This is a genomic window from Streptomyces collinus, from assembly GCF_031348265.1.
GTDB classification, from domain to species: Bacteria; Actinomycetota; Actinomycetes; order Streptomycetales; family Streptomycetaceae; genus Streptomyces; species Streptomyces collinus.
In genome coordinates this window covers 1,208,385-1,263,788 of the sequence record NZ_CP133771.1, presented here as the reverse complement: position 1 = coordinate 1,263,788, position 55,404 = coordinate 1,208,385, and the positions used below count along the sequence as shown (strand labels likewise).

The following is a 55,404-nucleotide window of genomic DNA, read 5'->3' as shown; positions in this document are numbered from 1 at the left end:
GAGGACGTCGTCCAGCGGGGTGTGCTCCCGCACCCGGGCGATGGGGCGCATGTCCCGCAGGCGGAACGGCGTGTTGCGCCCGACGGCCTCCAGGGCGTCCTTCACATGCAGGTAGCCGACGATCCGTCGTCCCTCGTCCACCACCGGGAAGCGGGAGAACCCGGACTCGGCCGACAGCCGCTCCAGTTCCTCCGGGGTGACGCCCACGCTCGCGTACTCCACGCGTTCCAGCGGCAGCACCACGTCCCGCACCGGACGGCGGCCCAGCTCCAGCGCGTCGTGCAGCCGCTCCTGGGCGCGGTCGTCGATCAGGCCCGCCTCGCTGGAGTCCTTCACGATCTGCGCTATCTCCGCGTCCGAATAGGAGGCGGCCACCTCCTCCCGGGCCTCCACGCGCAGCAGCTTCAGCAGCGCGTTGGCGAACGCGTTCACGGTGAAGATCACCGGGCGCAGCGCCCGGGACAGCGCCACCAGGGGCGGTCCGAGGGCCAGCGCGCTGCGCACCGGCTCGGCGAGCGCGATGTTCTTCGGCACCATCTCGCCGAGCAGCATGTGCAGATAGGTCGCGAGGGACAGCGCGATCACGAAGGACACGGCGTGCCCCGCGCCCTCGGGAACGCCCACCGCGTGGAACGCCGGCTCCAGCAGGTGCGCGATCGCCGGTTCGGCCACCACGCCCAGCACCAGCGTGCACAGCGTGATGCCGAGCTGCGCGGCCGCCATCAGCGCGGACACGTGCTCCAGGCCCCACAGCACGCTCTTCGCGCGCCGGTCGCCCCGGTCGGCGTAGGGCTCGATCTGGCTGCGGCGCACCGAGATCAGCGCGAACTCGGCGCCGACGAAGAAGGCGTTGACGACGAGGGTCGCCAGTCCGATCAGCAGCTGGACGGCGGTCACAGCTCCACCCCCTTCTCGTCGGGCTTGCGGTCGTCGAGCGGTGCGCGCAGCCGGACGCGGGCGGCCCGGCGCCCCGTGGCGTCCAGGACCTCCAGATGCCAGCCGGCGACCTCCAGGGTGTCTCCGGCGGCCGGTATCCGCCCGAGCACCGTGGCCACCAGCCCGGCGAGCGTCTCGTAGGGGCCCTCCGGCGCACGCAGCCCGATCCGTTCGAGGTGGTCCACGCGCGCGGAGCCGTCGGCCGAGTACAGGGGGTGCCCGCTCTCGTCGGTGCCGGCCGCGGCGAGGTCCGGGGTCTCGTGCGGGTCGTGCTCGTCGCGCACCTCGCCGACGACCTCCTCGACGATGTCCTCCAGCGTGGCCACCCCCGCCGTGCCGCCGTACTCGTCGATCACGACGGCCATCGTGCGCTTGCCGGAGAGCCGGTCCAGGAGCCGGTCGACGGTGAGCGTCTCGGGGACCAGCAGTGGTTCGCGCATCAGCTCGGACACGTAGATCCGGGTCCGGCGCTCGGCCGGGACCGCCAGCACGTCCTTGACGTGGGCGGTTCCGACGACCGAGTCGAGGGTGCCGCGGTAGACCGGGAACCGGGACAGTCCCGTAGCCCGGGTCGCGTTCGCGACGTCCTCCAGGGTGGCCTGCACCTCCAGCGCGACGACCTGCACCCGGGGCGTCATCACGTTCTCCGCGGTCAGGTCGGCGAGGTTCAGCGTGCGCACGAACAGCTCGGCGGTGTCGGCCTCCAGGGCACCTTTCTTCGCGGAGTGCCGGGCGAGGGCCGCCAGCTCCTGCGGCCCGCGCGCCGAGGCGAGCTCCTCGGCGGGCTCCACACCGATCCGCCGCACGACCCGGTTCGCGGTGTTGTTGAGGTGCGTGATGAACGGCCGGAACGCGGCACTGAACCAGCGCTGCGCGTTGCCCACCGTCTTCGCGACGGTCAGCGGCGAGGAGATCGCCCAGTTCTTGGGCACCAGCTCACCGACGACCATCAGGAACACCGTCGACGCGGCCGTACCGAGCACCAGCGCGATGCTGTGCGACGCCGAGCGCGACATGCCGAGATCCTCCAGCGGCCCGGCGATCAGCGCGGCGATCGACGGCTCGGCGAGCATGCCGACCACCAGGTTGGTGACGGTGATGCCGAGCTGCGCGCCGGAGAGCTGGAACGTCAGACTCCGTACGGCCTTCAGTGCCCCCTGCGCGCCCCGCTCACCGCGCTCGACGGCCCGCTCCAGCTCGGCGCGCTCGACGGTGGTGAGGGAGAACTCGGCCGCCACGAAGGCGCCGCAGGCGAGCGAGAGCAGGATCGCCGCCAGGAGGAGGAGCACTTCGGTCATCGGTTCACCCCCGTTCCATGGTTCTCCAGGACGGGGCGGAACGCGCGGTGTCGCGCACGGGGAGGCTCGCCCATGGGCGGACGCTCACAACCTTTCATGCAGGACCGAGTGGCCATTCAAGAGTAAAGGATGGGCAAAGTCCTTTCCGGGTCGATCATGTGCTCATCCGTCTACCCGGCGAGGGGCTTCACCCAGCGCCGCCACTGCTCCTCGGAGGCGTATCCGGCGGCGTCCCACGCACGGTGTGCGTTCTCGTTGCGCGTGAGCACCATCGCGTCCGCGCGGCGCCCGCCGAGCCGCACGAACCGTTCCTCGGCGGCGGCGAGCAGCGCGGTCGCGATGCCCTGGCGGCGGTGGTCAGGGTGCACGGCCAGCCGGTACAGATGGCAGCGCCAGCCGTCGAACCCGGCGATCACCGTGCCGGCCGGTTCGCCGTGCCGCTCGGCCAGGATCAGAGCCTCGGGGTCACGCGCGACCAGCCGCTCCACACCGGCGCGGTCGTCGCTGATGCTCGTGCCCTCGGCGGCCACCTTCCAGAAGGCCAGCACGGCGTCGAGGTCCTCGGGCGTCGCGGCCCGGATGCGCAAGTCGGTCATCGCATGATCACATCACTCGCACCGGCCCGCGTCAGACCGTTTCACCATTCGGCGTCAGGCCGTTCACCATCCGGACGTCACTCGTGCGCGATGGCCGCCAGGACGTTCATGCGGGACGCGCGCAATGCCGGCAGCAGCGCCGCCACGACCCCGACCACCGCCGAGCCGACCACCACCAGCACGATCGTCAGCCACGGGATCGCCAGGGCGGTCATGCCCTGGAGCGCCAGGACCTGCTGCGTGCACACCCCCCACACCAGTCCCAGCACCAGCCCGAGGACCGCGCCGAACACCGCGATGACCACCGACTCCAGCCGGATCATCCGCCGCAGCTGCCGGCGGGCCAGCCCGATCGCCCGCAACAGGCCGATCTCCCGGGTGCGTTCGACGACCGACAGCGCGAGGGTGTTGACCACACCGAGCACGGCGATGATGATCGCCAGCCCGAGCAGCGCGTACACGAGGTACAGCAGGACGGCGATCTGGTCCTGGACCAGCTGCTTGTAGTCCGCCAAGTCCCGCACCTGCACCTGTGGGTACGGATCCAGGGTCTCCTCCAGGTTCGCGCGCAGTTCGCCGTCGCCGGTGCCGGAGGCGGCGTTGACGTACAGCGCGGAGTCCTGCCCGCCCGGCGCGTACCGCTCCAGGGTGCCCATGCCGAAGAACAGCCCGCCCTGGGTGCCGAACCCCTCGGCGGAGTCCTGGTCGGTGAGCGCTCCGACCGTCAGCTCGGCCGAGCGTCCGGCCGGGAACCGAACCGGCAGGGTGCTGCCGACCCGCACCCCGTGGTCGCGGGCGAAGTCCCGGTCCATGGCCAGGTGCCCGCTCGCGAGCGCGGCCGCGGAGTCCCCTTGCGCGTAGGTGATGTTGGCGACCTCGTCGAGCCGCGGGTCGTAGCCCGCGGCCGTGGTCTCCACCCGGTCGCCGTCCGGAAGCCGGACCGCGACGGGCGTGAACCGCCCGCGCACCACCAGGCCCACGCCGTCGGTGCCGCGCACCTTCTCGGTCACCTCCGGCGGGAACGGCTGGAAGTTGGAGTTCTGGACCACGAAGTCGGCGCCCAGCGTCTTGTCGATCTGCCGGTCGAACGACGCGGTCATCGACTCGCTCGCCACCGACATCCCGCCCACCAGGGCGATCCCCACCATCAGGGCGGCGGCGGTGGCCCCGGTACGGCGCGGATTGCGCAGGGCGTTGCGCTGGCTCATCCGGCCGATCGACCCGAACAGGGCGGGGAAGGCCCCGCCCAGCACCCGGATCACCGGGCGCACCAGCAGCGGCCCGGCGATCACGGTCGCGATCAGGGTGAGCACCACACCGAGCCCCAGCAGGGACGCCGCCGACGACGTCTGCCGCGACACCGCGCAGCCCGCGAGCGCCGCCGCACCGGCCGCCCCGACGACGGCGCCCGCCACCGCGCGCACCCGCAGCGGCCGGCCCACCCCGGCGACCTCGGCGTCCGACAGCGCGGCCATCGGCGACACGCCCGCGGCCCGCCGTGCCGGGAGGTACGCGGCGATGAAGGTGACGCCGAGCCCGACGACGTAGGCCGCCACCGGTGTCGCCCAGCCGATCTCCATCTCGTCGGCGTCGATGTTCATGCCGAGCAGGCCCATCAGCCCGATCAGCCCGGCCGCGAGCCCGATGCCCGCGGCGAGCCCGAGCGTGGAGCCGACCAGCCCGAGCAGCAGGGCCTCCGTGAGCACCGAGTTCCGGACCTGGCGCCGGTCGGCGCCCAGCGCGCGCAGCAGGCCCAGCTCGCGGGTGCGCTGGGCGATGAGCATGGAGAAGGTGTTGACGATCAGGAACACGCCGACCAGCACGGCGATCCCGGCGAAGCCGAGCATCACGTACTTGATGACGTCGAGGAACCCGCCCAGTTGCTCGACGTCCGACTCGGCCTGCTCGCCGGCCGTCCTGAAGTCGTAGGTATGCGCGCCGAGGGCGTCGGCCACGCGCTGTTTGAGCCGGTCGTCGCCGACGCCCTCCGCCGCGTCGACCGCGATGGCCGTGGCCGTCCCCGGCCGGCCCAGCAGCTTCGTCTGCGCGGTGGGCGTGTCGAAGTAGATCAGCGCCGAGCCGGGGTTCGTGGTCGTGAAGGTGACGATGCCGGCCACCCGGACCTGGAACGACCCGGGAGCAGCGATGACGGTGAGGGTGTCGCCGATGCGCACGTTCTTGCGGCCCGCGGTCTCGGAGTCGAGCAGCGCCTCGGCGGGACCGCGCGGTGCGTGGCCCGAGGTCAGCTTCACGGGGCTGCGCTCGTTCGGGTTCCAGGCGTTGCCGAGCGTCGGCGCCCCGGTGGTCGGGCCGACCGGCTCGTTCGCCTCGTCGACCACGGTGAGGCCGCTCACCTCCACGTCGGCGCGGGCCGCCGCGACCCCGTCGATCCGCCGTACGCGTTCGGCGAGCGCGGCCGGCAGGGTGGCCGTCCGGCCGGAGGGCACCGCCTCGTCGAGGTCCTCCTTCGGGCTGACCGTGACATCGGCGGCGGTGGAGGCGAACAGCCGGTCGAACGTGCGGCTGACGGTGTCCGAGAAGATCAGGCTCCCCGTGACGAACGCGACGGACAGCAGGACGGCGAGCGCGGAGAGCAGCAGCCGCCCCTTGTGCGCCAGGAAGCTCCGCAGGGTCGCCTTGAGCACGGGCTCAGTTCTCCTCGGACGACGCCGGGGCGCCGGCGTCCTCGTAGCGGGTGCGGATCACGTCGAACCTCTTCATCCGCTCCAGGACCGCCTCCGCCGTGGGGCGCCGCATCTCGTCGACGATCCGGCCGTCCCCGAGGAAGAGCACCAGGTCCGAGTGGGCGGCCGCCCCCGGGTCGTGGGTGACCATGACGACGGTCTGCCCGAGCTGGTCCACCGCCTCGCGCAGGAAGCCGAGCACCTCCAGGCCGGCGCGCGAGTCGAGGTTGCCGGTCGGCTCGTCCGCGAAGATCAACTCGGGCCGGGATGCCAGCGCCCGGGCGCAGGCCACACGCTGCTGCTGCCCGCCGGAGAGCTGTGACGGCCGGTGCCCGAGCCGGTCCCGCAGGCCCAGGGTGTCGATCACCCGGTCCAGCCACGCCTCGTCGGGCTTCCGGCCCGCGATGTCCATGGGCAGGGTGATGTTCTCCCGGGCGTTCAGGGTCGGGATGAGGTTGAACGACTGGAACATGAACCCGATCCGGTCGCGGCGCAGTTGCGTCAGCTCACGCTCCCTCAGCCCGGTGATCTCCGTGTCGCCGAGCCACACCTGACCGGCCGAGACGGTGTCGAGCCCGGCCAGACAGTGCATCAGCGTGGACTTCCCGGAGCCCGAGGGGCCCATCACGGCGGTGAACCGGCCCCGGACGACATCCACGTCCACCGAGTCGAGCGCGAGCACGGCCGTCTCGCCCGAGCCGTACGCCTTGGTCAGACCACGGGCCCGGGCCGCGATCCCGTCGGCCGGGGCGAGGCCGGGAGCGTGCTCCGCAGCAGGTGTGGACAAGGCCGCCTCCTCTGGGTGGACGTCAGGACCTCCTGGCCCTGCCCGAGGGTAATGTGACCCGGCCCACACTCGGTATCCTCCGCGGGTCGGACTCACCCTTGCCGGTGCTAGCACTCACGCGCTAGCTTCGAGGTATGGCGAAGACCCAGCTGAACGTGCGCGTCGACGAGGGCACCGCCCGCGCCGCCCGTGAACGCGCCCTGGCCCGCGGGATGAGCGTCAACCGCTACATCGAGGAGCTGGTCAAGCAGGACACCGGCGAGGTGGGCCACACCTTCGTGGAGGCCGCCGCCGACTTCATGAAGCAGTACGAGTCCGTCTTCGCCGAGGAGTTCGGCGCGGATCGTGAAGGTACACGCGAAGGTCGTCACTGAACCGTTGGACGACCTCGAGATCGACCTCGCCTGGCTGCTGATGCTCGCCGAGCAGAAGACCCCCGGAGACCCCCAGGTCACCGACTGGGGAGCCCTCGTCGCCGCCGTCGCCCGCCACCGGGCCGCCGTGTTCGACGTGCCCGTCTACGACAGCCCGCACGCCCGCGCCGCCGCCCTGCTCCAGCTCCTCCTGCACGTCCCCGCGCTGGAGCGCTCCAACGCCCTGTTCGCCTCCGCCGTCGCCTACGCGTACCTCGTCGCCAGCGGTGTCAAGGTCGTCACCTCGCCCGAGCAGGTCCGCGACCTCGCCCGGCTGGTGAAGAGCGGCGAGGTGTCCGTCCGGGACATCGAGCAGGAGCTGCGCCGGTGGAGCCTGTGACTCACCGTTCTTATTCAGTGAGCGGGAGTGAGTGTTGTGCCCGTTCCTGGTCACTGCGGACATCCCGAACGGTTGCGGATGTCCTGGTCGCCCGCGTACGACCCGCATCCGGCGGCACGGATCGTGTCCGTGGTCCGGGAGTGCGGGGGCGGGGTCCCTCACGCCCGAGAGTCTGCGGTCGGGCCTGGACGGTCCGATGCCCGTGCACATCGCTCTGGTGTGCACGGGGCGGTGCCGTCCGTCGCCTGAGCGGATGCCCTTGAGCGATCCTGCCGATCGCGATGCTCGCGGCATCGTGTCGGCTGGTCTTACGGCTGGGGGTGGACAGTGGCTGCTGCCAGCGCTGGGCGCCCCACTTGCTGGTGTAGGCCGGGTCGACCGCGATGATCGCGACGTCCTCGGGCGTCAGGTGTTTCAGACGGTCACGGACCGCCACTCCAGACGGGCCAGGAGCGACGAACGGCGCAGCCACGTCCCGCAGTCCACCCACCGCCATCCCCCCAAGGCCCGCAGACATCCGCCACCACACCCAACGACCACCATCAGGAAAGGTCACCCATTCGAACCAGGAACTTCCGTTCCCGCCGCCGGGCTCATCACCCGACAAACAGCCGAACCCTCCCTCATGCACACCAGAACTCACTCAAGTGCTGTCACCCGGCAACGGCTCACAACCCCTCGGCAGGGCGCCACGCCGTGCCGAGCACGCAGTACGAGGTGGGCAGCGTCGGCCCCTGTTCGGGCATGAGAACCCGCCGGTAGGGGCCGAGCTCGAACCCGGCGTCCCGCAGCGCCCGGACCGGCTCCCGGGCCACATGGCAGCCCCCGCTCAGCAGCGGCCACACCGTCCGGTCCAGCGCGTGCTGCGTGAAGCCCATCGCACGGCCGCCGCCCCGGCCGTGCTCGAAGAACCGCACCTCGCCGCCCGGCCGCAGCACCCGCAGCAGTTCCCCGAGTGCCCGGGGCACGTCCCGCACACTGCACAGCACCAGCGACACCACGGCCGCGTCGAAGCCCTCGCTCTTGACCGGCAGCGACTCGGCCGCACCCGGCACGACGTCCACCGGCACCTCGGCGCGCAGCGCGGCCTCCACGGCCAGGTGCCGCAGCCGCCGCTCCGGTTCGATGGCGACGACCTCCGCGACGGTGCCCGGGTAGTGCGCGAAGTTCAGCCCGTTGCCCGCCCCGATCTCGATCACCCGCCCGGACAGCCCGCCGAGGAGTCTCTCCCGGATCCGGCCCATGCCCATCCGGGTCTCGGCGGCCACACTGGCCCGGGCGTAGCAGCGGGCGAACAGGGGATGGTGCACGGCGTCCCGGGGTACCTTGCCGGAGCGGAGCGGCATAGAAAACCTCCCTGCGAGGCTGGCCTCACCCCGATTCTCCCCGCGACGGGCCCCGCGCACCCCTGCCGTCTACCGCAGGAGTACGCGGCCCAGCACCGGCAGGTGGTCGCTGCCGGTCGCCTCCAGCGCCGACACCTCCGTCACCTCGGCCCCCCGACCCAGCACCTGGTCGATCCTCGCCACCGGCAGGCCGGCCGGCCAGCTGAACGCGAACCCCGTGGGCGGAGCGTGCAGCCGGGAGGTGAGCGGGGCGAGGCCGCGGTCCTGGACCGTGCCGTTGAGGTCGCCCACCACCAGCAGCCGGCCGGCCGGGTCGGCGGCGATCCGGGCCCCGAGCAGGGCCGCGCTCTCGTCACGGGCCGCCGAGGCGAGCCCCCTCGGGCCCAGGCGCACGGACGGCAGATGGACCACGTACACCGCGACCCGGCCGCCGGGCGCGGACACCGTGGCCCGCAGAGCCCGCCGCCAGCTCCCCGGGAAGCCCTGGGGCCGGATGTCCACGGGCCGCACGTCCGACAGCGGATACGCCGACCAGAGCCCGACCGTGCCGTGGACGGCCCGATGCGGGTGGGAGGCGCCCAGGACACCCTGGTAAGCGGGCTGCGCAGCGGGCGTCAGCTCCTCCACGGCGATCAGGCCGGCACGCGCGGCGAGCAGGGCCCGGGCGGTGCCGGCGGGATCGGCGTCGTCGTCGGCGACGTTGTGCTGGACGACGGTCAGGTCGTACGGGCCCGGGGGCGAGGAGAACCACACCCCGCCGAACATCCAGAGCCACACGGCCCCGGGTGCCAGGCAGGCGAGCAGCCCGGCCCACGACCGCACGATCAGGGCGAGGCAGCCGAGCACGGGCACGGCCACCCCGAGCCATGGCAGGAACGTCTCCAGCAGGCTTCCCAGCCGCCCGATGCCGTTGGGCACGGCGGAGTGCAGGGCGAGCAGACCGGCGGCACCGCAAGCACCGCTCACCAGCCAGACGTTCCACGACGACCTGCCGCCGACGGCCACGTTAGGCGAGTTCCGCCGCCAGCAGGGCCGCGGCGCCGGCCACCAGCGGGTTGTCGGCCGGGGCGTCCTCCTCCGGCTGCGTGGTCAGCACCGACATCACGATCGGCGGGCCGTCCGGCGGCCAGGTGATGCCCACGTCGTTGTTGCTGCCGTACTGCCCGCCACCCGTCTTGTCGGCGAGCAGCCAGTCGGCCGGCAGACCCTTGCGGAACCTCTCCAGGCTCGTGGTGTTGCGCAGCAGCCAGTCCGTGAGCCGGGCCCTGTCCCGGGTCTCGAGCACGTCGCCGAGCACCAGCCGGGCGTAGGTCAGGCCGATGGCGCGCGGGGAGGTCGTGTCGGTCACGCGCCACGGCTCCGCGGAGTTGAGCTCGGGCTCCCAGCGGTCCAGCCGGGTGACGCGGTCACCGGTCGAGCGGGCGAAGCGCGTGATCGCGGTCGGCCCGCCCAGCTCCTTGAGCAGCAGGTTGCCCGCGGTGTTGTCGCTGAAGCGGATGGTGGCGTCGCACAGTTCGCCCACGGTCATGCCGGTCGCGACGTGGTCCTTGGTGACGGGGGAGAAGCCCGACCTGGTGACGTACGCCTGGGTGTAGTGGATGCGCCGGGCCAGGAACTCGCCGTCGCGGTCGAGGTCGCGCAGCACGGCCGCGGCGGCGAGCGTCTTGAACACCGAGGCCATCGGGAAGAGCTCGTCGGCCCGGTACGCCACCGTCCGGCCCGTGCGCATGTTGCGGGCGTACACGCCCAGCCGTGCGGTGTGCTCCCGCTCCAGGTCCCGCAGTCGCGCGGTGACACCGGTGGTGCCGGGTAACGCGTGGGCGGTGCCGCCGCCCAGCGCGAGGGCGGCGGCCGTGCCCAGTGCGAGGGCCGTACGGCGGGACGGGTGTGGTGTGTTCGTGTGCAAAGCGGTCCTTTCGGCGGCGATCACGTTCGTAGTTCAACACGCGATCACGTCCGCGCCGGTTTCACCGCGCGCCCGACGAACGCTCGGAACGCCCGGGAGCCTCCCTGGACCCGGAGGCCTCCCGGGTGCCCGAGCCGGCCGGACGGCGCTCAGCAGCGGGGCCCCGGGCATGTCCGGCTGGTCCGCCGGATTGCGGCGGGCGGTGAGATCCGGGGCCGTGGGCCGGCTGCCGAGCACGTTCGCGCCGGTTTCACCGCGCGCGTCCGGTTTCTCAGAACATCCCGGGAGCCTCCCGCACCCGGAACGCCTCCGCGTCCCACGAGCCGTCCAGCCGCGGCGCCAGCCAGTGCGGCGCGGCCGCCCGGGAGCCTCCCTGGACCCGGAGGCCTCCCGGGTGCCCGACCCGGCCGGACGGCGCTCAGCAGCGGGGCCCCGGGCATGTCCGGCTGATCCGCCGGATTGCAGCGGGCGGTGAGATCCGGGGCCGTGGGCCGGCTGCCGAGCACGTCCGCGCCGGTTTCACCGCGCGCGTCCGGTTTTTCAGAACATCCCGGGAGCCTCCCGCACCCGGAACGCCTCCGCGTCCCACGAGCCGTCCAGCCGCGGCGCCAGCCAGTGCGGCGCGGCCGCCCGGAAGCCGGCCGGGGCCAGGGCGCCCGACCCGGCCGGGACCGAGCCCAGCAGCGGGGCCCCGGCCACGTCCGGCAGGTCCGCCAGATTGCAGCGGGCGGCGAGATCCGGGGCCTCGGGCCAGCTTCCGATGACGATCCCGGCCGGCTCCAGCCCCCGGGAGCGCAGTTCACGCGCCGTCAGCTCCGTCGTGTTGAGGGTGCCGAGCCCCGCGGGGGCCACGACCAGCACCGGCGCAGACAGCAGCCGTGCGGCGTCCGCGAGGGTGCCGCCGGCCGCGTCGAACCGGACGAGCAGCCCGCCGGCCCCTTCGACCAGCACCAGGTCGTGCTCGGTGGCCAGCTTGGCGGCGGCCTCCGCGACCTCGTGCGGATGGACCGGGGCCCGCCCCGCCCGGCGCGCTGCCGTGGCCGGCGCCAACGGCTCGGGATACCGGGCGAGTTCCGCCGTCGTCACCGGGCCCGCGAGGCGCGCCACCTCGGCGGCGTCCCCGGGCTCGTCGGGCGCTACGCCCGTCTGCGCGGCTTTCAGCACGGCCACCGACCGGCCGGCGGCCAGCGCCGTCGCGGCGACGGCGGCGGTCACGACCGTCTTGCCGACCTCCGTGCCCGTGCCCGTGATCACCAGTACCGGCATGTCATCCCTCCCGCGCCGCCGCGCACACGGCCCGCGCGATCCGCGCCAGGTCCGCGTCGCCCGTGACGTACGGCGGCATGGTGTAGATCAGATCGCGGAACGGCCGCAGCCACACGCCCTCGCGCACGGCCGCCGCCGTCGCCGCCGCCATGTCCACGGGGTGGTCCAGCTGCACCACCCCGATGGCGCCGAGCACCCGTACGTCCTTCACTCCCGGCAGCTCCGAGGCCGCCGCGAGCCCGTCCCGCAGGCCCGTCTCGATCCGCTTGACCTCCGCGAGCCAGTCCTGCCCGAGCAGCAGCCCGATCGAGGCGCAGGCCACCGCCGCCGCCAGCGGATTGCCCATGAACGTCGGGCCGTGCGCGAGCACCGGCACCTCGCCCCGCGAGATGCCGTCGGCCACCCGGGCGGTGCACAGCGTCGCCGCCATGGTCATATAGCCGCCGGTCAGCGCCTTGCCCACGCACATCACGTCCGGCGTCACGGCCGCGTGCTCCGCCGCGAACATCGCGCCCGTACGGCCGAATCCGGTCGCGATCTCGTCGAACACCAGCAGCACGTCATGCGCGTCGCACGCCTCGCGCAGCACCCGCAGATAGGCGGGGGAGTGGAACCGCATCCCGCCCGCGCCCTGCACCACCGGCTCGACGATCACCGCCGCCAGTTCGCCGGCGTGCCGCTCGATCAGCGAACGCAGCTGTTCGGCGTACGTATCGTCGTACTCCGCCGGGGGCGGACCGGCGAACACCTGACGCTGGAGCACCCCGGTCCACAGCTCGTGCATCCCGCCCTCGGGGTCGCACACCGACATGGGCTGCCAGGTGTCGCCGTGGTAGCCGCCGCGCCAGGTCAGCAGTCGCTGCTTGCCGGGGCGGCCCAGCGAACGCCAGTACTGCAGGCACATCTTGACCGCGACCTCGACCGACACCGACCCCGAGTCGGCGAGGAAGACGTGCTCCAGACCCTCGGGCGACATGTCGACAAGGAGCTTCGCCAGGCGCACGGCGGGCTCGTGGGTGAGCCCGCCGAACATCACGTGGCTCATCCGCCCGAGCTGCTCGCGGGCGGCCTCGTTGAGCACCGGGTGGTTGTAGCCGTGGATCGCCGACCACCAGGACGACATCCCGTCGACCAGCTCTCCCGTGTCGTCGGCGAGCCGCAGCCGCACCCCGCTCGCCGACTCCACGACGAGCGGTTCCTGCCGCCCGGGCATCGGGCCGTACGGATGCCACACGTGCCGCCGGTCGAGCTCCAGCAGCTCGGCCACGGCCGGCTCAGGCATTGGGGGCGAGGTCCGTCCCGGCGCCCCGGCGGCGCACGGCGACCAGGTCGGTCCGTGCTTCGTCGGCCCGGGGAGGAGCCGCCGTCCCGGCGGATCCACAGACCTCGCCGCTCTCCTGCGAGCCGCACCCGCCGCCCTCGCCGCAGCCCCCGGACGCCCGGTGCTCCGGCAGCGTCACCTGGTCGGTGCCCTCCACCTCGAACCCGGCGTCCGCGATCATCTCCAGGTCGGCCTTGCCGGCCTGGCCCTCGCTGGTGAGGTAGTCGCCGAGGAAGATCGAGTTGGCCAGGTGCAGGGCGAGCGGCTGCATCGTGCGCAGATGGACCTCGCGCCCGCCGGCGATCCGCACCTCCACGTCGGGGCAGACGAACCGCGTCATCGCCAGGATCCTGAGGCACCGCTGCGGGGTCAGGTTCCACTCCTTGCCGAGCGGGGTGCCCTCGAACGGGATCAGGAAGTTGACCGGAACCGAGTCCGGGTCCAGCTCGCGCAGGGAGAAGACGACGTCGACCAGGTCCTCGTCCGTCTCGCCCATGCCGGCGATCAGCCCGGAGCAGGCGGACAGACCGGCCGCGTGCGCCTTCTGCACGGTGTCGACGCGGTCCTCGTAGGTGTGCGTGGTGGTGATCTCCCCGTACGTCGCCTCGGACGTGTTGAGGTTGTGGTTGTAGGCGTCGGCTCCGGCCTCGCGCAGCCGCTCCGCCTGGCCGTCGGAGAGCAGTCCGAGGCAGGCGCACACCTCGACGCCTTCGTTGTTGTCCTTGATCGCCTTGATCGTCTCGGAGACCCGGTCCACGTCCCGGTCGGTCGGGCCACGCCCGCTGGCCACCAGGCACACCCGCTTGGCCCCGCCGGCCACACCGGCCGCCGCCGCGTCGGACGCCTGGCCGGGCTTCAGCCAGGTGTACTTCAGGATCCCGGCCGTCGAGCCGAGCCGCTGCGAACAGTACGAGCAGTCCTCGGGGCACAGGCCGGACTTGAGGTTGACGAGATAGTTCAGTTTCACCCGCCGGCCGAACCAGTGCCGGCGCACCTTTCCGGCCGCGGCCACCACATCGAGCAGGTCGTCGTCGGACGTCGCGAGGACGGCCAGAGCCTCGTCGCGGGTCGGCAGCTCGCGCCGAAGCCCCTTGTCCACCAGCGTGTTCAGCAGGTCCATGGAAGCCGATCCTGTCCTAAGGAGGTGCTCGGGGCAAAGGAGAGTTCGCACAACAGAGTCGCTTCGAGGTGTGGGTATTGCCACACAGTGACCTGCTGGTGGTCCCGCTAGTGTCTGTGCACTGCCTACAAATTCCCCGGAGGACCACCCATGGCGTTCGGCTGGATCGACGAGCAGGCGGAGCTGCGTGCCCGCGCCGGACTCGTACGGACTCTGCGCCCCCGTCCGGCCGATTCGCCGCTCCTGGACCTGGCGAGCAACGACTACCTCGGGCTGGCCCGCCACCCCGAGGTCACCGAGGGTGCGGCCCGGGCCGCGCGGACCTGGGGCGGCGGCGCCACCGGCTCCCGGCTCGTCACCGGCACGACCGAACTGCACGCCGAACTCGAACGGGAACTGGCCGATTTCTGCGGCTTCGAGGCGGCCCTCGTCTTCTCCTCCGGCTACGCCGCCAACCTCGCGGCGGTCACCGCGCTGGCCCCGCACGGCTCCCTGATCGTCTCCGACGCGGGCAACCACGCCTCACTCATCGACGGCTGCCGGCTGGCCCGCGGTACCACGCAGGTCGTGGCGCACGCCGAGCCGGACGCCTCGCGCAAGGCGCTGGCCGGCCACGAGGGCACGGCCATCGCCGTGTCCGACACGGTCTTCTCGGTCGACGGCGACGCGGCTCCCCTCGCCGCCCTGGCCGAGGCCTGCCGGGAGCACGGCGCCGGACTGGTCGTCGACGACGCCCACGGTCTGGGCGTCCTCGGCGACGGCGGTCGCGGCGCCCCGCAGGCGGCGGGGCTCGCGGGCGCGGACGACGTCGTCGCGACGGTCACGCTGTCCAAGTCGCTGGGCAGCCAGGGCGGAGCCGTCCTCGGCCCGGCCCGGGTCGTCGAGCACCTGGTCAACGCCGCCCGCACGTTCATCTTCGACACCGGACTCGCCCCCGCCGCGGCGGGGGCGGCCCTGTCGGCCCTGCGGTTGCTGCGCCGCGAACCGGAACGGGCGGCGCGGGCCCGCGCGGTGGCGGGCGAACTGCACGCACGCCTGACCGCCGCGGGTCTGGAAGCGGTGCGTCCGGACGCCGCGGTGGTCTCGGTGCGCGCGCCCTCTCCCGAGGACGCCGTGAACTGGGCGGCACGGTGCCGCGCGGCGGGCCTGGCCGTGGGGTGCTTCCGTCCTCCCTCCGTGCCCGACGGCATCTCCCGGCTCAGGCTGACCGCCCGCGCCGACCTGACCGGTCAGCAGATCGAACGCGCTGTGGGGCTGATCGGCGAGACGCGGCCATGAGTCGGCGTGACACGGCCGTGCGTCGCGCGATGACGGTCTGACCGGACGGGGTTACATGCGGTCCACCCCGGCCGCGAACGCGGCCCAGCTCCCCGGGGAGAAGAGCAGTGCGGGTCCGGACGGGGTCTTGGAGTCGCGCACGGCGAGCAGTCCGGCCCAGGGCGGGGCGTCCGGACACGCGGTCTCGACGCAGTTGTTCGCGCCGGTGCTGTAGCTGCTGCGCAACCACCGCACACCGTGCAGTTCGGTGCTTGAGGGGACGTGACGAGGCAGTGCACGCATGGTGCCTCCTTACGCGCCGGCGGCTGTCCCGGCGATGAAATCCAACGAGTCCTCGGGCGAAAGGGCGTGGATCTGAAGGGCGTTGAAGGCCTCCGTGTAGGCCTGGAGGTCTTCTTTCCGTTCGAGGTAGAGGCTACTCGTCAAGTGGTCGAGAACAACCACATCCAGATCAGAAGTGCTCGAAAATGAGAAGATAACGAAAGGTCCGGTGACGCCGATGTGCGCCCCGGCCGCGAACGGCAGGACCTGGAGGCGCACTTGGGGCAGCCGCGCCGCCTCGACCAGCCGCTCGAGCTGGCGGGTCATGACCCCGGGCCCGCCGACCTCCCGCCGCAGCACCGCCTCGTCCAGGACGGCGCTGAGTCTCAGTGGGGGATCGGCGCGCAGCACGTCCTGCCGGGCCAGCCGCACTTCCACCAGAGTGTCGAGCCGGTCCTCCGGGAGCCCCTCCACCGCCGCCCGCGTCACCGCACGCGCGTATTCGGGCGTCTGGAGCAGGCCCGGCACGACCGTGGTCTCCAGCGTGCGCATCGCGCCGGCCTGGGACTCCAGACTGATGAAGTCCCAGTAGGTCGGCGGCAGCACCCCGCGGTAGGCGTGCCACCAGTGGTGCCGGCCGCCGCTGTCGTCGGACCCCGCCAACGCCATGAGCAGTTCGCGGAGTTGAGAGTCCGCCACGACGTAGGCGTCGAGAAGTAGCCGCACGTCGGCCGGTTTCACCCCGCTCGTGCCCGTCTCGATCCGGCTGACCTTGGACTGGTGCCAGCCCACCAGCCGGGCCGCCTCACCGCTCGTGAGCCCCGCAGAGGTGCGCAGCGCACGCAGTTCGGCGCCCAGTTTCCGGCGGCGCACCGCGGGACCGTGCTGCATGGCTCCTCCTTACTCCTTCCGAGCCACCCAAATACGGCCTCGCGTCGCAGAGTTCACCGCTTTGAGCGACAGATATATGCACATCTTGGTGGATCGCAGCCCTTCGCGGGCGTTCTGGTGGCACTCTGGCGACGAAACACCAGTCCGGGACCGTACTCGAACCATCCGCTCCGCGTCGGGCTGTGGTCCCGTGGGAAAGGGACGACGACGCCATGGCAGACCATTTGGAAGCATCCGTCACTCTGCCGAGCGATCCAGCCTCGGTCTCCGCAGCGCGTGCGTACGTGGTGGGCACGCTGGCGGAGTGGGGCCTGCCGGCGGACACGGAGGTGTCCGACACCGTCCGGCTGATCATCTCCGAGCTCGCCACCAACGCCGTGCAGCACACCTTCGGCCAGTCACCCACCTTCACCGTGGGTGTCGAGCTCGACCGCGATGAGCACCTGCGCATCGGTGTCACGGACAGTCATCCGCGCTTCCCCAGACGCCTGCCCGCCGCCGTACAGCAGGACAACGGCCGCGGCCTGGTCATCATCCGCTGGCTGACCGCGGAATGCGGCGGCAGGCTCCGCATCCGCCCCACCCGTGAGGGCGGCAAGACCATCTCGATCGAACTCCCGTGGGCCGTCCCGGCGCAGCCGCTGACGACGGCGGTGCAGCAGGAGCCCTAGTCACTCCCAGCAGGACCCGAAAAGACCTCCCCGACGGGTGCCCTCCACGCACCCCCGGCCCGCGCCACCGACATCCGGGCCACCCACGGCTACGACGCCCGCTCCGAGCCCTTCGGCCCGCCGGAGTGCGAGGCCGTCACCGGTGCCGTGCCGACGCCTCCCGGTGCGCTGCCGCTCCTCGAAGCCCGGACGGCTGCCTCACGGTTCGCCGCAGCAGTGCGGGGACCTTGACGTCGCCCTGGTCCGGTCCTTCCTCGGCGGTCTCCCCGGTGGCGTCCGCCTCCTTGCGCAGCCCCGCCCGCCGCACCAGCCGCGGGAGCAGCCCCCACAGGCCGACACAGACCAGGAACGTCGCGGCGCCCGCGGCGATACCGCCGGCCCGGCCCGTGGTCACGTCGACCACCAGCAGCACGGAACCGCTGAACGCGAACACCAGCACGCTCAGGCCGATGGTGGCCAGGCGCGAGGAGACCTGCACGATGCGGGGCTTGGCGCCCTGCTGGAAGAGGGAGCGGTGCAGCGCGGCCGGCGCGGTGAAGAGCGCGGCTGCCAGGACCGCCAGCAGCAGGGTGATGACGTAGGTGACGCACTGGACCGTGTCGAGATCCTCGAAGCGCGAGGTGAAGGCCAGCGACAGCAGGAAGGCGAAGAGGATCTGCACGCCCGTCTGGGTGACGCGGAGTTCCTGGAGCAGCTCCACGAAGTTGCGGTCGGCGCGTTGCAGCGGAGTCTCGTTGCGTGCGGTGCAGGGGCGGTGCTCGGCCATGGGGTCACGGGTATCCATGTGAGCCCGTGTCACGCTCCGGCGTGCGGCGGCGCGTCAGGACGCCGCCGCACGCCGAGCGGATCACTTCACGCGCCCGTACCAGACGCTCTTGGTCCAGAGCTTCTGCAGTCGCACCACGTCCCCGCTCTTCGGGGAGTGCCAGAGCTTGTTCTTACCCGCGTAGATACCGACGTGGTACACGTTGCTGCCCGAGTGGAAGAACACCAGGTCTCCCGCCTTGCGGTTCTTGGCGGAGATGTGGCGCGTCTTGTTGTACTGCTGGGCAGCCGTACGGGGGAGCTTCTTGCCGGCCTTCTTGAACGAGTAGAGCGTGAGCCCGGAGCAGTCGAACCGGTGCGGACCGGTGGCCCCGTACTTGTAGGGCGAACCCTTCTTGGAGGCCGCGATCTGGAGTGCCTTGGTCGCCGGCGTGGCTGCCGCGGCCTCGGAGGTGAAGCCGGGCGCCACGATCGAACCGCCCACGGCGGCGATGGTGAGCGCCGAGGCCGTGCCGGCCCGGACCATGAGCGACGGGACACGATTGAGCGCAGTCATGCGCAACCCTTCGTCAGCCGCCTGTGAAGGATGACCTGTCGGATTCGGGCTGGCGAAGTTGCCCGGCCGCTGACGCGGCTTCACCCCAAGGGCTGCTCGGGCGAGGTCATGGCGTGACCGTCCCGGCGACCCGTCGTGCTTGGGTCCTCCACTCCTGCCGATCCACTCCTGTCGACCGGTCATCCGGGCGGCGGCAGGATTCGGCGTCCGCCCGGATCGCCCCGCCACAGCGGCGGGGGCTTGTCGTCAGACAGGGATCTTGGCGCATGCCTGTCCGGATTTCCCAACGGAACCGGGGGTTTGTGTTGTTACTCACCACTCACCCGTTCGGGTGGACACGTGTGCGTTCGAGCCACTGTCCACGCATTCGCGGACCCCCGGACCAGGGACGGAATGCCCCATTCCGTCCCTGGGCTACGCGCGTTGCGCAACCGGAACGGCCCCAAAATCGGTCTCCCGCCTACTCCGAACAGGGGTACGTCTTTTGGTCCGTTTCGACTCAGCTCCGGACGCTCCGGTGACGGCGCGGGTGTCCGGGCCGGCGCTTCCGCGTCAACTGACGGACTCCGGGGGCAGGGTGAGCCGGGCCGTGCGCCGCTCGCCGTCCAGCACACGCAGCGCCCGGGCCAGCGTGCCGGCGTGCAGTTCCGTCTCGCCCCGCTGATGCATCAGGGCCAACGCGTCGCGCAGTGCGGTGGCCTTGCCGACCAGCGCCTGGGCGGCGCGCAGTCCCCGGTAGGTGTCGCCGTCCTGCGCCGGGTTGATGCGGCCCAGCAGGTCGACGACATCGAGGTAACGGTCGATCAGTTCCGCCTCGGCGCGCGTCAGGGCGGGCAGCGGCGGCAGTTCGGGCGGGAGCACCGGGACCTCACCGACCGGTCGGCGGGGCGAGGGTGGCCTTGCGGCTGGGGATGATCCCGTCCACCAGGCCGTATTCCACCGCTTCCTGGGCGGTGAGGATCTTGTCCCGCTCGATGTCCGCGCTCACCTGCTCCCGGGTGCGACCCGTGTGCAGCGCGAGCAGCTCCTCCATCCGGACCCGGATGCGCGTCAACTCGTCCGCCTGGATCGCCAGATCACTGGCCTGCCCCCGGACCGGCTCGGGCAGCGCGGGCTGATGGATCACCAGGCGGGCGTCGGGCAGGGCGAATCGCTTGCCGGGCGTGCCCGCCGCCAGCAGCACCGAGGAGGCGGCGCCGGCCTGGCCCAGGCAGATCGTCTCCACGTCGCAGGAGACGTACTGCATCGTGTCGTGGATCGCCGTCATCGCGTGGAAGGTGCCGCCGGGGGAATTGATGTAGAGCGAGATGTCCCGCTCCGGGGCCTGGTGCTCCAGGTGCATGAACTGGGCCATGACGTCGTTCGCCGAGGTCTCGTCCACGGGAGCCCCGAGGAAGACGATCCGCTCCTCCAGAAGCTTCGAGTACGGATCCATCGTCCGTTTCCCGGACCCCGTGCGTTCGGTGAACTCGGGCAGCACATGGCGGGCGGACGGTCGAGTCATGACGAACCCCTCCTCACGGCGCAGCCGTCTCCGGCGACGGCTGTCTCTGTAAAAAATGTACAGGACGTACGTCACGTTATGATGGGGACATGGCCTACGAGATTCCGGTGACGCAAGCCAGGGCTGAGCTCGCCGACCTGATCAACCGCGTGGTGTACGGCGGTGAACGCGTCGTCGTCACCCGGCACGGCAAGCCCCTCGTCGCCCTCGTATCGGCCGATGACCTGCGGCGACTCGAAGAGACCCGGGAGCTCGCCGAGTCCGCGGAGGAGCAGGTGATCAGCGCGGTCTCCACGGTCCGCGAGGTCGCGTCCGCTCCCGGCGAACCCCAGCGGTTCGGCATCGCGGCGGAACACCGCGGGGCCGGCCCGGCCTAGGACCGAACCGGACAGACGGAAGACCGTGCGCTCCCGTCCGCTACGGCGGGGGCGCACGGTCGCATGGTGTGACAGCGCTCGGGCGCGTCGGCCGGCGGTCAGGCGACGGCGGAGAGCTCCCGCCGGTCGGCCGCGGGTTCGCTGCCCGTCCTCCGGGCCCGGAGCGAGCTGCCGAGCAGTACGGCGCCCAGGCCCAGCACCGCCCACCAGGCCAGGGTCAGTGTGGGGCCGGTCGCCGCCGCACCGTCGAAGGAGGACACCGAGCGCAGCAGGGTCGTCCCCGCGCCGGGCGGCAGCCACTGGCCGATCGCACCGGCCGGCTCCGGCAGCATCTGCGGGGCCGAGGTGGCGCCGGAGAAGGGGTTGCCGATCAGCATCACCACGGCGGCTCCGATGCCCGTACCGGCCGGGCCGACCAGGGCGGCGAGCCCGGCGACGGCACCGCCGACGGCCAGCGTGGACAGTGCGAGCACCCCCGCTTCCGCCCACCAGTCGCCGCCGAGCGCCCCGAGCCAGCTGTGCGCGATCCCGGCCGCCACCACGCCCACCAGGGCGGACGCGCCGAGCAGTGCGAGCGCGGCGCGGACGCCGCGCAGTCCGAGCAGGGTGACCACGGCGCCCGCCGCGATGCCGGCCAGGGCGAGGGGCAGTACGGCGGCGCTCAGTGCGGCGCCGCGCGGGTCACTGGCCGGGGTGGGCACGACATCGACCGTCTTGACCTGTGCGCCTCCGGCGGCGGCCTGCTGCCCCACGGCCTGCTGGAGGAACTGCGCGACGACCGGCCCGGCCGCGGACGCGGTGAGCAGTTCGGGCCCCTGCCGCGTGACCACGACCGCGCCGTACACGCTCCGGTCCCTGATGGCCTCCCGGGCGGCGGCCTCGTCGGCGTAGCGGTGGATCTCGAAGGCACCCTCGTGCCGCTCCAGCTGCTTCTCGACCTGGGCCGCGGCGGCCGGCGGCCCGGCCACGCCGAGCGGCAGGTCGCGGGGCGCGATGCGGGAGGCCGGCCAGGCGAAGGCCCACAGGGCGAGGGCGGCCAGGACGGGCACGAGGAGGACGACCGCGATCACATGGCGGTTGCGGGAAGGCATGGGGGTCTCCTGGGATGAGCGGACCGGAGCGGACCGGAGCGGAGCAGCTAAAAAGAAGGATCGTTCGTTTTGCTCTGCTCTCACCGTGCTCCGCTCGCTGCGCCTTGTCAAGAATGAATATTCGTTTTACTTTGTGACCATGGCTCGCGTGTCCCAGGAACATCTCGACGCCCGCCGCCGCCAGATCCTCGACGGTGCCGCGCTGTGCTTCGCCCGCAACGGCTTCCACGCCACGTCCATGCAGGACGTGCTGAAGGAGGCCGACCTCTCGGCGGGTGCCGTGTACCGCTACTTCAGCGGCAAGGAGGAGCTGATCGGCGCGATCGTCGCCGAGGTGCTCGGTTCGGTCCGCGACGCCTTCGAGGAGGCGGTGCGGCTCAGCCCGCCCCCGCCGCCGGACCGACTCGTCGCCTCCGTCCTCGGCCGGACGCTGGCCGCCCGTGAGTCCCTGGTCGTCGACGGCCGGCCCGCCTTTCCGCGACTCGTCATCCAGGTGTGGACGGAGACCCTGCGCAACGAAGAGCTGGCGCTCATCCTGCGGGAGGGCTACGGCTCGGTCCGCGCGGCCTGGGGGGAGATCGTCGAGGGCTACCAGCGGGCCGGGATGATGCGCGCCGACGTGACTCCGGACCATGTGGCCCGCACGATGATCGCCTGCGTCCTCGGCTTCATCGCCCAGCAATCCCTCTTCGGACCGGCACCGGTCGAGGTCCTCCAGGACGGTCTGCGGGCGCTGACCACCATGCGGGCCGAGGACGCCGCTACCGGTGGATCACAGCTCGGTTAACGTGCCCGAAACGCGGTCCAACTAGCCTGCCGCTCCACGCCACCTGGCACTTTGCCCCGTGGCCGCGGCAGCCGGGCCCCGCACGGCCCGGAGCGAGGACTGTGAGGTGGGACGTGCAACTGACCCCGCACGAGCAAGAACGACTGCTGATCCACGTGGCGGCCGACGTGGCCGAGAAGCGCCGCGCCCGGGGACTGAAGCTCAACCACCCCGAGGCGGTCGCGCTCATCACCTCGCACATCCTCGAAGGCGCGCGGGACGGCCGGACCGTCGCGGAGCTCATGTCCTCCGGACGCAAGATCCTGACCAGGGACGACGTCATGGACGGCATCCCGGAGATGATCCACGACGTCCAGGTCGAGGCCACCTTCCCCGACGGCACCAAGCTCGTCACCGTCCATGAGCCCATCGTCTGACGGGGAGGCCGCCGTGATTCCCGGAGAGATCCTGTTCGCCGACGGGCCGATTGCCTACAACGAGGGCCGCGAGGCCATCCGGCTCACCGTCCTCAACGCAGCCGACCGGCCCGTGCAGGTCGGCTCCCACTACCACTTCGCCGAGGCCAACCCCGGCCTGGAGTTCGACCGTGCCGCCGCGCACGGAAGGCGGCTGAACGTCGCCGCCGGCACGGCCGTGCGCTTCGAGCCCGGGATCCCCGTCGAGGTCGAGCTCGTTCTGCTGGCGGGCGCCCGCGTGGTGCCCGGTCTGCGCGGGGAGACCGGAGGTGCCCTCGATGCCTGAGATCTCGCGTGCCGCGTACGCCGACCTGTTCGGCCCGACCACCGGCGACCGGATCCGCCTCGCCGACACCGACCTGCTGATCGAGATCGAGGAGGACCGTTCCGGCGGCCCGGGACGCGCAGGGGACGAGGCCGTGTTCGGCGGCGGCAAGGTCATACGCGAGTCGATGGGCCAGGCCCGTGCCACACGGGCGGACGGCACCCCCGACACCGTCATCACAGGCGCGGTGATCATCGACCACTGGGGGATCGTCAAGGCCGACGTCGGCATCCGCGACGGCCGGATCACCGGCATCGGCAAGGCCGGCAACCCCGACACCATGGACGGCGTCCACCCGGACCTGGTCATCGGCCCGGAGACCGAGATCATCGCCGGCAACGGGCGGATCCTCACGGCGGGCGCGATCGACGCGCACGTCCACTTCATCTGCCCGCAGATCGCCGACGAGGCGCTGTCGTCGGGCATCACGACCCTGGTCGGCGGCGGTACCGGTCCGGCCGAGGGCTCCAAAGCCACCACCGTGACCCCCGGCCCCTGGCACCTCGCCCGGATGCTGGAGGCGATGGAGGCCCACCCCCTCAACATCGGGCTGCTCGGCAAGGGCAACACCGTCTCCCACGAGGCGATGCTCTCCCAGATCCGCGGCGGTGCCCTCGGCCTGAAGCTGCACGAGGACTGGGGGTCGACCCCGGCCGTCATCGACGCCTCGCTGACCGTCGCCGAGCAGACCGGCATCCAGGTCGCCATCCACACCGACACCCTCAACGAGGCCGGGTTCGTCGGCGACACCCTCGCCGCGATCGCCGGGCGGGGCATCCACGCGTACCACACCGAGGGCGCGGGCGGCGGGCACGCGCCGGACATCATGACCGTGGTCTCCGAGTCCTATGTGCTGCCCAGCTCCACGAACCCGACCCGGCCGTTCACCGTCAACACCGCCGAGGAACACCTCGACATGCTGATGGTGTGCCACCACCTCAACCCGGCGGTGCCGGAGGACCTGGCCTTCGCCGAGTCCCGGATCCGGCCCTCCACGATCGGGGCGGAGGACGTGCTCCACGACCTCGGCGCGATCTCGATCATCTCCTCCGACTCCCAGGCCATGGGGCGCGTCGGCGAGGTCGTCATGCGGACCTGGCAGACCGCGCACGTGATGAAGCGGCGCCGGGGCGCACTGCCCGGCGACGGACGTGCCGACAACCGCCGGGTGCGCCGCTACGTCGCCAAGTACACGATCAACCCGGCGCTCGCCCAGGGCCTGGCCCGCGAGATCGGGTCGGTCGAGAGCGGCAAGCTGGCCGACCTGGTGCTGTGGGAGCCGGCGTTCTTCGGCGTCAAGCCGCAGCTCGTCATCAAGGGAGGGCAGATCGCGTACGCGCAGATGGGTGACGCGAACGCCTCCATCCCCACGCCGCAGCCGATCCTGCCGCGCCCGATGTACGGGGCGATCGGGCGGGCGCCGGCCTCCAACTCCCTCAATTTCGTCGCCCCACTGGCCGTCGAGGCCGGGCTGCCGGAGCGGCTGGCGCTCGGGAAGCGGTTCGTGGCGATCGAGTCGACGCGCGGTGTGACCAAGGCCGACATGCGGGAGAACGACGCACGGCCCGAGGTGCGGGTCGACCCCGACAGCTTCGCCGTGCACATCGACGGGGAACTGGTCGAGGCGGAGCCGGCGGCCGAACTCCCCATGGCCCAGCGGTACTTCCTGTTCTGAGGGTGGTCTGATGTCGCGTGCGGCGCTTCTCGTCCTGGCCGACGGCCGGTTCCCCGCCGGAGGGCACGCGCACTCCGGCGGTGCCGAGGCGGCGGTCAAGGCCGGGCGGATCAGTGGGGCGGCGAGCCTGGAGGAGTTCTGCCGGGGACGGTTGCACACGGCGGGGCTGGTGGCGGCCGGGTTGTCCGCTGCCGCGGCGCTCGGAATCGATCCCGTCGCGCTGGACCGCGCCGCGGACGCGCGAACCCCGTCGCCCGCACTGCGGGCCGCCGCCCGGAAGCTCGGACGGCAGCTGCTGCGGGCCGCCCGGGCGACCTGGCCCTCCGCCGAACTGGACGTGCTCGGCCGGGAGTTCCCCAAGGGGGCGCACCAGCCGGTGGTGCTGGGGCTGGCGGCCCGGTCGGCAGGCCTCGGGCCGCTGGACGCGGCGTACTGCGCGGCGTACGAGAGCGTGAGCGGGCCCGCGTCGGCGACGGTGCGGTTGCTGAGTCTGGACCCCTTCGACGCGACGCGGGCGCTGGCCCGGCTGGCGCCGGAGGCGGACCGGGTCGCGGACCGGGCGGTGGAAGCGGCCCGGAGGGTGGTCGACGAGGGGGTCGACGCCCTGCCGGCGGGGTCGGCACCTCTGCTGGAGATCGGGGCGGAGGCGCATGCGGGGTGGCCGGTACGGCTGTTCGCCTCGTAGCCGCCCTCCGAACGCCGTGCAGGCCGACCCCCTCAGAGGCGCGGGGAACCGCGCGACCACCCCCACCCACCCGCACTCCGCACCAGCGCCCGCCCCCACCCCCAAGGAGCCGCACATGCACCTCGACCACACCAGCCATGGCCCTGCCGCCGTCAGCGCGGACGCCCACCGTCCCGACGGCACCCGCCGGGCGCTCCGCATCGGACTCGGCGGCCCCGTCGGATCCGGGAAGACCGCCACCGTCGCCGCGCTCTGCCGGGCGCTCAGGGACGAGCTGGCGCTCGCCGTCGTCACCAACGACATCTACACCCGGGAGGACGCCGAGTTCCTGCTCCGCGAGGCCGTGCTGCCGCCCGAGCGGATCACCGCCGTGGAGACGGGTGCCTGCCCGCACACCGCGATCCGGGACGACATCTCCGCGAACCTGGAGGCGGTGGAGGACCTGGAGGACGCGGTCGGGCCGCTGGACCTGGTGCTCGTGGAGTCCGGCGGGGACAATCTCACCGCGACCTTCTCCAAGGGGCTCGTCGACGCCCAGATCTTCGTGATCGACGTGGCCGGGGGCGACGACATTCCGCGCAAGGGCGGCCCCGGCGTGACCACCGCCGACCTGCTCGTCGTCAACAAGACCGACCTCGCCCCGTACGTCGGTTCCGACCTTGCCCGGATGGCCGCCGACGCCAAGGCGCAGCGCGCCGAACTGCCGGTCGTCTTCCAGTCGTTGCGGAGCGAGGCCGGGGTGGCGGACGTCGCCGCGTGGGTGCGGGCGCGGCTCGCCGCGTGGACCGCGTGAGCGTGCGTGCCGGGGCCGGGGTGCGGTCCCTCGCGCGCATCGTCGCCCGGGACGACGGGCGCGGCGGGACCGCGCTGCCCGTGCTGGAGAGCGACGGGCCGCTGGCGCTGCGGCGCACCCGGGCCACCGGCTCCGAAGCGCGGGTCATGCTGGTCGGCGCGATGAGCGGACCGCTCGGCGGTGACCACTTCACCGTGGAGGGCCGGGTGGAGGAGGGAGCGCGGCTGTCCGTCGGATCCGCCGCCGCCACCATCGCGCTGCCCGGGCAGGCGAAGGGCGACGCCCGCTACGACGTCCGGCTCGAAGTCGCCGACGGTGCTGAACTGCACTGGCTGCCCGAACAGTTGATCTCCGCCCAGGGCAGCGACCTGCGTGTCTCCACGAGGGTCGAACTCGCCGCGACCGCCCGGCTCGTGCTGCGCGAGGAGCAGGTGCTCGGACGCGTCGGTGAGGAACCCGGGCGGCTCACCAGCCGTCTGACCGTGCGGGTCGCCGGGCAGGCCGTGCTCGACCAGGAACTGGCCTGCGGGCCCGGCGCGCCGGGCGGCTGGGACGGGCCCGCCGTGCTGGCGGGGCATCGGGCCGTCGGGCAACTCATCGTCGTCCGGCCGGAGTTCGCCGTCGTGCCGGTGACCGCCGGGGTGCTGGGGGAGGGGGCCTCGGTGGTGCCCCTCGCCGGGCCCGCCGCACTGGTGACGGCGGTGGCGCCGGACGCCCTCGGGCTGCGGCGGCTGCTCGACGAGGCTCTCGCGTCGCTCCCGCAGACGTAGACGTCCGTAGAGCAGCACAAGCTCTCCGTTTATCGGATTGGCAAAGAAGGGCGTCCGCCCCTGTTGTCAGGGACCTCACAAACGGGAGGATCCCCCGTACTGATCGCAACGAGGTACGGGGAGGTCCCCCTTGAGGGGTTCGAGACCGAAGAGGCGGGTGGCGGCGCTCGGTTCGGCCGGCGCGCTCGTCACGGCCACGCTGATAGCCGGTGCCGTCGTGGCGCCCACGGCGAACGCGAACGCGGCCGGCGGCCACGGCCAGGACCGTCAGGCCCGGGGCACCGCGATCGCCGCAGCCCGGGCCGCGAAGGCCGGCATCGACTGGCAGGACTGCCCCGCCGACTGGAATCTGGCCAAGCCGATCCAGTGCGGATACGTCACCGTGCCGCTCGACTACGCCAAGCCGTACGGCAAGCAGATCAAGCTCGCCGTCGACCGCATCGGCAACACGGGCACGAAGGCCGAGCGGCAGGGCGCGCTCATCTACAACCCCGGCGGCCCCGGCGGCTCCGGACTGCGCTTCCCGGCGCGGGTCACCAACAAGAACGCCGTCTGGGCCAACGCGGCCAAGGCCTACGACTTCGTGGGCTTCGACCCGCGCGGCGTCGGCAAGTCGACGCCCATCTCCTGCGTGGACCCCCAGGAGTTCGTCAAGGCGCCCAAGGCCGACCCGGTGCCCGACTCCGAGGCCGACAAGCTCGCCCAGCGCAAGCTGGCCCGCGAGTACGCCGAGGGCTGCCAGGAGCGCAGCGGCTGGATGCTGCCGCACATGACCACGCCGAACACCGCGCGCGACCTCGACGTCATCCGCGCCGCCCTCGGCGAGAAGAAGCTCAACTTCCTCGGCGTCTCCTACGGCACCTACCTGGGCGCCGTCTACGGCACGCTCTTCCCGGGCCACGTACGCCGCATGGTCGTCGACAGTGTCGTCAACCCGTCGCGCGAGAAGATCTGGTACCAGGCCAACCTGGACCAGGACGTCGCCTTCGAGGGCCGCTGGAAGGACTGGCAGGACTGGGTCGCTAAGAACGACGCGACCTACCACCTCGGCACCACCCGCGCCGCCGTCCAGGCGAAGTGGCTGGAGCTGCGCGCCACCGCGAAGAAGAACCCCATCGGCGGGGTCGTCGGCCCGGCCGAGCTCATCTCCTTCTTCCAGAGTGCCCCGTACTACGACTCCGCCTGGGCGCCGACCGCCGCGGTCTTCAGCAAGTACGTCGCCGGCGACACCCAGGCGCTCGTCGACGCCGCCGCCCCGGACCTGTCCGACACGGCGGGCAACGCGGCCTCGGAGAACGGCAACGCCGTGTACACGGCCGTGGAGTGCGCCGACGCCAAGTGGCCCACCAGCTGGCGCAAGTGGGACCGCGACAACACGCGGCTCCACCAGGACCACCCCTTCATGACCTGGGCCAACGCCTGGATGAACCTGCCGTGCGCCACCTGGCCGGCCAAGCAGCAGACGCCGGTCGACGTCAAGACCGGCAAGGGCCTGCCCGGCGTGCTCATCGTCCAGTCCGAGCGGGACGCGGCCACCCCCTACGAGGGCGCCGTGGAGCTGCACAAGCGGTTCAAGGGCTCCCGCCTGATCACGGAGAAGGACGCGGGCTCCCACGGTGTCACCGGCCTGGTCAACCCGTGCATCAACCCCCGCGTGGACAGCTACCTGCTCACCGGCGAGCTGGACGCCGCCGACGTGACGTGCGCGCCGCACGCCACGCCGAAGCCGTAGCCACAGCCGTCGTCCGACGGCGATGAGGGGCGGCCGGGACACCGGCCGCCCCTTCCTCATGCCGGCCGGGCCGCGAACCAGGCGTCCTCCGCCGCGTAGTCGAAGAGGTCCGGGTAGGCGCGGGCGAGGGTGGGGAACGCCTCCCGCCAGTCCTGCCCGGACAGCGTGCTCGTGAGCCACTCGACCGTCTCCGGCAGGCTCTCCGGGTAGGACACGACGGGCCGGTACCCCAGCTCCCGTTCGGCGGCGGACATGTCGCACACCACCGAATGCTCCACCGACCAGGGCGAGCTGCCCACGGACCCATGCGCCGGCCCGTCCAGCAGGACGGTCTCCCTCTCCACCCCCATGACCGCGTCCACGGTGGCCCCGATCTCCGACACGGCCGGTGGCAGCGGATCGCAGGCGTTGAGCACCCGGGAGCCCGGCCGGGCCGCGGCCAGCCGGATCAGTTCGGCGATGTTGCGTGCCGCCGACGTGTGGAAGAGGCTCTCGCCCCGGAAGGCGAGCACCCTCCTGCGACGGCCGTCGAGATTGCGTTTGACGAAGTACAGCTCGCGGGGGAGCGGGCTGTACGGCCCGTGGATCGCGCCCGGGCGCAGCACGGTGGTGGGCAACCGGTCGCCCACCGCGCGCAGTTCACGCTCCAGTGCCACCTTGCGGGTGCTGTACGTGGTGTCCCCCGGCGCGACCGTGACCTGGTCCTCCGCGATCGGTACGGGGTACCGCGGGAGTCCGTCCGGCTCGCCCATGGTGTCGAAGCCGCGGCCCTTGCCGTCCTCGTACACCGACACGGACGACACCACCACGGCCGCGCCGATCCGGTCGGCCAGGCCCGTCAACTGCCGTGCGTGCCGGGCCCCGTAGGCGACCAAGTCGACCACGAGGTCGCAGCCGTCACCGATCAGCGCGCCGAGCGCCGCGTCGTCGTCGCGGTCCAGCCGCCGTGTCCGTACCTCGCCGGGCCAGTTCTCGTGCCGGCCGCCGCCGCGCGAGGCGGCCGTCACCTCCCAGCCGTCCCGCGCCAGCGCGTCCACCGCCGGCCTCCCGATCTGCCCACCGGCCCCGATCACCACTGCACGTCTCATGCCGCGACCGTAGATCGCCCAGGGCGGCCGGGGAACCTGCCTCTGCCGACAGCAGAGCTCAACTGAGGGGCATGCGCCGGAACTTCCGCTCCTTGGCGGCGGCGGCCTCCTCGGCCTTCACCACGGCCGCGTACCGGTCGACGTACTCCTGCTCGGACAGCGAGAGGATCGCGTACATGATCTCGTCGGTGATGGCGCGCAGGACGGCCTTCTCGTTCTCCATGCCCTCGTAGCGGGAGAAGTCCAGGGGCTCGCCGAAGCGGATCACGACCGGGTGGATGTTCGGGATGACCTTGCCGGGCGGCTGGGCCTCGAAGGTGCCGATCATCGCGCAGGGGATCACCGGGACGCCGGCCTTGAGCGCCATCACCGCCACCCCGACCTTGCCCTTGTAGAGCCGGCCGTCGTGCGAGCGGGTGCCCTCGGGGTAGATGCCGAGCAGCTCGTCCTTGCTCAGCACGCCGAGGCCCTCGCGGATCGCGGCCTGGCCCGCGTCCTTGCCGGAACGGTCGACCGGGATCTGCCCCGCGCTGCGGAAGAAGAACGCCGTCAGGCGGCCCTTGATCCCGGGGCCCGTGAAGTACTCGGCCTTCGCGAGGAAGGTGATGCGCCGTTTGAGGATCGCGGGCATCAGGAAGTGGTCCGAGAACGACAGGTGGTTCCCGGCGACGATGGCGGCGCCCTCCGCGGGAACGTGCTCCAGGCCCTCGATGCGAGGCCGGAAGACCAGTCGCAGCAGCGGGCCCAGCAGCACGTATTTCAGCAGGTAGTAGAACAAAGCGGGCGCTCCTCGACTCTCGCGGTGGACTCAACCGCCGCGTTCCAGCAGGTCAACCGGCATGTCGTGGGGTGCCAGTGTAGGTGCAGGCACGTCCACCGGGCACCTCGCGCGGGCGGACCGCACAGATCCTTCGCCAATTGACTGATGGTCAGTCAGGCGTGGGTGTCCGGTGGTGCTCATGCGGCTGGGGAGAACCGCGGGACCAGCGTGCTGCGCCGCCCGGGTGACGGGCAAGCCGAACGGGTGGCCTGGCGCGATAGCGGGGGTGCGTGGCGGGCCGGTGGCTCTTGCGTGCGGACGGCCGCTGTGGGCCGGTGGCCTTCGCCGCTCCGCCGAGTAACCTGCCAGACATGCGGATCTCTGTTTCCTCGGACATGGACGAACCCGTCGCCCGCTCCCTCGTCGCCGCCCTGCGTGAGCGGGGGCACGACGTGCGCCCGCACGGCGCGCTGCGCCCGGGCGACGACCCGCAGTGGGCGGTGTGCTCCGAGGCCGCTGCCCGCGAGGTCGCCGACGGTACGGCGGACCAGGCGGTGGTGTGCTGCTGGACCGGCACGGGCGCCTCGATCGCCGCGAACAAGGTGCCCGGCGTACGGGCCGCACTGTGCACGGACGCCTACACGGCCGACGGGGCCCGCCGCTGGAACGACGCCAATGTGCTCGCGCTCAGCCTGCGGCTGACGTCCCAGCCGCTGCTGACGGAGATCCTCGACGCGTGGTTCGCCGGTGAGCCCAGCGCGGACGCCGAGGACCGGCAGAACGTCGACCGCGTCCGGCTGCTCGACCACGGCAAGACCCGTATGTAGGTCACAGCCGCACGATGATCAGCGCCGTGTCGTCGGTGGCGCCGCCGGGCGGCAGCAACTCGAGCAGAACGGTGTCGGCAAGCGTCTCCGGGTCCTGGTGCCGGTGCCTGCGCAAGGCCTCGGCGAGCCGGTCCAGACCCGTGTCGATGTCCTCATGGCGCCGTTCGATCAGGCCGTCGGTGTAGAGCACGAGCTTGGCGCCCACCGTGAACGTGGTCTCGGCCTGGGGTCTGCGGATCGGGTCCGGGCGAGCGTCCAGCGGCGTGTCCGTGGCCTGGTCGAGGAACTCCGTACGGCCGTCCGGGTGGACGAGCACGGGAGGGGGATGGCCGGCGCTGCTGTACGTGATGACGTGGCGGTTGCAGTCGACGAAGGTCGTCACGGCGGTCGCCGACTCGGCCCCGTCGATCACATGGGCGTAGCGCCCCAGCACGTCCAGGGCCTGGGCCGGCCCGTCGGCTACCCGGGAGGCCGCGCTGAGCGCACTGCGCAACTGGCCCATCACCCCGGCGGCCGCCAGCCCGTGCCCGACCACGTCGCCCACGGCCACGCCGATCCGGTCGCCGCCCACCAGGTCGACCAGGTCGTACCAGTCCCCGCACACGTTGAGCGCGCCCACGGCCGGGCGGTACCGGACGGCGGCCGGGTGATTGCGGACCTGCCGGGGCGCCGGAAGCATCGCCTCCTGCAACGCCAGCGCCACCTCCCGCTCCCGGGAGTGCGCCTGGCGCAGCCGATCGTTGAGATCCTGCAGTTCGCGGGCGCGCGTGTACAGCTCGGCCTCCAGCACCCGGGCCCGGCTGCCCCGGTTCCCCGGAGAGCCGCCCCGGGCCCGGATCAGCTCCGTGACCTCCTCCACCCGGTGCAGGATCAGCACGACCTTGCCGTCCGAGCCGAGCAGCGGCGCGTTCACCGGGCTCCAGTAGCGCTCCTGCCACTCGCCGGGCCGCTCCGGGTCCTCGACGTCGTAGCGCTGCAGGGCCATGGTGTCGCGCTCCCCGGTGGCCAGGACGCGGTACAGCGAGGCCTCCAGATTGCGCATGCCCGTCGCGGCCGGGTCGTTCGGGTTGTCCGGGAAGACGTCGAAGAGGTACTTGCCGATCAGCTGCTCCCGCGAGCGGCCGGAGACGCGGGCGAACTCCTCGTTGACGTCCGCGTAGACGAGTTCGGGTGTCAGGAGCGCCACCATGCCGGGCAGGGCCTTGAACGCCGCACCGTAATCGATCGCCGTCTCCGCCATGGCTGCCGCCTCACCGCCGCCGGGATCACACCAGTTTCGCACGGTCTGGGTGAACCTCAACCAGCTTCAGTCCGGGAGGTCCGTCAGGGACTGCTCGGCCCAGATGATCTTTCCCTCGGGAACGAACCGCGTGCCCCACCGCTGCGTGAGCTGGGAGACCAGCAGCAGCCCGCGCCCGCCTTCGTCCGTCGTACGGGGATGACGCAGATGCGGTGCGGTGGCGCCGCCGTCGAGCACCTCGCACACCAGCGCGCGCTCCCGGATCAGCCGGAGCCGGATGGACCCGGTGGCGTACCGCATGGCGTTGGTGACCAGCTCGCTCACCACCAGCTCCGTGGTGAAGGACAGCTCGTCCAGGCCCCAGCGCGCCAGCTGCCGGGTGGCCGTGCGACGGGCGTCGGCGACCACGGCCGGGTCCGAGGGCAGCTCCCAGGCCGCGACCTGCTCGCTGCCGAGACGTTTCGTCCGGGCCACCAGCAGGGCCACGTCGTCGTAGGGGCGGGCCGGGACCAGCGCGTCGACCACGGCCCTGCAGTACGAATCGAGCGGGCCCGACTGCTCCAGCGCCCGGCGCAGCCGCTCCCGTCCCGCGTCGACGGCCCAGGTCTCGCCCCGAGCCAGCAGCCCGTCGGTGTGCAGCGCGAGCGTGCTGCCCTCCGTGAGAGGAAGCTCCAGCGCCTCGAAGGGCGGCCCGCCCACGCCGAGCGGCGGCCCCTGGGGCAGATCGACGAAGACGACGGAGCCGTCGGGCAGCACCACGGCCGGAGCGGGATGCCCCGCCGCGGCCATCGCACTTCCGCCGTCGACCGGGTCGTAGACCACGTACAGGCACCCGGAACCCACGACCCCTGCCCCGCCCGATCCCATCGCGCCGGGCTCCCCGCCCTCCTCCCGCACCGACCGCCCCACCAGGTCGTCGAGGTGCGCCAGCACCTCCGCGGGCGGCAGATCCAGCGCCGCCAGGGTCCGGACGGCCGTCCGCAGCTGCCCCATGGCCGCAGCGGCGTCGATGCCGTGCCCTGGCACCTCGCCCACGACCAGCGCGACCCGCGCCCCGGACAGCGGGATGAGGTCGTACCAGTCGCCGCCGAGACCGGTCAGCTCGTCGGCCGGCCGGTAGCACGCGGCCACCTCGACGGCGTCCTGCTCGGGCAGCCGGTGGGGGAGCAGACTGCGCTGCAGGACGAGCGCGGCGTCCCGCTCGCGGGTGTAGCGGCGGGCGTTGTCCACGCAGACGCCCGCGCGGGCGACGAGATCCTCCGCCAGCCGCAGGTCCTCCTCGTCGAAGAACTCCCGGTCGTGGCGCCGGTAGAACGTCGTGATGCCCAGGGTGATGCCCCGCGAACGGATCGGCACGGTCATCACGCTGTGCAGCCCCAGCTCCCGGAACGTGGCCCGGCGGCCGCTCGGGGTGTCCGTGGTCCAGTCCCGGGTCAGCGGGTCGAGCCGCTCCGCGCGCCAGGACCGGCCCGTGGCCAGACAGCGGAAGGGCGGCGTTCCGGCCCGGAACGCCACCGTCTCCCCGATCTCGATGACCGCTTCGGCGAGGTCGTCCTGCGCGGACCGGTAGCCCGCGCGGCGCAGCTCCACCGGCTCCTCCGAGTCCGCGAGCGGCCCGGGAGCCGGCTCGGCGCCCCGCAGTACCGACTCCAGCAGGTCCACGGTGACGAAGTCGGCCAGCCCCGGCACGGCCACGTCCGCCAGCTCCTGCGCCGTGCGCGTCAGGTCCAGGCTGCGGCCGATGCTCTCGCCGGCCCGGTCGAGCAGCGCCAGCCGCTGCCGCGCCCGGTGCCGCTCGGTCATGTCCACGACGGTGTAGTACACGCCGATCGGATGGCCCCGGTCGTCCTCGAGCCGGGTGAACGACAGCATGTGTGCCGTCTCGCGCAACGGGGCCGAGCGCACATGGCCCACGTGCTCGTAGCCGACCACCGCCTCGCCGGTCTCCAGCACGTGCCGCATCTGCGCCTCGACCGCCTGCCCGTCCATGCCCGGCTGGACGTCCGCGAAGCGCAGACCGAGCCGTCGTGCCGCCGGGCCGCCGCCGAACTGCTCCAGGGCGGCGTTCGACCACACGAAGCGCAGGTCCGTGTCCACGATCGCGATACCGACCGGGGCGCCCGCCGCCATCTGCTCCAGCACCGTACGGCTCATGTCCCAGCCGGGGGCGTCGGCCAGCTCCGACAGGAGCATCAGCCAGCGCGACCCGCCGTGCGTCTCCTCGGCCGAGGCGATCCGGGCCGCCACCTTCACCGGCTGCCCGTCCCTGCGGCGGACCGTCAGCAGCCCCGTCCAGCCGCCGTCCCTGCGGCACCGCTCGACCAGGTCCGGCACGCGCTGCGCGTCCTCGGCGACCAGCAGATCGGCCAGCTTCCTGCCGACCGCCTCCGAAGCCGGGTACGCCAGCAGCCGCCCGGCACCGCTGGTCCAGCCCGTCACCACGCCCTGCGGATCGAGCAACAGGGGCGCCGCGTCGGCCACATCGAACCGCTGCCGGGCAACGTCGTACACCTCGTCTGCGCCCACGGCCGACCTCTCTGTCGCTGAGAGTGGTCTACCACCTCTTGCCCCAATCTTCACCCTTCCGGCGAGAGCGGGCGGCTTGTGCAGGCCGGTCGGGGAGACCGAAGGGATCCGGCACCGCATCTACGTCGGGCCCCCTGCCGACGGCAGTCGCCCGCCCCAGCGCCGACAGACCGCCGTCGCCGGCCTCTCATGGGCAGGCGGGGAGCGGCCCGTCCATGTCATGGACGTCGCTCCCCACCAGGTGACCGCGGGGCTTCTCAGCCCAGCGCCTTCTCCAGCGCCGCGAGGGCCCCCGTCAGCTCCTCGCCCGTGATGGTGAGCGGGGGTGCCAGGCGGATCGTGGAGCCGTGGGTGTCCTTCGCCAGGACTCCCTCGCGCATCAGGCGTTCGCTGATCTCGCGGCCGGTGCCGAGCGCGGGGTCGATGTCGACGCCCGCCCACAGGCCGCGCGAGCGGAACCCGACGACGCCCTTGCCGACCAGCCCCGTCAGACCGTCACGGAGGATCACGCCCAGCTCCGCCGCCCGGCGCTGGAACTCGCCCGTCTCCAGCAACTCCACCACCGCCGTTCCGACGGCAGCCGCCAGCGGATTGCCGCCGAACGTCGAGCCGTGCTCACCCGGGTGCAGCACCCCGAGCACCTCCCGGCGCCCCACCACCGCCGACACCGGCACGATGCCGCCGCCCAGCGCCTTGCCCAGCAGCAGCACGTCCGGCACCACCGGCTCGTGCTCGACCGCCAGCGTGCGGCCCGTGCGGCCGAGCCCGGACTGGATCTCGTCCGCGATGAACAGACACCCCTTGCGGTGGGTCAGCTCCCGCACACCGGCCAGATAACCGTCGTCGGGGATGATCACCCCCGCCTCACCCTGGATCGGCTCGATCAGCACCGCGGCCGTCGTCTCGTCGACCGCCGCCTCCATCGCGGCCAGGTCGTTGTACGGCACCACCCGGAAACCCGGCGTGAAGGGCCCGAAGCCCGACCGGGCCGTCTCGTCCGTCGAGAAGCTGACGATCGTCGTCGTACGGCCGTGGAAGTTGTCCGCCGCGACCACGATCGTCGCCCGGCCGTCCGGGACGCCCTTGACGTCGTAGGCCCACTTGCGGGCCACCTTCACGCCGCTCTCCACCGCCTCCGCACCGGTGTTCATGGGCAGCACCATGTCCATGCCGGTCAGCGCGGCCAGCCGCTCCGCGAACTCGGCGAGCCGGTCGTTGTGGAAGGCGCGCGACGTGAGCGTCAGCCGGTCCAGCTGGCGGTGCGCCGCCTCGATCAGTGCCGGGTGCCGGTGGCCGAAGTTGAGGGCCGAGTAGCCGGCCAGCATGTCGAGGTAGCGCCGCCCCTCCACGTCCTCCACCCAGGTGCCCTCGGCACGCGCGACGACCACCGGCAGCGGGTGGTAGTTGTGCGCGAGGACCGGCTCCTCCGCGCGAATCAGCTCCTGCGAGCCACGGGTCTCCCGCGAGCCGCGGGCCCCCTGCGAGTCCTCGGTGCGGACGGGTGCGGTCATGAGCGGATCTCCCGGATCTCCTGGGTGCAGCACTTGATGCCGCCACCGGCCTTCTGGAACTCGGACAGGTCGACGGGGACGGGGACGTAGCCTCGGTCGGCCAGTTGCTCGGCGAGGCCCGTCGCCCCGGGTGAGATGAACACGTGGCGCCCGTCGGAGACGGAGTTGAGCCCGAACGCCATGGCGTCCTCGCGGGTGGCGAGCACCGCGTCCGGGTACAGCCGGGCCAGCACCTCACGGCTGCCCGGCGAGAACGCCTCGGGGTAGTAGACGATGGTGCCGTCGGGCCCCTCGTCGAGGACGAACAGCGCCGTGTCCAGGTGGTAGAAGTACGGATCCACCAGCGTCAGGCTGATCACCGGCGTACCGAAGTACTCCTGCACCTCGCTGTGAGCCTCCCGGGTCGTACGGAAGCCCGTCCCGGCCAGGATCCAGCGGCCGGCCGGCACCAGGTCGCCCTCGCCCTCGCACACCGACTCGGGGTGGTACACCTCGTACCCCTCCGCCTTGAACCACGCCTCGTACGGCACGGACTCGGGACGGCGTTCGGGCGCGTGGAAGAGCGAGCCGAAGACGCGGCCGTCGACGACGACCGCCGCGTTCGCGGCGAAAACCATGTCGGGCAGGCCGGGAACGGGTTTCACACTGTCCACGGTATGGCCGTGGGCACGGTAGGTGTCGACCAGCGCCTGCCACTGGTCCAGGGCGCGGAGAACATCGACGGGTTCACCGGGATGCATCCACGGGTTGATCGCGTACTGCACGGCGAAGTGTCTGGGTTCGCAGACGAGGTAGCGCCGCCGGCGCGGCACACGGGAGTCGGGCACAGAGGGGTCCCTCCGCTTCCTCACGGTGTGTGACTGGGGGTTGACACAACGGTAGGAACTGGAGGAGGTGCGCGACAAGAAACAAAGATTGCGCGTTCACGCAGGAACGCTGCGTCTCCAGGCCGCTCAGCGCACGTCTGCTGCGCCGCCCGGAGCCCCTTCGGGGGCCGGATGACTCGCCCCCGCCTCCGGGCTCTCCGGCAGCAGATGGGACAGCACCATCACGCTGATCGTCTTCCGGATGAACGGCTCCTGCCGGATCCGCTCCAGCACCTCCTCGAAGTGCTCCACGTCCCGCGCCCGCACATGCAGCAACGCGTCCGCGCCGCCGGTCACGGTCATCGCCGCGGCGATCTCCGGGTAGTCGCGCACGACCTCGGCCAGCCGCCGCGGCGGGGCGGCGCCCTCGCAGTACACCTCGACGTAGGCCTCCGTGCGCCAGCCCAGCGCCGACGGCTTCACCGTCGCCGAGAACCCGGTGATCACACCGGTCTCACGCAGCCGGTCGACCCGCCGCTTGACCGCCGTCGCCGACAGCCCGATCGCTGTGCCGATCTCCGCGAACGACGTCCTGGCGTTCGCCATCAACGCCGTGATGATCTTCCGGTCGAGCTCGTCGAACGCCGTGGACCTGCTGCTCATGCGGGCACTGTATCCACCGGCACCGCCGCCCGCGCCCGCCCGGCGCGGGCACCGTGTCCAGCGGATACGTCCACGCCGGGCACATGTCCAGACGTACGGATCACCCCTACACTCCGGGTTCATGCTGCGCGCCCTGGCTGTCGACGACGAACGCCCCTCCCTGGAGGAGCTGCTCTACCTCCTGCACGCCGACCCCCGCATCGGCAGCGCGGAGGGCGCAGGCGACGCGACCGAGGCGCTGCGCCGCATCAACCGCGCCCTGGAATCCGGCCCCGGCGGTCCCGAGGCCATCGACGTCGTCTTCCTCGACATCCAGATGCCCGGCCTCGACGGCCTCGACCTCGCCCGGCTGCTCACCGGCTTCGCCCGGCCGCCGCTCGTCGTGTTCGTCACCGCCCACGAGGACTTCGCCGTGCAGGCCTTCGACCTCAAGGCCGTCGACTACGTCCTCAAACCGGTCCGCAAGGAGCGCCTCGCCGAGGCCGTCCGCCGGGCCGCCGAACTGCGCGGCGCCGCCCCGCGCATCCCCGTGCACGAACCCGATCCGGACCACATACCCGTCGAACTCGGCGGCGTGACCCGCTTCGTCGCCGTCGAGGACATCACCCACGTCGAGGCCCAGGGCGACTACGCGCGCCTGCACACCGACAAGGGCAGCCACCTGGTCCGCATCCCGCTGTCCACCCTGGAGGAGCGCTGGCGCACCCGCGGCTTCGTCCGCATCCACCGCCGCCACCTCGTCGCCCTGCGCCACATCGGCGAACTCCGCCTCGACGCGGGCACCGTCAGCGTCCTCATCGGCTCCGAGGAGCTCCAGGTCAGCCGGCGCCACACGCGCGAACTGCGCGACCTGCTCATGAGGAGGACGTGACGGTGCCCCCGGACCACACCGAACGCCGCGTCGTCGTCACCGGCCCGCCCCGCCGCACCGGCCGGGCCTCCGGCTACTACCGTCCGCGGACCGAGATCGACGAGCAGACCACCCTCGGCCACACCTACGTCCGCTCCCTGATGCGTACCCAACTGCGCGCCGCCCTCGCCGTGTTCGCCGTCCTCGGACTGCTCGTCGGCCCGCTCCCGCTGCTCTTCGCGGCGATGCCCGACGCCCGCCGCCTGGAGTGGGCCGTCCTCGGCTTCGGCCTCTACGTCCCCCTGGTCCTGCTCGCCCGCTGGTACGTGCGCCGCGCCGAGCGCAACGAGCGCGACTTCGTACGCCTCGTCGAAGACCGCTGAAGCCCCGCCCATGAACTCCAGCTACGCCGTCCCCGCCGTCGCCCTGGTCGTCGTCGCCACGGTCCTGGTGGGCGCCTTCGGCCTGCGCATCTCCCGCACCACCTCCGACTTCTACGTCGCCTCCCGCACCGTCGGCCCCCGCCTCAACGCCGCCGCCATCAGCGGCGAGTACCTCTCCGCCGCCTCCTTCCTGGGTATAGCGGGACTCGTCCTGGTCCAGGGCCCCGACATGCTCTGGTACCCGGTCGGCTACACCGCCGGCTACCTGGTCCTGCTGCTCTTCGTCGCCGCCCCGCTGCGCCGCTCCGGCGCCTACACGCTCCCCGACTTCGCCGAGGCCCGCCTGGCCTCCCAGGCCGTGCGGCGGCTCGCCGGTGCCTTCGTCGTCGGGGTCGGCTGGCTGTACCTGCTGCCCCAGCTCCAGGGCGCCGGACTGACCCTGACCGTGCTGACCGGGGCGCCCGACTGGCTCGGCGGCGTGATCGTCGCTGTCGTCGTCACCGCCACCGTCGCCGCCGGCGGCATGCGCAGCATCACCTTCGTGCAGGCCTTCCAGTACTGGCTGAAGCTCACCGCCCTGCTCGTCCCCGCCCTCTTCCTGGTCCTCACCTGGCAGAGCGACGGAGCACCCCGGCACGCCTTCGACGAACCGGCCACCTTCCGCGAGCAGCGCGTCGTCCGCGTCGACGACAGCATCGACCTCACCCTCGACCGGCCCCTGAGCATCACGGTGACCGGCACCGTCGACGGCCGGACGCACACCGGCACCCGCCTGGAGCTGCCCGCCGGCACCCATCGCATCGACAGCGGCACCCGCCTCACCTTCGCCGCGGGCGCCCCCGTCCCCCGGGCCGACCGCGGCGGCGGCGGAGACCTGTCCCCGTCCCAGGCCGAGAGCCGCGAGGAACGCCCGCTCTACGCGACGTACGGGCTGATCCTCGCCACGTTCCTCGGCACCATGGGCCTGCCCCACGTCGTGGTCCGCTTCTACACCAGCCCGCACGGCGTCGCCGCCCGCCGCACCACCGTCGCGGTCCTCGGCCTGATCGGCGCCTTCTACCTCCTGCCACCCCTCTACGGCGCCCTGGGCCGCCTCTACGCCCCCGAACTCACCCTCACCGGCGACCCGGACGCCGCCGTCCTCCTGCTGCCCGACCGCATGATCGGGGGAGTGGGCGGCGACCTGCTGGGCGCGCTGGTCGCAGGCGGCGCCTTCGCCGCGTTCCTGTCCACGGCGTCGGGGCTGACCATGGCGGTCGCGGGAGTGCTCACCCAGGACGTCCTGCCGTCCCGGGGCGTACGGCACTTCCGGCTCGGGACGGTCCTCGCCATGGTCGTGCCCCTCGCGGCGAGCGTCCTGGTCGGCGGGCTGCCGGTCGCCGACGCCGTCGGGCTCGCCTTCGCCGTGTCGGCGTCCTCGTTCTGCCCGCTGCTCGTCCTCGGCATCTGGTGGCGGCGGCTGACCCCGCCCGGCGCCGCCGCCGGGATGCTCGTCGGCGGCGGTTCCGCGCTGCTCGCCGTCGCCGCGACCATGGCGGGCTACCCGGGCGAGGGCGCCCCCCTGCACGCCCTGCTCGCCTGGCCCGCCCTCTGGTCGGTGCCGCTGGGCTTCCTCACCATGATCCTGGTCTCCCTGGCCACGCCCGGCCGGGTCCCGCCCGGCACCGCCGCGGTCCTGGCCCGCTTCCACCTGCCCGAGGAACTGCGCACGGAGGTGACGGCATGAGCGGGTTCCTGGCCGGCCTGTGCGTCGCCGTGCTCCCCGTACTGGCCCTGGGGGTCTGGCTCGGCCGCCGCACCTCGCGCGCCAAGAGTCTCGCCGGCCTCGGCACCCCCGTCGAGCACGCCACCTTCGAGACCCTGCACACCGCCTCCCTCGCCGCGCCCCCGCTGCGGGCCGGCCTGACGGAGGAGACCGCCCGTAAGTCCGCCCGTAAACTGCGCTCCCTGCTCGGCACGGACGCCCTCTGCCTCACCGACCAGGGGCAGGTCCTGGTCTGGGACGGCGACGGCGCCCACCACCGCACCGAGATCATGGAACGCCTCGCGGGCCCCCTGGAGACCGGCCGCGGCGAAGCCTTCCGGCTCACCTGCGACAGCCTCGACTGCTCGGTGCGCTGGGCGGTCGTCGCCCCCCTCACCGTCGACGACCGGGTGCACGGAGCCCTCGTCGCCTGCGCGCCACGCGAGTCGGCGGTACTGGTCCGGGCCGCCGGCGAGGTCGCCCGCTGGGTGTCGGTCCAACTGGAACTGGCCGATCTCGACCAGTCCCGCACCCGCCTCATCGAGGCCGAGATCAAGGCGCTGCGGGCGCAGATCTCCCCGCACTTCATCTTCAACTCGCTCGCGGTGATCGCCTCGTTCGTCCGCACCGACCCCGAGCGCGCCCGCGAGCTGCTCCTGGAGTTCGCCGACTTCACCCGCTACTCGTTCCGCCGGCACGGCGACTTCACCACCCTCGCCGAGGAACTCCACGCCATCGACCACTACCTGGCCCTGGTGCGGGCACGCTTCGGCGACCGCCTGTCCGTGACCCTCCAGATAGCGCCGGAGGTGCTGCCGGTGACCCTGCCGTTCCTGTGCCTGCAGCCGCTCGTCGAGAACGCCGTCAAGCACGGCCTGGAGGGCAAGGCCGTGTCCTCCGGCAAGTGCCACATCCAGATCACCGCCCAGGACGCGGGCGCCGAGGCCCTCGTCGTCATCGAGGACGACGGCGCCGGCATGGACCCCGGCCTGCTGCACCGCATCCTCGCCCGCGAGGCCAGCCCCTCGGGCGGCATCGGCCTCTCCAACGTCGACGACCGGCTCCGCCAGGTCTATGGCGACGACCACGGGCTCGTCATCGAGACCGCCGCGGGAGCCGGCATGAAGATCACCGTCCGGCTCCCGAAATACCAGCCGGGCGTGCACTCGGCGGGGCGGCTGACCAGGGAGTGAGCCGCCCCACCGGCCGGCCGGGCGGTGAGCCGTCAGGTGCTGCGCGTGGTGACCACCAGTCCCAGCGTGATCAGACCCAGCACGACCCAGCCGAACCACAGCCAGCCGTTGCTGCCGAGCGCCACCGTGTAGGCCGTCACCACGACCAGCCCGCCCAGTGTGAGCGCTCCCATGGTCTTCGTAGAGTTGGAACCGTTCGTGGAACCGGGCATCGCAACACCCTCCTCATGGTTCGGTCCCTCCATGGTGCCCGGCGGACGCCCGGCGCGCACGGCCCGTACCGAAGAGGTCTTCAGCGCCCCTGCGCGTTCAGCGAGGCCAGATAGGCGTTGTACGCCTCCAGTTCCTTGTCCCCGTCGCGGTCCGCGGCCCGGTCCGTGCGCCTGGCCTGCCGCTGGTCCGAGGCGTACCACTGGAACAGCAGGGCCACCAGCACCAGCACGGAGGGGATCTCGCTGAACGCCCAGGCGATGCCGCCCGCCGCGTTCTGGTCCGAGAGCGCCTCGATGCCGAGCGAGGCGGGCGGGTTCTTGAACGTCTGGACCATCGGCTCGGACGCCATCATCAGCGCGATCCCGAAGAACGCGTGGAACGGCATGCCGGCGAACAGCTCCAGCATGCGCATCAGATAGCCCGGGCGGTGCGGGCCAGGGTCCACGCCCATGATCGGCCAGAAGAACACCAGACCGACGGCGAGGAAGTGCACCATCATGGCGATGTGCCCCGGCTTGGAGCCCATCAGGGTGTCGAAGAGAGGAGTGAAGTACAGCCCGTACAGGCTCGCGATGAACAGCGGGATCGTGAACGCCGGGTGCGTGATGATCCGCATGTACCGGCTGTGCAGGAACATCAGCAGCAGCTCGCGCGGCCCCTTGCGTCCCCGTCCCGCGGTCGGCAGAGCCCGCAGCGCCAGCGTGATCGGCGCCCCGAGCAGGATGAGGATGGGCGACACCATGCTGATGACCATGTGCTGCACCATGTGCACGCTGAACATGACCATGCCGTAGTCGTTCAGCTGCGTGCACATCATGAGCATGATGCTCAGCACGCCCAGGACGAAGGCGACCGTCCGTCCCACGGGCCACTTGTCCCCGCGGCGGACGAGCCGCACGACACCCCACCCGTACAGGGCCAGCCCGGCCAGGCAGGCCACGAGGAAGAACGGGTCAGCCGACCACTCCAGCCCTCGTCCCAGCGTGAACGGCGGCAGATCCATGGTCATGCCGTGCCCGCTGTGATCCATTCCGCCGGCTCCTGTTTCGTGGGGGTGTGCAGCAAGTTGTCCGCCCACAAGAGTAGAACCGCCCCCGGCCACACAAGTGACCGGGGGCAAGGTTCCAGGGGCGCGGGGCTGTGTTCGATCTGCGGCTCCGCCGCGTGGGCGCGACAAGCCACACACACCACCCGCACTCGGCAGATCAGCGCGACCTCAGAGAACGGTCTCCGCCTCGGCGTACCGCTCGTCCGGCACCGTCTTCAGCGTCTCCACGGCCTCGGCCAGCGGCGTCATCACGATGTCGGTGCCGCGCAGCGCGGTCATGTGCCCGAACTCACCCCGGTGCACCGCCTCCACCGCATGCCAACCGAACCGCGTGGCCAGCACCCGGTCATAGGCGGTCGGCGTACCGCCCCGCTGCACGTGCCCGAGGATCACCGGCCGGGCTTCCTTCCCCAGCCGTCCCTCCAGCTCCACGGACAGCTGCCGGGCGATCCCGGCGAACCGCTCGTGCCCGTAGATGTCCTTGCCGCCCTCGTCGAACTCCATGGTCCCGGCCCGGGGCTTGGCCCCCTCCGCCGCGACGACGATCGCGAACCGCTTGCCCGCCTCGAACCGCTCGCCCACCCGGCGGGTCAGCTCCTCTATGTCGAAGGGCCGCTCGGGGACGACGATGGCGTGCGCGCCGGCCGCCATTCCGGAGTGCAGGGCGATCCAGCCGGTGTGCCGGCCCATGACCTCGACCACCAGGACCCGCTGGTGCGATTCGGCGGTGGTCTTCAGCCGGTCCAGGGCCTCGGTCGCCACCCCCACGGCCGTGTCGAAGCCGAAGGTGACGTCCGTGACGGCGATGTCGTTGTCGATGGTCTTCGGCACGCCCACGATGGGCAGACCGCTGTCCGACATCAGCTTGGCGGCCTTGAGCGTGCCCTCGCCGCCGATGGGGATGATCGCGTCGAGGCCGAGCTCCGCGACATGCTCCTTGGCCCGCTCCACACCGTCGCGCAGATGGGAGGGCTGGACCCGGGAGGATCCGAGAATCGTGCCGCCGCGGGCGAGGATGCCGCCCACCGCGTCGAGGTCGAGCTTGAGGTAGTCGCACTCCAGGAGGCCCTTCCAGCCGTCCCGGAAGCCGATGACCTCGTCGCCGTGGTCGACGACGGCGCGGTGCACGACGGACCGGATGACGGCGTTCAGGCCGGGGCAGTCGCCGCCGGACGTGAGGACACCAATGCGCATAGCCCGAATACCTTCTCAACGTGGGCCGGGGACCGGACCACGTTGTCCGGCTGGAATCCCCGCCACCCTAGCGGCATCGAGGGGCCGGACCGAAGCACGCGTCCGCCTGCTGGACGACCCCGCTCACCTGTGCGGATGGGCCGTCATACGGGCTGTTGACCAGCAGGTTGACGCGTACCCCGGGCACGCTGCGGCGCTGTGCCTAGGCGGGCTGCTGAGCAGCGGCGATCCGCTCGTTGCGCAGCGCCTCGTACCAGCGGTCGTCGGTCGGCGGCAGCGCGTTGACGTCGAGGGCCAGCTTCAGCAGCAGGTCCGCGATCAGCGGGTTGCGCGCGAGCACCGGCCCGTGCATGTACGTGCCGAAGACGGTGTCGTTGTACGCACCCTCCGTGCCGTCGCCCGTGCCGTTGCCGTTGCCGAACCGCACCTGGGCGAGGGGGCGGGCGGTGGGGCCCAGGTGGGTGACGCCCTGGTGGTTCTCGAAGCCGGTCAGCGGGGGCAGGCCGAGACGCTGGTCGACATCGCCCAGCACGTCACCGACGCACCGCGCGCCCTCGCCGCGCACCGACACCACGTCCAGCAGCCCGAGACCGGGCTCGCGCTGGCCGAGGTCGTTGATGAACTCGTGGCCGAGGATCTGGTAGCCGGCGCACACGGAGAACACGATGGCGCCGTTCTCCACGGCCCGGGTCAGGCCGCCGTCCCGGCGCAGCCGCTCGGCGGCGAGCCGCTGCGGCCGGTCCTCGCCGCCGCCGATCAGGTAGATGTCGCCGGAGGTCGGGATCGGCTGGTCACTGCGCACGTCCAGCCGGGCCACGTCCAGGCCGCGCTGCTGGGCCCGGCGCTCGACGACGAGGACGTTGCCCTGGTCGCCGTAGGTGCTGAGCAGGTCGGGATAGATCCAGACGATGCGCAGTTGGTTGTCGCTCACAAAAGTCCCCTGACGTCTCGTGCTCAGTTGCCGACGCGGCGGCGCAGGTCCTGGAACGCCGTGTAGTTGGCGATGACCTCGATCCGGCCCGGCGGGCACGCCGCCACCGCCTGGTCGAGGTTCTCGTAGACCTGGAAGTGCTGGTCGGCGACCTCCAGGCGCACCGCCAGGTCCAGTCTCCGGTCGCCGACGACGCAGATCGGGTGGCCGGTCAGGCGCGAGTAGTCGACGTCCCACAGCCAGGAGGTGTCGGTGCCGTCGGCGGAGCGCGCGTTCACCGACAGGATGACCGGGGTGGGCGGCGGGTCGATCAGGGAGAACGTCTCCAGCCAGCCGGCCGGGTTCTTCGCGAGCAGCAGCCGCAGGTCCCGGCCCTGGAACTGGACGACGTCGTAGCGCCCGGCGACCGCCTGCACCTGGTACATGCGCTCCAGCGCGACCTGCGGCGGCACCCCGAACACGGCGGCGACTGCGGCCGAGGAGGCGGCGTTGGCCTTGTTGGCGCGGCCGGGCAGCTGGAGGTGGATCGGCCAGGCCGAGCCGTGCGGGTCGAGCACGTGGTCGCCGGAGAGCGCCCAGCTCGGCGTCGGACGGCGGAAGCCGCACTCGCCGCAGAACCAGTCGTCGCCCGGGCGCTGCATCACGCCGCCGCACGACGGGCAGGACCAGGCGTCGTCCTTCCACATCTGCCCCGCGGCGACCCAGATCACGTTGGGGGAGGACGACGCCGCCCACACCACCAGCGGGTCGTCGCAGTTGGCCACGACCACGGCCTTGGAACCCGCGAGTCCCTCCCGCCAGTTCTCGGCGAGCATGCGGGTCTCGGCGGCCCGGTCGAGCTGGTCGCGCGAGAGGTTGAGCAGGGCGATGCACTTCGGGGCGGTGTCCCGGGCGACACCGGCGAGGTACTTCTCGTCGACCTCGATGACGCCGTAGCGGGCGTCGGAGCTGCCGGCGAGGGCCGAGGTGATGCCGGCCGGCATGTTGGCGCCGAGCGCGTTGGAGACGACCGGTCCCGCCGCGCGCAGGGCCTCGGCGATGAGCCGGGTGGTGGTGGTCTTGCCGTTCGTCGCGGAGACCAGGATCACGTCCAGGTTCTGGGCGAGCCGGGCGAGGAGGTCGGGGTCGAGTTTCAGCGCGACCCGGCCGCCGATCACCGAACCGCTGCCGCGTCCTGCGGCGCGCGATGCCGCCGCGACCGCCTTGCCCGCGGTCACGGCCAGCTTGGCCCGCGGCGAGAGCGGGTCCGAGTTGCCTGCCATCAGTTCTCGATCCTCCTTGCGTACGCGCCGCGCCTTGAAGCCTGACGGCCACGTGGTGTGGACCTCAGCCTATCGAGATCCATTCGCACTCCCGAACCGCGGCACTGTGGCGAACTCGTGTGGGAGGCGCGGACCGACAGGACCTTACTCTTGCCGCCATGCGACAGAGCCCCATCCCCGGCACCCACGGCCGAGTGAGACCCCTCACCCTGCACGGCGACCCCGCCCTGCACACGCCTTGCGCGGAGGTCACCGACTTCGGCCCCGAACTGGCCCGGCTGGTCGAGGACTTGTTCGCGACCATGTACGCCGCCCAGGGCGTCGGCCTCGCCGCCAACCAGATCGGCGTGCCCCTGCGGGTCTTCGTCTACGACTGTCCCGACGACGAGGACGTCCGCCATGTCGGCCATGTGATCAACCCCCGTCCGACCGCAACGGACGGCGTGGTGATCCGGGGCCCGGAGGGCTGTCTGTCCCTGCCGGGCCTGGAAGCGGGCACGGAACGCTACGATCACGCGGTGGTCGAGGGCTTCACGGTGACGGGAGAACCCGTCACCGTCCACGGCACGGGCTTCTTCGCCCGCTGCCTGCAGCACGAGTGCGACCACCTGGAGGGCCGCATCTACGCGGACCAACTGAGCGGCTGGCGCCACCGCAGACTGATGCGGCAAGTGGCCAAGGCCTCATGGCGCCGGATGGGGTGACTCCTCAGGGGCGCGGGGCCGTGCTCGATATGCGGCTCCGCCGCGTGGGCGCGAACGACCCCCACCGGCGGTCTGCCGAGCCGCAACGGTCAGAACCCCGGCCCCCCGACCCGATCCCCGGCGGCCGCAAGCCGCCCCCACAAGAGATCAGCCAGACTCCGCACCAACTCGGCCCGAGAGCAAGGCCGTTCACCCAGCCACCAGTCCCCGGCCGCATGCATCATGCCGACGATCCCGTGCCCCCACACGCGAGCGAGCTGCTGCCCGCCCGGCCCGAGATCCAGCCGCTCCTCGATGACCTGTGCCAGCTCCTCACCCATCCGCCGCAGCAACGGCGCACTGTGCTTGCCGACATCGAAGCCCGAATCGCCCGGCTGGCTCCCCTCCGCCGGATGCATCAGGAACCGGTACACCTGGGGTCGCGCCTCGATCGCCGCGAGGTAGGTGTCCAGCGTCGCCTCGACCCGCTCCCGCCGGTCCGCCGGCGCGTCCAGCGCCGCCCGCAGCGAGTCCAGCAGCGCGTCGGTGTGCCGCATGGCAAGGGCCGCGTAAAGTCCGCCCTTGTCGCCGAAGTGCCGGTAGAGAATGGGCTTGGTGATGCCGGCTTCCGCCGCGATCGCGTTCATCGAGGCCTGCGGGCCGTCGCGCAGCACCACTCGGTCGGCGGCCTCCAGCAGCTCGCGCCGACGGCGGTCGGCGGACCGTTGCTGATCGGTCCGCTGCGTGGTGTCCATGGTCTCTCCCCACCCGTGCTGTTTCCATGACGCCTGCGCAAACTAACACTGAAGCGTGCCCCCGACACCGAACGGGTGCCGACCGGTCGGTAGGAGTTGACTTCGACTACCCGCCGGTAACAGACTGCTGTTACCGCAAGTAACATGCACGTGTGCCGCTGGAGGGGACGACATGGCCGAGTTCACCATGGAGCTCAACGACGAACAGAAGGAGGTCCGGGACTGGCTCCACGGCTTCGCGGCCGACGTGATCCGCCCCGCGGCCGCCGAATGGGACGAGCGTGAGGAGACTCCCTGGCCGGTCATCCAGGAGGCCGCCAAGGTCGGCATCTACTCCCTGGACTTCTACGCCCAGCAGTACTTCGACCCCACCGGCCTCGGCATCCCCATGGCGATGGAGGAGCTGTTCTGGGGCGACGCGGGCATAGCCCTGTCCATCGTCGGCACCGGCCTGGCAGCCGTGGGCGTCCTCGCCAACGGCACCGAGGAGCAGATCGGCACCTGGATCCCGCAGATGTACGGCGACGCCAACGATGTCAAGGTCGCGGCGTTCTGCTCCTCCGAGCCCGACGCCGGCTCCGACGTGGCCTCCATGCGCACCCGGGCCGTGTACGACGAGGCCAAGGACGAGTGGGTGCTCAACGGCACCAAGACCTGGGCGACCAACGGCGGCATCGCCAACGTCCATGTCGTGGTCGCGGTCGTCGACCCCGAGCTCGGTTCCAAGGGCCACGCCTCCTTCATCATCCCGCCGGGCACCGAGGGGCTGTCCCAGGGCCAGAAGTTCAAGAAGCACGGCATCCGCGCCTCGCACACCGCCGAGGTCGTCCTGGACAACGTGCGGGTGCCCGGCTCGTGCCTGCTCGGCGGCAAGGAGAAGCTCGACGAGCGGCTCGCCCGCGCCCGGGAGAAGGCCAGGCAGGGCGGGGAGCGCGTGAAGAACGCGGCGATGGCCACGTTCGAGGCCTCGCGCCCGGCCGTCGGCGCCATGGCCGTCGGAACCGCCCGGGCCGCGTACGAGGTCGCCCTCGACTACGCCACCACCCGGGAGCAGTTCGGGCGGCCGATCGTCGACAACCAGGGCGTGGCGTTCCAGCTCGCCGACATGCGCACGTCCATCGACGCGGCCCGGCTCCTCGTCTGGCGGGCCTCCTGGATGGCGGTCAACGGCAAGCCGTTCACCGCGGCCGAGGGCTCGATGTCCAAGCTGTTCGCGAGCGAGACGGCCAAGAAGGTCACGGGCCAGGCGATCCAGATCCTCGGCGGCAACGGCTACACCCGGGAGTACCCGGTCGAGCGCATGCACCGGGACGCGGCCATCTACACCATCTTCGAGGGCACGAGCGAGATCCAGCGCCTGGTGATCGCCCGGACCCTCGCCGGCGTGCCGATCCGCTAGCACTGCCCGAAGGTCATCGTCGGCGTGTCCGTCGGGTCGGCGAACCCGTGCGGGCACGTCCGGCTTCGCGCCGGACTGCTCGTAGCGGGGGGAGCCGTGCCAGGCTCGTCCCGACACCTCGACGACGGAGGAAGCGATGACGCACCCGGCCCGGGACCTGTTGCGGACGACCACGGCGGCCCTCGCCCCGGACCCGAACGCCAATCCCTTGGTCCCGCGGATCGCCGCCGGTACGGCACCCCGCGCCGGCCTCGCCGCGCTCGCCCTGGAACAGACCTGGGTGATCCCCGCGGACCGTCGCGCGTTCGAGCACCTGGCCGCCCGGTCCGCAGCGGCCGACCCGGAGGCCGCGGCCTTCTTCACGGCCCTCGCGCAGGGTGAGGCGCTGGCGGGCGAGCGCCTGGCCGCCTTCGCACGGGCGTGCCGCGCGCAGGAGGTGTCGTACGAGCCGCTGCCCGGCTGCCAGGCGTACCCCGCGTACGTGGCCTGGCTGGCGCTCAACGCCGCACCGGCGGACGTGGTCCTGGCGCTGACGGCCAACTTCTCGGCGTGGGGCGGCTATTGCGCGACCATCGCCACCGCGCTGCGCGAGCAGTACGGGTTCACCGACGAGGCCTGCGCCTTCTTCGACTTCTTCGCGGAGCCGTCACCCGACCTGGACCGGCTGGCGACGGCAGCCGTGGAGGCGGCCCTGGACGCCGGGCGCCTCGACCAGGAACGGGCACACACCTACGGCCGCCTGCTGCAGACGTACGAGGCGATGTTCTGGGACGCGCTGAGTGCGACTCCCTCCTAGGGCGCCGGGCTCAGGTCGCGGTCCCGCTGCTGTGCGCGATACAGGCCACATCGATCCGATCGGCCAGTTTCGCCAGCTCGATGGCCAGCTCGGCGACCGTGTCCTCGTCCAGCCCCGACTCCCCGCCCTCCACCAGCCGCACCCACCGACCCCCCACGGTCCGCAACAGCTTGCTGACATCCGCGGCAGCCACCTGCAAGGTCCCGCGGTCGTCGACGATCAGAGGCAGAGTCACTTCGCGGTTCACAGACGGGATCGTAGCCCCGCAACACTCACGCACCATGCCAAACAGTGGTGATGTTGCAGAACTCCCGGATTCCGTGCCCGGACAGCTCACGCCCGTACCCGGACCGCTTCACGCCGCCGAACGGGAACGCCGGATGGGACGCCGTCATGCCGTTGAAGAACACGCCGCCGGCCTCCAGATCCCTGACGAACCGGTCGACCTCGTCCTCGTCCCGCGTCCACACGTTCGAACTCAGCCCGAACGGCGAATCGTTCGCGATCAGCACCGCCTCGTCCAGGTCGGCCGCCCGGTACAGCGTGGCGACCGGCCCGAACGCCTCCTCCCGGTGGATCCGCATCTCGCGGGTGATGCCGGCGAGTACCGTCGGCGCGTAGTACCAGCCCGGTCCGTCCGGCCGTTCGCCACCGCACAGCACCTGCGCCCCGCTGCGCACCGCGTCGTCGACCAGCTCCTCCAGATCACGCCGCCCCTGCTCGCTGGAGAGCGGCCCGACCTCGGTGTCGTCGGCCAGGGGGTCGCCGACCTTCAGCGCCTTCATGCCTTCGGCGAACCGCTCGGCGAAGGCGTCGTAGACGTCCGTGTGCACGATGAACCGCTTCGCGGCGATGCAGGACTGCCCGGTGTTCTGCACCCGCGCGGTCACCGCGACCTTCGCGGCCCGGTCGACGTCGGCGGAGGGCATCACGACGAACGGATCGCTGCCGCCCAGCTCCAGCACCGTCTTCTTGACCATCTCCCCGGCGGTGGAGGCGACCGCGCGCCCCGCCGGCTCGCTGCCCGTGAGAGTGGCGGCCTTGACCCGCTCGTCGCGCAGGATCTCGTCGACCGCGGCGGAGCCGATCAGCAGGGTCTGGAACGTGCCCTCGGTGAAGCCCGCCCGGTGGAAGAGATCCTCCAGGTAGAGGGCGGTCTGCGGGACGTTCGAGGCGTGCTTGAGCAGGCCCACGTTGCCCGCCATCAGCGCGGGAGCGGCGAAACGGACCACCTGCCACAGCGGGAAGTTCCACGGCATCACCGCGAGCACCGGCCCCAGCGGGCGGTAGCGGACCCGGACGCGGGAGGCTCCGGAGTCCTTCACGTCGGAGTCGGCCGGTTCCTCGTCGGCGAGGAGTTCCTCGGCGTGGTCGGCGTACCAGCGCATCGCCTTGGCGCACTTCGCCGCCTCGGCACGGGCCTGCTGGATCGGCTTGCCCATCTCGGTGGTCATCACGCGGGCGATGTCCTGCTGGTCCTCTTCGAGGAGGTCGGCGGCCCGGTGCAGCAGCCGGGCGCGCTCGTCGAAGGTCGTCGTCCGGTACGTGCGGAACGTGGCCTCCGCGAGCTGGAGCCGGCGCTCGATCTCCTGCTCGCCCATGGCCTCGTACGTCTTGAGCGTCTCGCCGTTCGCCGGGTTCACCGTTGCGATGGGCATGGCTGACCTCCCTCGGAGCGGGCTGTGTCTCGACCTTCCCGCGCGGCGGAGGGGACCGCAACGCGGGAGCGTCTCCTCAGGGCGAGTGCTCCGCCAGCCGGTCGAGAAACGCCGCCTGCGCCTTGACGATCACCGCGCGGGCCCGGTCGATGCCGAACCACGCCACCCGGTCCAGCTCGGGGAACTCCTGGAGCCGCCCGGAGCGCGGCGGCCACTCCATCCGGAATGTGCCGGGCACGATCGCCGCCGGGTCGAGATCAGCCCGGACCGCCCAGGCCGTGACGATCTTGCCGCCTGTCTGCCGGACCTCGCCGAGGTCGATGGCCTCGCCGTCGGGCGGGGGCACCCCCAGTTCCTCCCGGAACTCGCGCCGGGCGGCCTCCCAGGCGGGTTCGTCCGGCTCGTACTCGCCCTTGGGGACGGTCCAGGCCCCGGCGTCGCGCCGGGCGAAGAACGGGCCGCCCATGTGGCCGAGGAGCACTTCGAGGCCGTTGTCCGTGGTGTGGAAGAGCAGCAGACCCGCACTGCGCTTCACGGCTTCACCTCCGGATGGGCGGCCAGCAGCGTCTCGACCGTGTCGGCGTCCTCCGGGCGCTTGTCCTCCCGGTAGCGGACCACCCGGGCGAAGCGCAGGGTCACGCCGGCCGGGTAGCGGGTGGAGCGCTGCAGCCCGTCGTAGGCGATCTCGACGACGAGTTCCGGGCGAACGGTCACCACGTGGTCGCCGGTCTCGACGGCGAGCTGCTGGAGCCGTTCGGTCTGCCAGGTCAGCATCGCGTCGGTCATGCCCTTGAAGGTCTTGCCGAGCATGGCGAGTCCGCCGTCGGCGGTGCGGGCGCCCAGGTGGAGGTTGGAGAGCTTGCCGGTGCGGCGGCCGTGGCCCCACTCGGCGGCCAGCACGACCAGGTCGAGGGTGTGGACGGGCTTGACCTTCAGCCAGGACGCGCCGCGCCGCCCCGCGCTGTAGGGGGCGTCGAGCGCCTTGGCGACGACGCCCTCGTGGCCGCGCTTCAGGGTCTCGGCGAGGAACTCCTCCGCCGTGGGCGTGTCGTCCGGACCGGACACCAGCGTGCGCCGCACCCGCATCGGCTCGGGCACCAGGCGGGCCAGCTCGGCGTGCCGCTCGGCGAAGGGCAGGTCGAGCAGGTCGTGGCCGTCGACGGACAGCGCGTCGAAGAAGACCGGGGAGACCGGCATCGCGCGGGCGGCCGTCGCCACGTCCGTGCGGGAGCCGACGCGGCCGGCGGTCTCCTGGAAGGAGCGGGGGCGTCCGCCTTCGTCGAAGGAGATCACCTCGCCGTCCAGGATGAACCGCTCGCTCCGCAACCGAAGTGCGGCGGCCGTCACTTCGGGCAGCCGGTCGGTGATGTCGTCGAGGGTGCGGGTGTAGAGCCGCACGCTGCCGCCGTCGCGGTGCACCTGGACGCGGATGCCGTCCAGCTTCTCCTCCACCGCGCAGGCGCCCAGCTTGTCGACCGCCTCGGCCACCGAGGAGGCGCTGTGCGCCAGCATCGGCAGCACCGGGCGGCCCACGGTGAGACGGAAGCGGTCGAGGGCGGCGGGGCCGTCCGCGAGCAGCGCCTCGGCCACCGTCTGGAGGGAACCCGCGAGCATCACGGCCCGCCGTACGTCCGCGGACGGCGCCCCGGTCGCCTGCGCCAGCCCCTCGACCGCCACCGCGTCCAGAGCGCCCTGCCGGACCTCGCCGGCGAGCAGCCCGAGCAGGAACCGCTGCTCGTCCTCGGTGGCCGCGCCCATCAACTCCCCGACCAACCGGGTCCGTTCCGCCTGGGAGCCCGGGCCGGACACCTTGGCGAGATCCGCCAGCCGGGCGTCCACGTCCCGCACGGTCAGGCCCGGCTCGGAGGCAGGGGCGACCGGGCGGCTCAGCACCTTCCAGCCGACGCCGATCCGGCCCTGCGGCAGCCGCCCCGCGAGATACGGGATGACGATGGGCACGTCCTCCGCCTCGGCATCCCGGAACAGCTCCGCGAGCAGGGCCGTCTTGCGGGAGCGCGCCGAGGTGGCGGCGACCTCCTGGGACACTCGGGCCAGCCGGTGCAGCAGCATGCAGCCATGGTGCACCTCACAGGGGGCCTCTACACCTGGGCGACCGGGCCCGGCGGCCCCGGCGCGGCTTCGCCGGGCGTGCGGCACCGGTCCCCGCCCCGCTTCGACGCCGCAGCAGCAAACCAGTTGACGCGCGCGGTGCACGCGGGTTCTTCTGCTGCGATGCCCGAACTCCGCATCCGTCGGCCCGACGACGACAGCGCGCTCAGGGACTGGCAGCACGTCCACAACACGGTCATTCCCACGCACCATCTGTCGATGGACGACGCCCGCGACCGCGCGAAGCGCCATCACCTGGAGGTCGCCTACCTAGGGGACGTGCTCGTGGGCAGCAGCACCGTACGCCCGCCGGCGGACGACACCGCGACGGCCACGGTGATCGCCCGCGTGCTCGGCCCCCACCGCGGGCGGGGATTCGGCGGGGAGCTCTACGAGCGCGGGCTGGACCGCGCGCGGAAGGCGGGTGCCGAGGTCATCGAAACGGTGGTCCTGTCCTCCAACGAGGACGGGCTGCGGTTCGCCCGCGCGCACGGATTCGTCGAGATCGAGCGGTACGTGCTGCCGGGCGAGACCGTTCCCTGGGTCGATCTGCGCCTCTCCTGACCCCGGCCGTGGCCCGGTGAGCGTCGCGTGCTTACGCGGGGCCCTGCCGCCGCACTGCCGTGTCGAGGTCCGTCATCAGCAGGTCCCCGACGATCGCGGACGCCGCCCGGTATCCGCCGCTCGCCGCGTGCACGACCTGCTCGGAGAAGCCGATGGCGTTGCCCGCGGCCCATACGCCGGGCACGGTCGTCAGGCCGGTCGCGTCGACCACCGGGTACGCGCCGAACGGCGTCTCGTGCAGCTCGGCGCCGAGCCGCTCCAGCAGGCCGGTCCGCGGTACGGCCCGCGGGGCGGTGAACAGCACCGAGCGGGGGTGCGTCGTACCGTCCGCGAGCCGGATGCCGGTGAGCCGGTCGTCCTCGGTCACCAGCTCCGCGACCTCCCCGGGCACCACGTCCACCCCGGCCGCGGCCAGCCGGCGCAGATCCTCGTCGGAGAGCTCCTCCTCGGCGACGGTGTGCGGGAAGAACCGCACGTCCTTCGACCACTGGGACACCATCAGCGCCTGGTGCACGCTCGCCGGGCTCGTGGCCAGCACCCCGAACGGCTGGTCGCGGACCTCCCAGCCGTGG

Annotated in this window: 58 protein-coding genes, 1 pseudogene and 1 riboswitch (2 of these 60 running past the window's edge); of the genes and pseudogenes, 22 read left to right on the top strand and 37 right to left on the bottom strand. The window is 72.2% G+C overall.

From position 1 onward, the window contains the following. The 5 genes from RFN52_RS05605 to RFN52_RS05585 form a co-directional block, all read right to left on the bottom strand. Positions 1–897, bottom strand: the 5' portion of a protein-coding gene (locus RFN52_RS05605) for a hemolysin family protein (RefSeq protein ID WP_184843164.1). The gene continues 117 nt to the left of window position 1, outside the view; 897 of the gene's 1,014 nt are visible here — the first part of the coding sequence; the start codon lies at positions 895–897; the stop codon falls past the left edge of the window. Beyond that, positions 894–2,234: a hemolysin family protein gene (locus RFN52_RS05600; protein WP_184843162.1), complete on the bottom strand. Its 1,341-nt coding sequence runs from the start codon at positions 2,232–2,234 to the stop codon at positions 894–896. The genes RFN52_RS05605 and RFN52_RS05600 overlap by 4 nt, the downstream gene beginning before the upstream one ends. A 170-nt stretch (positions 2,235–2,404) precedes the next feature. Then, entirely contained in the window at positions 2,405–2,830 is a 426-nt protein-coding gene (locus RFN52_RS05595) for a GNAT family N-acetyltransferase (RefSeq protein ID WP_184843160.1), read from the bottom strand. 77 nt (positions 2,831–2,907) lie between these two features. Further along, positions 2,908–5,475, bottom strand: a complete 2,568-nt coding sequence (locus RFN52_RS05590; RefSeq protein ID WP_184843158.1) for an ABC transporter permease — start codon at positions 5,473–5,475, stop codon at positions 2,908–2,910. A gap of 4 nt (positions 5,476–5,479) precedes the next feature. Next, a complete protein-coding gene (locus RFN52_RS05585; protein ID WP_184843155.1) occupies positions 5,480–6,301 on the bottom strand; it encodes an ABC transporter ATP-binding protein in 822 nt (273 codons plus the stop codon). A gap of 134 nt (positions 6,302–6,435) precedes the next feature. Here RFN52_RS05585 and RFN52_RS05580 point away from each other — a divergent pair, with 134 nt between their 5' ends. After that, positions 6,436–6,675: a toxin-antitoxin system HicB family antitoxin gene (locus RFN52_RS05580; RefSeq protein WP_184843152.1), complete on the top strand. Its 240-nt coding sequence runs from the start codon at positions 6,436–6,438 to the stop codon at positions 6,673–6,675. Between the two features lie 4 nt (positions 6,676–6,679). Next, on the top strand, positions 6,680–7,054 hold the full coding sequence (locus RFN52_RS05575) for a fic family toxin-antitoxin system, toxin component (protein WP_184843149.1): 375 nt from the start codon (positions 6,680–6,682) through the stop codon (positions 7,052–7,054). A 10-nt stretch (positions 7,055–7,064) separates the two neighbouring features. Here RFN52_RS05575 and RFN52_RS05570 read toward each other — a convergent pair. The 7 genes and pseudogenes from RFN52_RS05570 to bioB all read right to left on the bottom strand — a co-directional run. Continuing rightward, positions 7,065–7,448, bottom strand: a pseudogene (locus tag RFN52_RS05570) (IS200/IS605 family accessory protein TnpB-related protein); the annotation flags it as partial. Positions 7,449–7,722: 274 nt separating this feature from the next. Beyond that, positions 7,723–8,400, bottom strand: a complete 678-nt coding sequence (locus RFN52_RS05565; protein WP_184843146.1) for a class I SAM-dependent methyltransferase — start codon at positions 8,398–8,400, stop codon at positions 7,723–7,725. 69 nt (positions 8,401–8,469) lie between these two features. Continuing rightward, positions 8,470–9,366: an endonuclease/exonuclease/phosphatase family protein gene (locus RFN52_RS05560; RefSeq protein WP_311240903.1), complete on the bottom strand. Its 897-nt coding sequence runs from the start codon at positions 9,364–9,366 to the stop codon at positions 8,470–8,472. Positions 9,367–9,406: 40 nt separating this feature from the next. Then, complete coding sequence (bla, locus tag RFN52_RS05555) at positions 9,407–10,306, bottom strand: class A beta-lactamase (protein ID WP_311240902.1); 900 nt, start codon at positions 10,304–10,306, stop codon at positions 9,407–9,409. 540 nt (positions 10,307–10,846) lie between these two features. After that, entirely contained in the window at positions 10,847–11,572 is a 726-nt protein-coding gene (gene bioD, locus RFN52_RS05550) for a dethiobiotin synthase (RefSeq protein WP_184843140.1), read from the bottom strand. A 1-nt stretch (position 11,573) separates the two neighbouring features. Next, on the bottom strand, positions 11,574–12,854 hold the full coding sequence (locus RFN52_RS05545) for an adenosylmethionine--8-amino-7-oxononanoate transaminase (RefSeq protein ID WP_184843138.1): 1,281 nt from the start codon (positions 12,852–12,854) through the stop codon (positions 11,574–11,576). After that, complete coding sequence (gene bioB, locus RFN52_RS05540) at positions 12,847–14,013, bottom strand: biotin synthase BioB (protein WP_184843134.1); 1,167 nt, start codon at positions 14,011–14,013, stop codon at positions 12,847–12,849. The genes RFN52_RS05545 and bioB overlap by 8 nt, the downstream gene beginning before the upstream one ends. Positions 14,014–14,163: 150 nt before the next feature. Between bioB and RFN52_RS05535 the strand changes: the two genes are divergently transcribed. Beyond that, a complete protein-coding gene (locus tag RFN52_RS05535) occupies positions 14,164–15,291 on the top strand; it encodes an 8-amino-7-oxononanoate synthase (RefSeq protein WP_184843131.1) in 1,128 nt (375 codons plus the stop codon). A gap of 51 nt (positions 15,292–15,342) precedes the next feature. On the opposite strand, the gene RFN52_RS05530 is transcribed toward RFN52_RS05535, so the two are convergent. Both RFN52_RS05530 and RFN52_RS05525 read right to left on the bottom strand, forming a co-directional pair. After that, entirely contained in the window at positions 15,343–15,573 is a 231-nt protein-coding gene (locus RFN52_RS05530; protein ID WP_161368308.1) for a DUF397 domain-containing protein, read from the bottom strand. Positions 15,574–15,582: 9 nt separating this feature from the next. Beyond that, a complete protein-coding gene (locus tag RFN52_RS05525) occupies positions 15,583–16,443 on the bottom strand; it encodes a helix-turn-helix domain-containing protein (protein WP_184843129.1) in 861 nt (286 codons plus the stop codon). Between the two features lie 212 nt (positions 16,444–16,655). On the opposite strand from RFN52_RS05525, the gene RFN52_RS05520 reads away from it, so the two are divergent. Then, complete coding sequence (locus RFN52_RS05520) at positions 16,656–17,114, top strand: ATP-binding protein (RefSeq protein WP_184843126.1); 459 nt, start codon at positions 16,656–16,658, stop codon at positions 17,112–17,114. 136 nt (positions 17,115–17,250) lie between these two features. Here RFN52_RS05520 and RFN52_RS05515 read toward each other — a convergent pair whose 3' ends face one another. The 4 genes from RFN52_RS05515 to RFN52_RS05500 all read right to left on the bottom strand — a co-directional run bounded on the left by RFN52_RS05515 (position 17,251) and on the right by RFN52_RS05500 (position 19,939). Then, on the bottom strand, positions 17,251–17,898 hold the full coding sequence (locus tag RFN52_RS05515; protein WP_374050151.1) for a DUF6328 family protein: 648 nt from the start codon (positions 17,896–17,898) through the stop codon (positions 17,251–17,253). A gap of 63 nt (positions 17,899–17,961) precedes the next feature. Then, positions 17,962–18,435: a C40 family peptidase gene (locus RFN52_RS05510; protein ID WP_184843124.1), complete on the bottom strand. Its 474-nt coding sequence runs from the start codon at positions 18,433–18,435 to the stop codon at positions 17,962–17,964. A 3-nt stretch (positions 18,436–18,438) separates the two neighbouring features. After that, a riboswitch (cyclic di-AMP (ydaO/yuaA leader) is annotated at positions 18,439–18,651 on the bottom strand. Between the two features lie 336 nt (positions 18,652–18,987). Next, entirely contained in the window at positions 18,988–19,296 is a 309-nt protein-coding gene (locus tag RFN52_RS05505; protein ID WP_184562765.1) for a hypothetical protein, read from the bottom strand. Positions 19,297–19,303: 7 nt separating this feature from the next. Beyond that, positions 19,304–19,939 carry an ATP-dependent Clp protease proteolytic subunit gene (locus RFN52_RS05500; protein ID WP_184843121.1) on the bottom strand — a complete coding sequence of 212 codons (636 nt, stop codon included), beginning with the start codon at positions 19,937–19,939 and terminating at the stop codon, positions 19,304–19,306. Positions 19,940–20,028: 89 nt separating this feature from the next. On the opposite strand from RFN52_RS05500, the gene RFN52_RS05495 reads away from it, so the two are divergent. Then, complete coding sequence (locus RFN52_RS05495) at positions 20,029–20,316, top strand: type II toxin-antitoxin system Phd/YefM family antitoxin (RefSeq protein WP_184843118.1); 288 nt, start codon at positions 20,029–20,031, stop codon at positions 20,314–20,316. Positions 20,317–20,414: 98 nt separating this feature from the next. On the opposite strand, the gene RFN52_RS05490 is transcribed toward RFN52_RS05495, so the two are convergent. Continuing rightward, on the bottom strand, positions 20,415–21,407 hold the full coding sequence (locus RFN52_RS05490; RefSeq protein ID WP_184843115.1) for an ABC transporter permease: 993 nt from the start codon (positions 21,405–21,407) through the stop codon (positions 20,415–20,417). Positions 21,408–21,546: 139 nt separating this feature from the next. On the opposite strand from RFN52_RS05490, the gene RFN52_RS05485 reads away from it, so the two are divergent. The 8 genes from RFN52_RS05485 to RFN52_RS05450 all read left to right on the top strand — a co-directional run bounded on the left by RFN52_RS05485 (position 21,547) and on the right by RFN52_RS05450 (position 28,629). Next, positions 21,547–22,194, top strand: a complete 648-nt coding sequence (locus RFN52_RS05485; RefSeq protein WP_184843112.1) for a TetR/AcrR family transcriptional regulator — start codon at positions 21,547–21,549, stop codon at positions 22,192–22,194. 113 nt (positions 22,195–22,307) lie between these two features. Continuing rightward, positions 22,308–22,610 (top strand): urease subunit gamma, encoded by a 303-nt coding sequence (locus RFN52_RS05480; RefSeq protein ID WP_033307525.1) that lies wholly within the window; start codon positions 22,308–22,310, stop codon positions 22,608–22,610. A gap of 13 nt (positions 22,611–22,623) precedes the next feature. Then, complete coding sequence (locus RFN52_RS05475) at positions 22,624–22,935, top strand: urease subunit beta (RefSeq protein WP_184843109.1); 312 nt, start codon at positions 22,624–22,626, stop codon at positions 22,933–22,935. Further along, positions 22,928–24,649, top strand: a complete 1,722-nt coding sequence (locus RFN52_RS05470; protein ID WP_184843106.1) for an urease subunit alpha — start codon at positions 22,928–22,930, stop codon at positions 24,647–24,649. Before RFN52_RS05475 ends, RFN52_RS05470 begins: the two co-directional genes overlap by 8 nt. Before the next feature lie 10 nt (positions 24,650–24,659). Next, complete coding sequence (locus tag RFN52_RS05465; RefSeq protein ID WP_184843103.1) at positions 24,660–25,334, top strand: urease accessory protein UreF; 675 nt, start codon at positions 24,660–24,662, stop codon at positions 25,332–25,334. 115 nt (positions 25,335–25,449) lie between these two features. After that, positions 25,450–26,127: an urease accessory protein UreG gene (gene ureG, locus RFN52_RS05460; RefSeq protein WP_184843100.1), complete on the top strand. Its 678-nt coding sequence runs from the start codon at positions 25,450–25,452 to the stop codon at positions 26,125–26,127. Continuing rightward, entirely contained in the window at positions 26,124–26,897 is a 774-nt protein-coding gene (locus tag RFN52_RS05455; protein WP_373308562.1) for an urease accessory protein UreD, read from the top strand. Before ureG ends, RFN52_RS05455 begins: the two co-directional genes overlap by 4 nt. A gap of 130 nt (positions 26,898–27,027) precedes the next feature. After that, the gene (locus tag RFN52_RS05450; RefSeq protein ID WP_184843094.1) at positions 27,028–28,629 is read left to right on the top strand and encodes an alpha/beta hydrolase; all 1,602 of its coding nucleotides are present in this window, start codon (positions 27,028–27,030) and stop codon (positions 28,627–28,629) included. A gap of 56 nt (positions 28,630–28,685) precedes the next feature. On the opposite strand, the gene RFN52_RS05445 is transcribed toward RFN52_RS05450, so the two are convergent. Both RFN52_RS05445 and RFN52_RS05440 read right to left on the bottom strand, forming a co-directional pair. Further along, a complete protein-coding gene (locus RFN52_RS05445) occupies positions 28,686–29,717 on the bottom strand; it encodes an NAD-dependent epimerase/dehydratase family protein (RefSeq protein WP_184843090.1) in 1,032 nt (343 codons plus the stop codon). Positions 29,718–29,775: 58 nt separating this feature from the next. Continuing rightward, a complete protein-coding gene (locus RFN52_RS05440; RefSeq protein ID WP_184843087.1) occupies positions 29,776–30,495 on the bottom strand; it encodes a lysophospholipid acyltransferase family protein in 720 nt (239 codons plus the stop codon). A gap of 353 nt (positions 30,496–30,848) precedes the next feature. Between RFN52_RS05440 and RFN52_RS05435 the strand changes: the two genes are divergently transcribed. Then, complete coding sequence (locus RFN52_RS05435) at positions 30,849–31,304, top strand: RpiB/LacA/LacB family sugar-phosphate isomerase (RefSeq protein WP_184843084.1); 456 nt, start codon at positions 30,849–30,851, stop codon at positions 31,302–31,304. 1 nt (position 31,305) lies between these two features. On the opposite strand, the gene RFN52_RS05430 is transcribed toward RFN52_RS05435, so the two are convergent. The 5 genes from RFN52_RS05430 to RFN52_RS05410 form a co-directional block, all read right to left on the bottom strand. Next, positions 31,306–32,544, bottom strand: a complete 1,239-nt coding sequence (locus tag RFN52_RS05430) for a PP2C family protein-serine/threonine phosphatase (protein WP_184843081.1) — start codon at positions 32,542–32,544, stop codon at positions 31,306–31,308. Between the two features lie 66 nt (positions 32,545–32,610). Next, positions 32,611–35,070 carry a SpoIIE family protein phosphatase gene (locus RFN52_RS05425; protein WP_311240901.1) on the bottom strand — a complete coding sequence of 820 codons (2,460 nt, stop codon included), beginning with the start codon at positions 35,068–35,070 and terminating at the stop codon, positions 32,611–32,613. 257 nt (positions 35,071–35,327) lie between these two features. Further along, positions 35,328–36,581 carry an ornithine--oxo-acid transaminase gene (gene rocD, locus RFN52_RS05420; protein ID WP_311240900.1) on the bottom strand — a complete coding sequence of 418 codons (1,254 nt, stop codon included), beginning with the start codon at positions 36,579–36,581 and terminating at the stop codon, positions 35,328–35,330. Next, the gene (ddaH, locus tag RFN52_RS05415) at positions 36,578–37,408 is read right to left on the bottom strand and encodes a dimethylargininase (RefSeq protein WP_184843075.1); all 831 of its coding nucleotides are present in this window, start codon (positions 37,406–37,408) and stop codon (positions 36,578–36,580) included. Before ddaH ends, rocD begins: the two co-directional genes overlap by 4 nt. Before the next feature lie 126 nt (positions 37,409–37,534). Beyond that, a complete protein-coding gene (locus RFN52_RS05410; RefSeq protein ID WP_184843072.1) occupies positions 37,535–38,050 on the bottom strand; it encodes an Lrp/AsnC family transcriptional regulator in 516 nt (171 codons plus the stop codon). A gap of 121 nt (positions 38,051–38,171) precedes the next feature. Here RFN52_RS05410 and RFN52_RS05405 point away from each other — a divergent pair, with 121 nt between their 5' ends. Genes RFN52_RS05405 through RFN52_RS05390 form a run of 4 tightly spaced genes read left to right on the top strand, consistent with a single transcriptional unit; the run spans position 38,172 to position 42,220 of the window. Further along, complete coding sequence (locus tag RFN52_RS05405) at positions 38,172–38,921, top strand: LytR/AlgR family response regulator transcription factor (protein ID WP_184843069.1); 750 nt, start codon at positions 38,172–38,174, stop codon at positions 38,919–38,921. 2 nt (positions 38,922–38,923) lie between these two features. Next, positions 38,924–39,283 (top strand): hypothetical protein, encoded by a 360-nt coding sequence (locus tag RFN52_RS05400; RefSeq protein ID WP_184853802.1) that lies wholly within the window; start codon positions 38,924–38,926, stop codon positions 39,281–39,283. A gap of 10 nt (positions 39,284–39,293) precedes the next feature. Beyond that, complete coding sequence (locus RFN52_RS05395) at positions 39,294–41,009, top strand: sodium/solute symporter (protein WP_184843067.1); 1,716 nt, start codon at positions 39,294–39,296, stop codon at positions 41,007–41,009. Next, the gene (locus RFN52_RS05390) at positions 41,006–42,220 is read left to right on the top strand and encodes a sensor histidine kinase (protein WP_184843064.1); all 1,215 of its coding nucleotides are present in this window, start codon (positions 41,006–41,008) and stop codon (positions 42,218–42,220) included. Before RFN52_RS05395 ends, RFN52_RS05390 begins: the two co-directional genes overlap by 4 nt. 32 nt (positions 42,221–42,252) lie before the next feature. On the opposite strand, the gene RFN52_RS05385 is transcribed toward RFN52_RS05390, so the two are convergent. From RFN52_RS05385 to RFN52_RS05365, 5 genes are all read right to left on the bottom strand, one after another. Beyond that, entirely contained in the window at positions 42,253–42,432 is a 180-nt protein-coding gene (locus tag RFN52_RS05385; protein WP_030835374.1) for a hypothetical protein, read from the bottom strand. 80 nt (positions 42,433–42,512) lie between these two features. After that, positions 42,513–43,463, bottom strand: a complete 951-nt coding sequence (locus RFN52_RS05380; RefSeq protein ID WP_184843061.1) for a cytochrome c oxidase assembly protein — start codon at positions 43,461–43,463, stop codon at positions 42,513–42,515. A 186-nt stretch (positions 43,464–43,649) separates the two neighbouring features. Next, positions 43,650–44,675, bottom strand: coding sequence for a 6-phosphofructokinase (locus RFN52_RS05375; RefSeq protein WP_184843058.1), 1,026 nt, complete (start codon positions 44,673–44,675; stop codon positions 43,650–43,652). 202 nt (positions 44,676–44,877) lie between these two features. Next, positions 44,878–45,606, bottom strand: a complete 729-nt coding sequence (locus tag RFN52_RS05370; RefSeq protein ID WP_033307231.1) for a type 1 glutamine amidotransferase — start codon at positions 45,604–45,606, stop codon at positions 44,878–44,880. A gap of 23 nt (positions 45,607–45,629) precedes the next feature. After that, positions 45,630–46,868: a MurT ligase domain-containing protein gene (locus RFN52_RS05365; protein WP_033307230.1), complete on the bottom strand. Its 1,239-nt coding sequence runs from the start codon at positions 46,866–46,868 to the stop codon at positions 45,630–45,632. Positions 46,869–47,026: 158 nt separating this feature from the next. Here RFN52_RS05365 and def point away from each other — a divergent pair, with 158 nt between their 5' ends. Continuing rightward, on the top strand, positions 47,027–47,572 hold the full coding sequence (gene def / locus RFN52_RS05360) for a peptide deformylase (RefSeq protein WP_184843055.1): 546 nt from the start codon (positions 47,027–47,029) through the stop codon (positions 47,570–47,572). 89 nt (positions 47,573–47,661) lie between these two features. On the opposite strand, the gene RFN52_RS05355 is transcribed toward def, so the two are convergent. Further along, on the bottom strand, positions 47,662–48,306 hold the full coding sequence (locus tag RFN52_RS05355; RefSeq protein WP_033307228.1) for a TetR/AcrR family transcriptional regulator: 645 nt from the start codon (positions 48,304–48,306) through the stop codon (positions 47,662–47,664). Positions 48,307–48,478: 172 nt separating this feature from the next. Between RFN52_RS05355 and RFN52_RS05350 the strand changes: the two genes are divergently transcribed. Further along, positions 48,479–49,705: an acyl-CoA dehydrogenase family protein gene (locus RFN52_RS05350; RefSeq protein WP_184843052.1), complete on the top strand. Its 1,227-nt coding sequence runs from the start codon at positions 48,479–48,481 to the stop codon at positions 49,703–49,705. A gap of 136 nt (positions 49,706–49,841) precedes the next feature. After that, complete coding sequence (locus RFN52_RS05345) at positions 49,842–50,501, top strand: TenA family protein (RefSeq protein WP_184843049.1); 660 nt, start codon at positions 49,842–49,844, stop codon at positions 50,499–50,501. 10 nt (positions 50,502–50,511) lie between these two features. On the opposite strand, the gene RFN52_RS05340 is transcribed toward RFN52_RS05345, so the two are convergent. The 4 genes from RFN52_RS05340 to RFN52_RS05325 all read right to left on the bottom strand — a co-directional run bounded on the left by RFN52_RS05340 (position 50,512) and on the right by RFN52_RS05325 (position 54,229). Next, positions 50,512–50,748 carry a DUF6213 family protein gene (locus RFN52_RS05340; RefSeq protein WP_033307522.1) on the bottom strand — a complete coding sequence of 79 codons (237 nt, stop codon included), beginning with the start codon at positions 50,746–50,748 and terminating at the stop codon, positions 50,512–50,514. A 25-nt stretch (positions 50,749–50,773) separates the two neighbouring features. Continuing rightward, entirely contained in the window at positions 50,774–52,159 is a 1,386-nt protein-coding gene (locus tag RFN52_RS05335; RefSeq protein ID WP_184843047.1) for an NADP-dependent succinic semialdehyde dehydrogenase, read from the bottom strand. Between the two features lie 76 nt (positions 52,160–52,235). After that, a complete protein-coding gene (locus RFN52_RS05330) occupies positions 52,236–52,694 on the bottom strand; it encodes an NUDIX hydrolase (RefSeq protein ID WP_184843044.1) in 459 nt (152 codons plus the stop codon). Next, the gene (locus RFN52_RS05325) at positions 52,691–54,229 is read right to left on the bottom strand and encodes an ATP-dependent DNA ligase (protein WP_184843041.1); all 1,539 of its coding nucleotides are present in this window, start codon (positions 54,227–54,229) and stop codon (positions 52,691–52,693) included. Before RFN52_RS05325 ends, RFN52_RS05330 begins: the two co-directional genes overlap by 4 nt. A 162-nt stretch (positions 54,230–54,391) precedes the next feature. On the opposite strand from RFN52_RS05325, the gene RFN52_RS05320 reads away from it, so the two are divergent. Continuing rightward, entirely contained in the window at positions 54,392–54,832 is a 441-nt protein-coding gene (locus tag RFN52_RS05320) for a GNAT family N-acetyltransferase (RefSeq protein ID WP_184853801.1), read from the top strand. A gap of 31 nt (positions 54,833–54,863) precedes the next feature. Here the strand turns inward: RFN52_RS05320 and RFN52_RS05315 are convergent, their stop codons facing one another. Further along, a protein-coding gene (locus RFN52_RS05315) for an NAD(P)/FAD-dependent oxidoreductase (protein WP_184843038.1) crosses the window boundary here: on the bottom strand, positions 54,864–55,404 show its 3' portion. 401 nt of this gene lie beyond the right edge of the window; 541 of the gene's 942 nt are visible here — the last part of the coding sequence; the start codon falls outside the window, past its right edge; its stop codon occupies positions 54,864–54,866.

Coding starts and splice junctions, on each gene's coding strand:
- RFN52_RS05500 (WP_184843121.1), bottom strand. CDS start 19,939: ATGACTCGACCGTCCGCCCGCCATGTGCTGCCCGAGTTCACCGAACGC.
- RFN52_RS05545 (WP_184843138.1), bottom strand. CDS start 12,854: ATGCCTGAGCCGGCCGTGGCCGAGCTGCTGGAGCTCGACCGGCGGCAC.
- RFN52_RS05405 (WP_184843069.1), top strand. CDS start 38,172: ATGCTGCGCGCCCTGGCTGTCGACGACGAACGCCCCTCCCTGGAGGAG.
- RFN52_RS05465 (WP_184843103.1), top strand. CDS start 24,660: ATGTCGCGTGCGGCGCTTCTCGTCCTGGCCGACGGCCGGTTCCCCGCC.
- RFN52_RS05565 (WP_184843146.1), bottom strand. CDS start 8,400: ATGCCGCTCCGCTCCGGCAAGGTACCCCGGGACGCCGTGCACCATCCC.
- RFN52_RS05515 (WP_374050151.1), bottom strand. CDS start 17,898: ATGGATACCCGTGACCCCATGGCCGAGCACCGCCCCTGCACCGCACGC.
- RFN52_RS05580 (WP_184843152.1), top strand. CDS start 6,436: ATGGCGAAGACCCAGCTGAACGTGCGCGTCGACGAGGGCACCGCCCGC.
- bioB (WP_184843134.1), bottom strand. CDS start 14,013: ATGGACCTGCTGAACACGCTGGTGGACAAGGGGCTTCGGCGCGAGCTG.
- RFN52_RS05385 (WP_030835374.1), bottom strand. CDS start 42,432: ATGCCCGGTTCCACGAACGGTTCCAACTCTACGAAGACCATGGGAGCG.
- RFN52_RS05485 (WP_184843112.1), top strand. CDS start 21,547: ATGGCTCGCGTGTCCCAGGAACATCTCGACGCCCGCCGCCGCCAGATC.
- RFN52_RS05390 (WP_184843064.1), top strand. CDS start 41,006: ATGAGCGGGTTCCTGGCCGGCCTGTGCGTCGCCGTGCTCCCCGTACTG.
- RFN52_RS05530 (WP_161368308.1), bottom strand. CDS start 15,573: ATGCGTGCACTGCCTCGTCACGTCCCCTCAAGCACCGAACTGCACGGT.
- RFN52_RS05445 (WP_184843090.1), bottom strand. CDS start 29,717: ATGAGACGTGCAGTGGTGATCGGGGCCGGTGGGCAGATCGGGAGGCCG.
- RFN52_RS05535 (WP_184843131.1), top strand. CDS start 14,164: ATGGCGTTCGGCTGGATCGACGAGCAGGCGGAGCTGCGTGCCCGCGCC.
- RFN52_RS05395 (WP_184843067.1), top strand. CDS start 39,294: ATGAACTCCAGCTACGCCGTCCCCGCCGTCGCCCTGGTCGTCGTCGCC.
- RFN52_RS05435 (WP_184843084.1), top strand. CDS start 30,849: ATGCGGATCTCTGTTTCCTCGGACATGGACGAACCCGTCGCCCGCTCC.
- ureG (WP_184843100.1), top strand. CDS start 25,450: ATGCACCTCGACCACACCAGCCATGGCCCTGCCGCCGTCAGCGCGGAC.
- RFN52_RS05325 (WP_184843041.1), bottom strand. CDS start 54,229: ATGCTGCTGCACCGGCTGGCCCGAGTGTCCCAGGAGGTCGCCGCCACC.
- RFN52_RS05600 (WP_184843162.1), bottom strand. CDS start 2,234: ATGACCGAAGTGCTCCTCCTCCTGGCGGCGATCCTGCTCTCGCTCGCC.
- rocD (WP_311240900.1), bottom strand. CDS start 36,581: ATGACCGCACCCGTCCGCACCGAGGACTCGCAGGGGGCCCGCGGCTCG.
- bioD (WP_184843140.1), bottom strand. CDS start 11,572: ATGCCGGTACTGGTGATCACGGGCACGGGCACGGAGGTCGGCAAGACG.
- RFN52_RS05345 (WP_184843049.1), top strand. CDS start 49,842: ATGACGCACCCGGCCCGGGACCTGTTGCGGACGACCACGGCGGCCCTC.
- RFN52_RS05490 (WP_184843115.1), bottom strand. CDS start 21,407: ATGCCTTCCCGCAACCGCCATGTGATCGCGGTCGTCCTCCTCGTGCCC.
- RFN52_RS05495 (WP_184843118.1), top strand. CDS start 20,029: ATGGCCTACGAGATTCCGGTGACGCAAGCCAGGGCTGAGCTCGCCGAC.
- RFN52_RS05520 (WP_184843126.1), top strand. CDS start 16,656: ATGGCAGACCATTTGGAAGCATCCGTCACTCTGCCGAGCGATCCAGCC.
- def (WP_184843055.1), top strand. CDS start 47,027: ATGCGACAGAGCCCCATCCCCGGCACCCACGGCCGAGTGAGACCCCTC.
- RFN52_RS05595 (WP_184843160.1), bottom strand. CDS start 2,830: ATGACCGACTTGCGCATCCGGGCCGCGACGCCCGAGGACCTCGACGCC.
- RFN52_RS05335 (WP_184843047.1), bottom strand. CDS start 52,159: ATGCCCATCGCAACGGTGAACCCGGCGAACGGCGAGACGCTCAAGACG.
- RFN52_RS05320 (WP_184853801.1), top strand. CDS start 54,392: ATGCCCGAACTCCGCATCCGTCGGCCCGACGACGACAGCGCGCTCAGG.
- RFN52_RS05430 (WP_184843081.1), bottom strand. CDS start 32,544: ATGGCGGAGACGGCGATCGATTACGGTGCGGCGTTCAAGGCCCTGCCC.
- RFN52_RS05350 (WP_184843052.1), top strand. CDS start 48,479: ATGGCCGAGTTCACCATGGAGCTCAACGACGAACAGAAGGAGGTCCGG.
- RFN52_RS05525 (WP_184843129.1), bottom strand. CDS start 16,443: ATGCAGCACGGTCCCGCGGTGCGCCGCCGGAAACTGGGCGCCGAACTG.
- RFN52_RS05410 (WP_184843072.1), bottom strand. CDS start 38,050: ATGAGCAGCAGGTCCACGGCGTTCGACGAGCTCGACCGGAAGATCATC.
- RFN52_RS05355 (WP_033307228.1), bottom strand. CDS start 48,306: ATGGACACCACGCAGCGGACCGATCAGCAACGGTCCGCCGACCGCCGT.
- RFN52_RS05375 (WP_184843058.1), bottom strand. CDS start 44,675: ATGCGCATTGGTGTCCTCACGTCCGGCGGCGACTGCCCCGGCCTGAAC.
- RFN52_RS05365 (WP_033307230.1), bottom strand. CDS start 46,868: ATGGCAGGCAACTCGGACCCGCTCTCGCCGCGGGCCAAGCTGGCCGTG.
- RFN52_RS05380 (WP_184843061.1), bottom strand. CDS start 43,463: ATGGATCACAGCGGGCACGGCATGACCATGGATCTGCCGCCGTTCACG.
- RFN52_RS05470 (WP_184843106.1), top strand. CDS start 22,928: ATGCCTGAGATCTCGCGTGCCGCGTACGCCGACCTGTTCGGCCCGACC.
- RFN52_RS05510 (WP_184843124.1), bottom strand. CDS start 18,435: ATGACTGCGCTCAATCGTGTCCCGTCGCTCATGGTCCGGGCCGGCACG.